We start from the raw sequence: 44,444 nt of genomic DNA, 5'->3' as shown, positions 1-44,444 counted from the left end.
TGTGCTTCTAAATCTGTAAAGCCTGTGCTTCTAAATCTGTAAAGCCTGTGCTTCTAAATCTGTAAAGCCTGTGCTTCTAAATCTGTAAAGCCTGTGCTTCCAAATCTGTAAAGCCTGTGCTTCTAAATCTGTAAAAAACAGAAAACCAATGAACCAACCAAGAATAATCTCTCTAATTCCCAGTGCAACCGAAATTGTAGCACTTTTAGGATTAACCGATGCAATTGTGGGCCGTTCCCACGAATGCGATTATCCCCCAGAAATCCAAAATTTACCTGTTTGCACTCAGCCTAAATTCAATCCCGAAGGAACTAGCAGCGAAATTCACAACCGCGTGACAGAATTGTTGCAAAATGCGCTAAGTGTGTATAAAGTAGAAATAGATACGTTGGAAAAATTGCAGCCGACTCACATTATTACTCAAGCTCAATGTGAAGTCTGCGCTTGTTCTCTAATAGAGGTTAAACAAGCAGTAAGTACGCTGGTAAATAGCAAGCCGGAAATTATTTCTTTGCAGCCGAATCTGCTAGCAGAAATCTGGACGGATATTCAGCGAGTTGCTGATGCTTTGGGCGTAGATGCCAAAAGTGCGATCGACCTTTTGCAATCCCGCATTGATGCTATTATTTTAAAAACCAAAACATTAACCGTTAAACCCACAGTAGCTTGCATCGAATGGATTGAACCTTTGATGGCTGCGGGTAACTGGATTCCCGAATTAGTCGCAATGGCGGGAGGCAATTCGCTGTTTGGAATTGTCGGGGAACATTCCCCTTGGCTAAAATGGGAATCGCTAGTAGAAGCTAATCCCGATGTAATTATTTTCATGCCTTGCGGCTTTGATTTAAACCGCACTCGCAGCGAAGCAATGCAAATAACTAAATACGCAGAATGGGCTAATTTGCCAGCAGTAAAAACGGGGAAAGTTTACATAACTGACGGCAATTCTTACTTTAATCGGCCGGGGCCGAGATTGGTTGATTCGTTAGAAATTTTAGCAGAAATTCTCCATCCCGAAATCTTCGATTTTGGCCATCGAGCTAAGGGTTGGCAGCTATTTTTGTAAGTACCCGCTGCTAGCTAAAGCTTTATCTATAGCAGTCCTCGCATCATTTGTGAATTTCTTACTGCCTCCCCTTGGGTTCGGGGAGGGCTGGGGTGGGGTAAAAAATTTACGACTCCTGCAAGGATTACTATATATTAATTCGGAATTGCCTGCCATAAAAATAAGGACACAACAATGTTGTGTCCTTACTTCGCCTTCATTTAACCAAATCTGACATCAATTGATGCAAAAACTGCTATTTTTACATCCCATCGGGTGGCATCAAAACCTTGTCAATTACGTGAATAACGCCGTTGCTAGCTTTGATATCAGCTTTCACAACATTAGCGCCGCTTACAGTAACTTTGCCTGCGTTAACTGCCACCTTCAGCGAGCTGCCTTCAACACTTTTAACATCGCCGGATTTGAGGCTAGTAGATACAACCGAACCAGGAACAACGTGGTAAGTTAAAATCTTAGTAAGTTTGGCTTTGTTTTCCGGTTTGAGCAAATCCTCCAAAGTTGCTTTTGGCAAAGCAGCAAATGCCGCGTCTGTCGGAGCAAAAACAGTGAAAGGGCCTTTTCCTTGTAAAGTTGTAACCAAACCGGCGGCTCCCAAAGCCTTTGTCAGCGTCTTGAATTGAGCGTCGCCAGATGCAATAGCGACAATATCCTTCGCCTGAGCCATTGGTGCCGGTGAAGCAGCGGTTTTCACATTTCCTGCAACTTGTTGAGTTTGATTTGTATTAGCAACATTGGTGTTGGAGTTGATGTGAGCCCAAGCCGGGAAACCGATTAGCGCGCTAGCGCCGATTATTCCTGCGAAACCTGTGAGTTGTTTGATCCAACTAGGTAAATTTTGATTTTTCATGGCGCTTGCATTTCCTTATGAGATAAAACAGTGAACATGAATTGTTATGTTAGCCACATCTCGACAAAAAGCAAGGTTGCCAGAGGCTAAGGTAGAGAGAAAATTCTCTTGCATCCCCGATCGACCAAAACTTCCTTAATATAACGCAACCTAAGAAATCTGGCATCAACCGTTAAATCTGTAACTCAAAACCTCAATCACCGAACCAGTTTGGGGTAAGTCAGCAGATTTGATCGAAATCGTGTCATTGTTCAATCGGCGCACCGGCGTACCCTCCATCAGGGCCAAGAATTCATCCAGCGGCACTAAATCGCACGCAGCAGCATCGGCGGCTTGGGTTTTGAAATGTGTCGGAATCACCATCTTCGGTTTGAGAAGTTGCAAAGTTTGCTTCGCTTCCGCCGGAGTGTAAGCTTTCGGCCCGCCGCCCACGGGAATCAGCACTACATCGGGCCGCCCGATCAAGATTTGTTCTTCAATGCCGATCGGGCCAGCAACTCCGCCCAAGTGTAAAATTTTAACGCCCGCTTGCTGCCACAGCCAAGCCACATTGACCCCAAATCGCCGTCCACCTTCACGGTCTTTTTGCGTTCTAATCCCTTGAATCCGCAGCCCGTTAGACCTGTAAGACCCCGGTTCGTACAAAAGGCCGGGATTGCCCGCAAATCCGTCGATCGCCCCTTCATCGAGCAACCGGCTGCTAATCAGAATCAAATCTGTTGGTACTTTAGGAGAGCGATAGCCAGCCGTACAGCCCAGGGGGCGAAAAGGATTCACCAGCACCCTCGCACCGCCTCCGGCGAACAAGAAGCAAGTGTGGCCCAACCACTGAACCGACAAAGAATCAGCAGTTTGAGCTTGATAGCTTTCCCATCCAGATGGTAAACCAGTGAAGAAAGCTGCTAGCAAACCCGTCTGTGCGTAACGTATTAATTGTCGCCGTTTCATCTTGTGGTGGGGGTTGTCGGGTGTTGGTCGTCTGTTGTTATACCACAAAACACCGCCAGTCGATTTTAGATTTTAGATTTTAGATTTTAGATTTACTTGCAGCATTGAATCTGGAATCTCGAACAGGAGTCTAAAATTTGGGGTTCACCACGACAGGAGTGGGGGGCTTGTATCCTTTTTGAGGCGGTTCAGGTGCGAAAATGTGTACCCTACTCTCACCGTAAGGTGCTATGAGAGCGAACCCTACAAGTTCATAGAAATTCAACTAATGAATGAGAATTAAATAACTTCCACTCTTGAAAGTGGGATGGGCCTGAAAGCCCGTCATGAGTGGACGGGCGGGACGCCCATCCCACAATAACAATTAAAATTGTAAGCTATTTAATTCGCGATCCTAAAGTCTTTCCAAGAAATTTCGCAATAATTGCTTTCCCGCAGTCGTCAAAATACTTTCCGGGTGAAACTGTACACCTTCAATGTGCGGATATTCCCGGTGCCGCACGCCCATAATAGTTCCGTCTTCAACCCAAGCCGTAATTTCCAAAACTTGTGGACAACTCTGCTTTTCAATTACCAAACTGTGATAGCGAGTTGCAATCATCGGCGATTCCACGCCCTGAAAAACTCCGGTTCCTGCGTGTTCTACCTGAGAAGTTTTGCCGTGCATCAACACGGGTGCAGAAACAATTTTGCCGCCGAATACTTGACCGATACTTTGATGTCCGAGGCACACGCCTAAAATCGGTAGAGTCGGCCCCAATTCTTTGATTAATTCCAGAGAAATTCCCGCATCTTCCGGCCGCCCCGGCCCTGGAGAAATTACCACGGCTGCCGGCTGCAATCGGCGAATTTCTGCTAAGGAAATTTGGTCGTTGCGGTAGACTTGCACTTCGCTGGCTACGGGCAACTGGGCACCGAGTTCTCCTAGATACTGTACCAAATTGTATGTAAAACTGTCGTAGTTATCGATGACTATAATCACGGGTTAAGTTAGATTTTAGGTTTTAGATTTTAGATTTTAGATTGACTCGCTGCCTGAAAGCAAGGGTTTTAAGATTTTAGATAGATGCCCAAGATAAAAAATAGCTGCAATATAGACGAATAGAACTAAAAATCTCAAATTGGTCATCTAAAACCTAAAATTTGCGATCGCCCAATAAGTGACTAACGGCCGATCGCAATTTGAACGACTGCCCACAAAGGAGGAAGCAGAAGTGCAGTACCGACGATGATCGCAGCCATTGCCGATACCAGAACTGCTCCGGCACCGCAGTCTTTGGCAATTTTGGCTAGTTCGTGGTAAGATTGCCCGACTGTCAAGTCTACCACCGATTCGATCGCCGTATTCAACAGTTCCATTGCTAAAACTATGCCAATGGTGACGCCGATCACAGATATTTCTACAGGTTTCAGTTGCAAAAATAGGCCGAGTCCGATCGCCAAAGTGCCAATAACTGTGTGAATCCGAAAATTGCGCTGAGTTTCAAAAGCATAACTCAGACCCCCCCAAGCGTATCTAAAACTCGTAGCTAAGCTAGATGCGATTTTCCACGACAGTTCTCGGTTGTATTTCAAGGCTTTTTTAGGCTCGTGGACTGTCTGGCTAGAAGAGTCTTGAGGCATGGGCAGAAGCTGTGCGATTTGTGATGAAATTGAGGGTCTATCTAGTGTCATAAAGAACCAACTTTAATTTACAGAGATGAATGAAAGCTAAACTTTTCAAATTAACTTCATCTAGTCTAGGTAACTTTTCTAAGTTTTTACTAAAGTTTTGCTGTAATTTCAGAAAGTTATGTTGCGCTTGACATGATTTGTTAAGTAACCATCAACTTAAGTTATGCTGTTTGGATCGCAAGACCGATCGCCCGCAGCAATGTTTCTTGTCGATCGAGCATTTGAGTCAGACTTTCTTCATCCGGGTGATCCCAGCCCAAAAGATGCAGAAAACCGTGGGCTGCCAGCCAAGCTAGTTCGGTCTTCAGGGGATGTCCTTGCTGCTGGGCTTGTCGGTTAGCTGTATCGATCGAGATGACGATATCACCCAAGTATAGGGGTTCAGATGACTGCATTTCCTCTAGCTGAGGACAGTCTACCTCTAAAGCTGCGAAAGCTAGTACATCCGTCGGTCGATCGAGCTGGCGGTACTGGAGGTTGAGGGCTTGCATCTCCGTATCGCCGGTTAAACGCAGACTGACTTCGTAGCCTGGGGCCACTGGCACATCCGCCGCCTGGTTTTCCAGCCAAACGCTAAACCAATTTTCCCAGGTTTCGGCTGCTGAAATCTCCCCGCTGGCTGCACTCTCAGGGAGGTTGGAAGCGTCGGCAGACTGCTGGGCGAGCCCGTAACAGTCTTCGACGTTCACCTCTATTAACATTTTTTTTCTCTCATGTCAAGGGATATATTCAATTTTTTTACAAATTGCAATTGCGCGATCGAGCGGCAGGGGATTTTGCTGTTGCTGGAAAGATACAGTAATCTGTTAGAGATTGCAACAGGCAGGCAAAACAATCAGCTTAATTGCCTATTTATGAAAGATGAAATTAGAGATCGAAATTAGATGCTGATTGTTGGAATCCCCGATTAAGAATTGAAATAGCGATCGAGAAAAGCCAAACCGACGAGTACGCCTAAAAGTCCGATCGCTGTCAAAGCAAAATGAAACAGAGAAGTTGCCCGCTTGCGAACCATGTTCCGCATCGCCAGCTTGACATAACTCGGTGGAGGTGCATTGTTTGTCTGCGCTGTCGGGGTTTCGGCGGACTCTTCCGAGGCGGGAATGGCTGAGGGAGGTTGACTCATAACGGTTAGTTTAGAAGGTTAACAGAGAGGCTGCCGAGAACAGACTCGCCACGATGGTAACAAATATGTAACGTTTTGTGTAGATTTTTTTAGGTTTCAGATTGTCGGAGGCTGGTTTCGGACAACAAAGCATCCGCCCAAACTGCATCGGATTCTGAAAGCGCAGGGGCTAACTCAGCCATATAATCGAGGGTAATGTCATAGGCGGCGCGATCGTAAACCCCATTTAATAACGCTTGTAAATCTACAATTGGTTCCGCATCGCCCGCGCGCAAAGGCAATGGAAATGCAGGAATCATATCGGGTAAATTGAAAAGGTACAAATCTGCCAAAGGCCTTTGATTTCCCCGACTCACTAAAATTCGATAACTTGCCTCAATATCGTTACCAAAAACTGGCAGAGGTTGGTAACTTCGCAGCAAGTCAATCTCTACCAGATGAGTGCGACTGTTAAACACATTCTCTCGCTTTGTTTCGTACATTTCTCGCCCTTTTCCATGGCGCTTGTTTGTTGGAGAAAGCACTTCAATTACCGTCACTACTTTTTTAGTTTCTATTTCGACTACCTGCAAATAAGTTTCTTTTAATTCCAAGGGTAAAGGTATTGTTACCTTCAAATATTTGGCGGGTGGAGCGGCGACAGCAACATTAGAATCACTCTCGGTTCTTGGAGTCTGCGTGCGCTGTATTGTGACATCGGGAATGCCAATTAGTAAAGCATCTTCGCCACTAATTTGATAAATCCTTTGTTCGATATCTACTAAATATTTAGGCAGCAATTGCGGAGTTAAGCAATCTGCGATCGCCACTATTAACCTATTGTGAACAGAACGCCACAATTCAGGACTTTCTAAATAAGGATTCATCCCTGGAAACGGATTAGGCATTGAATTTAACTCCTGTTAATTTACCTAATTATATGATTTTAGCCTATCGATTAGAAAAACGCAGACAATATCAAAATATCATCTGCGTTAATCCGCGTGCATCTGCGGTTAAAATTTCCTAAAAATTCCCATAACTGCTAATAGCCCCCTGCAACCTCCCAATCACCTCATCAACCGAAATCGCCCCCAACTCTCCAGAAGCCCGAGTCCGAATATTCAAACTATTCGCCTCAACCTCCTTCGCACCCACAACACCCATCACCGGAATTTTATCCTTCTCAGCATTGCGAATCAACTTGCCCAAACGCTCGCTATCCTCATCAGCTTCAGCGCGAATATTTAGCGCCTTCATCTTCGCCGCTACTTCCTTCGCAAACGGCAAAAACTCCGCACTGACAGGCAACAACCGCACCTGAATCGGCGCCAACCACAGCGGAAAATCGCCCGCATACTGCTCGATCAAAATCCCGATCAAGCGTTCCAAAGAACCGAAAGGAGCGCGGTGAATCATCACCGGGCGCTTGCGAGTGCCGTCTTCAGCAACGTATTCCAAATCAAAACGTTCTGGCAAGTTGTAATCTACCTGAACAGTTCCCAATTGCCATTCTCTATCCAAGACATCTTGGAAAATGAAATCGAGTTTCGGCCCGTAAAAAGCCGCCTCCCCAATTCCCTCAAAATAATTCATGCCCAAAGTTTCCACCGCGCGGCGGATTGCACCTTGAGCCTTTTCCCAAGCTTCATCGGAACCGATGTATTTCTCTAAATTGTTCGGATCTCGGAAACTCAAACGCGCCTTAAAGTTTTTCAGTTGCAGACTCTTGAAGACTGACAGAATCAAATCCACCACATTCAAGAATTCAGCATCCAACTGTTCCGGCGTCACAAATAAGTGGGAATCATCCACCGTAAAGCCGCGCACCCGCGTTAAACCGCCCAATTCTCCCGATTGTTCGTAGCGGTAAACTGTGCCGAATTCCGCTAATCGCATCGGTAATTCGCGATAGGAACGCAATTCGCTTTTGTAAATTTGAATGTGAAAAGGGCAGTTCATGGGTTTCATCACAAAACCCTGTTCGTTTGCTGCGGCTTCCTCATCTTCTGCCATCAGCGGAAACATATCTTCTTTATATTTCTGCCAGTGGCCGGAAATTTTGAACAAATCGACTCTGGCAATGTGCGGAGTCACAACTTGCAAATAGCCGCGCTTGATTTGTTCTTGTTTCAAGTAATCTTCTAAAATACTTCTCAAAACAGTGCCTTTCGGCGTCCACAAAGGCAAACCAGGGCCCACCGGATCGGCAAAAATAAATAAGCCTAATTCTTTGCCAAGTTTGCGGTGATCGCGCCTTAATGCTTCTTCTTTGCGGTGTTTGTATGCTGCTAGCTGTTCGGGAGTTTCCCAAGCAGTGCCGTAAATGCGCTGCAATTGAGCTTTGGTTTCGTCGCCGCGCCAGTAAGCGCCTGCTAGGCTTTCGAGTTCGATCGCCTTTGGATTCAATTCACTGGTATTTTCTAAGTGAGGCCCGGCGCACAAATCCCACCATTCCTCGCCCACATGGTAAAGAGTAATCGGTTCGATCAAACCTTCTAAAATTTCTAATTTGTAAGGTTCGTTAATCTGCTTAATTCTGCGTTGGGCTTCCTCGCGGCTGACTTCTTCGCGAATTACAGGCAATTTACGGTTGATGATTTTGATCATCTCTTTTTTAATGGCTTTTAAATCCTGTTCCGTAAAAGGTTCGGGAGTGTCAAAGTCATAATAGAAACCGTTTTCAATCCAAGGGCCAATGGTCACTTGCGCCTTGGGAAATAACTTCTGCACCGCCATCGCCATAACGTGGGAGGTGGTGTGGCGAATTTTTTTTAGTGACTCCGACTCACTCGTGCGGGGCAACTCAATCTTAACGGACTCTTCTGGAGGGGACATGGATTCTGAGCTAGACATCGGCTGAATTAGCAATTAATTTAGTGGCAGTTGCTTCTATCTTACTCAGAATGGGACAGCAAGCGCCGACTTCCGGCTGGGGCACACTCCGGGAAATTACAGCAACAGCCCTGATGGTGGCAACGTTTAGTGCGTCCGGCACTGCGACTCTCAGAAACCGGATTTTTTACTATTTTGGTGGGCTGTCACCCGTCTTGCTATGAAAAAACCCGTTTTCTCAGCAACCGTGAGCTCGCGAACTAATTTGGCAGAATTTGGGGATTTCGACTCAAAAATCGCTGCTGGCATAGTTTAATTTATTCACACCCACCTGCTAATTGTTGTTAAATTATTAAATTTTTGTTAGAAATATGTTACAATTTGTAAAGACCGTCTAAGACTATAATAGATAAATAACCCAATTTTGATCCATGCTTAATTCCAACTTGCCCGAGCCAGAATTGCTCAAAGCGTTACTGGAACCGCTGTTAGAGGATTTCAATTACTGGTTCGCTCGCTCGGCAAAGCTCTTAGAAACTGAGGAAATTCCCTTTCTGGGCGACGAAGATCAATCTGACTTGCTGGCGCGAGTCAAACAGGCTCAGCAAGAAGTAGGCGCAGCTAAAGCTCTATTTCAAGCAACCGGAGGTCAAGTTGGGATTGAAACAGCAGCACTGATGCCGTGGCACAGACTGCTCGCCGAATGCTGGCAAGTATCGGCGCGCTTTCGCTCATTGCAATCAGCTCCCCCTGGAAAATAAGGAAGCGAGTTCAAGTTAAATTTGCAGTCAAATCCCAAACATGAGGAAATGTGCCGACTGACTTGACAACCTCAAACAGATTTCCAGTTAATAAGTTATTACTTGCTGAAACACTTTTGTAAATTGCTGTGTGGCTGTTTAGCCCGGAGGAGAAGATAATGTTGCACCTGCTTTATATTTTAGCTTTTACCGTTCTTGCCTTTCTGGCAGTCGGTAACTTAATCCGCAGTTTAGTTACCGTAGGTATGGAGTCCCAGCGCCCTCAACAGTTCAGGGCAAATAATCCCTACGCATCCTATCCTCGCTCTCAATCGGTACCGCATCCAGAACTTTTAGATGAATACGGAAACATAGTTAATGAGCCGCTGTTAGTGATGCGTTCGCTGACTGTCCAAGATGCCCGCGAACAATTAGATGCTCTCTACAAATCATCTCCGGGCGGCAACGACGAAGGGGGCGAACTAGCCTAAGACAACCACAGCCGCAGCATTTATACTTAGGCGCGATGCCTCAAAAAAAATATAGGACTTACAAGCTAGGTCTCAGAAGCCCGATTTATTCATAGATGGTGGGTAAAAACCGGGTTTCTTGGGATCTGTCGTCAAAATAATTGGTCGTTAGTTTTTAACTAATGGCTAATTATTTGCGCTTTTTTAAAGTTTAATTACCGATTAACCAGATCGCTCGCCAAAAAGCGATAATTATGGCACTTATATCCAATAGAGCGAGGATAGTTTGACACTCAAGTACAGGGAAACTAGGAATCTGGGCGGGCACGGCGGAGCGAATTTGGTCGAACACCGGGGTACCCCAGGAGAGCGAAACCGATTTCTTTGTACTTTACTTACCAAGTGCTGTAAATCTATCAGATACTGAAGAAGGAGCGCTCTAAACCTCCTATCAATCCTGTTTTGTCATCGGCAAAAATGCACGTTTAAGGCTAGATGATCGTCCCTATTTCGCTACTGGCAGAACTTCTGCAAGCTTTGCCCCAACTGCGGGCACAAATTTATTTCAAATCTTCCATGACAGCCCTGTCTCACGCGATGGAAGACTTAGTTTTGGCGGGTTCCGACGACGAACCGCTAGTCATTGCCAGCTTTCAGCGAGAGCGCTTCTACCGCCAGGAAGCTCACCGCTACCGGCGAATTGCCTCACGCTCCTCTCAGGTATACGTGCTGGCTGCACCGGAAACTGACTTTAAAAATTCCTCGGAGTGTCACGAAACTGTGGCGTTTCAACCGGAGGACGGATTAAGTAAAGAGTGGCATTTAGTGGTACTGGGGCAACACTACTCAACTTGCCTGATTTGTCAAGAAAAAATTGTGCCGATCGACAACCAGGAAGATCGCGGGCAACTGTTAATGGATCAAGCTCGCAGATTTGAAGGAATTTGGACGTTCGATCGCGAGGTAAGCTCCAAAGCGGCCGCATTGTTGCTCGATAGAATTGTCAAATATCGCCCGGAATTGGCCGAAAAGATCGATCGAGCGCGAACGACTTACAAACTCAAAACACCGAAAAAAACGAGGAAATCCGCGACTTCCAAAGCCGCCAAACCCGAAATAAGTACGAGAAAAAACTCAAAAATTCCCAATCCAAAATTGAGCGATGCTTTTACCGAACGCTTAGTAACCTACTTGCAAGCAGGCCAGCACAAACTGCTCAAAGCATACAGCGCGATCGCCGCTCAGGAACGCAAAGAACGCCTGGTAAACTTAATTACCACGGCAATGCGGCAGTCTCTCAACCCGCAAGAAATCGTCGAAGTCGCAGTCCAAGAACTCGGCACTGCCCTCTCGGCAAGCCGATGTTTGATTTATCGGTGCAAGGCAACAGATGTGGCGGTCAAAATCGATCGCGAGTTTTTGCGTCCGGGTGCTAGTTCCCTGCTGGATCAGACTTGGCTGTTGCAGGAAAATCAAATATGGATCGACGCGGTGGCGCGACAAGAGCGAGTTTACATCCAAGACACAGCACAACACCCGCTGATTGTCAATACACAATTCCTGGAAAAAACTGTAAAAAATTGGCAAATTGTCTCTTGGTTAATGGTGCCAGTGCTTTATCAGGGGCGGGTTTTGGGAATGGTGGAAATGCACCAGTGCCGATCGGTTTTGCCTTGGGAAGAAGACGAAATTTCTTTAGTAGAGGCGATCGCCACCCAACTCGGAGCAGCCTTAATTCAAGCAGAAACCTACGCTCATTTAGAAGAACTCAACCAACAATTAGAAGCATTAGACCGCACTCGCAGCAATCTAATTGCCATCACCGGACACGAACTCCGCACTCCTCTTTCTACGATTCAAGTGTGTTTGGAAAGTTTGAGTTCCGAACCAGATATGCCCGCCGAATTGCGGCAAATCATGTTAGAAACAGCCCTCGGCGATGCCGATCGAATGCGGAAACTCGTGCAGGATTTTTTAACTCTTTCTCACTTAGAAAGCGGGCGAGTTCAATGGAATGTAGAATCGCTGACGCTGCAAGAATGCGTTGATTTGGCCCTCAGCAGCGTGCGAGCGGGCGGCGGACTCGATCGACCGTTACCGGAAATTATCGCCGAAGTGTCCGCAGAATTGCCTTTAGTGCAAGCAGACGGAGAGTGGTTGGTGGAGGTGCTCTCCAAACTGCTAGACAACGCTTGCAAATTTACCACACCTCAAGGAAGGGTGACCATAAGAGCGAAATGCAACGGTTCTCGGATGGTGGAAGTGCTCGTAGCCGATACGGGGAGGGGAATAGAGGCGAACAGTTTAAAAGTAGTGTTCGATCGATTTTATCAAGAAGAAGGAGCGCTGCGCCGCAGCGCCGGCGGTACCGGTTTGGGATTGGCAATTTGCAAACAGATTGTTGCCGGCTGGGGCGGTAAAATTTGGGTAGATTCCGCAGGAAAAGACCGAGGAAGTGAATTTCACTTTACTATTCCCACTGTTTAGATTTAATTGATAACAGTTAACTAATCACTAATTACTGATTAATGATTACTGCAAACTACCTCTCGGTTTACCCTAAATCGGCATACCTATCGCCAACTCTGTTCCACATTCTCTAGCTCTCTTTTGTCACTTCGGGCGAGAGTATAGCGGTATGGTGCGTCGCTCATTGATAGTGGTAAATAATCAGAATTCGGGCGGCGACGCACCCTACTTTAATTAGAATAGGAGTAGGATAATCATCTCTACCGAAAGTGACAGAAGAGGGCTAGGGTGCGCCGCAGCGCATATTACTTATTTCTCAACTATCGTTGTAGGGTGCACGCTGGGGACATTACTTAGGATCGCGAATTAAATAACTTACAATTTTAATTGTTATTGTGGGATGAGCTCTTATAGCCCGTCCACTCATGACGGGCTATAAGAGCCCATCCCACTTTCAAGAGTGGAAGTTATTTAATTCTCATTCCTTAGCTAACAACTCTTTTTAAGGGCGTGGGCGACCTAAATTAACAAGACGTTGGCAAAAACTGGGTTTTTCAAGGAAAATAGTTGCTTAAAGCCTTGGAACTAAGTTAAAAAACCGGGTTTGTGAGCGTCTAAGCGGGCAAGTCTCGATCGACTTAATAGATCGACCGAGACACGATAGCACAGAAAAGTTTTCACGGCAGAACCAGCCTCCGCTGCTACACCCTCTCTCACCCTCAATCCTCACCCTGTGAGATAGGCCTTAAAGGTGATGTGGCCGCGCGGTCTTCAGCTTTAAAATCGAAAGTATCAAAGCAGATTCAGGACGCGCTTGCCGTCTTAAACCCGGTTGGGCGACAGAATACCTAGGGAGGCTGCCCAAAATTAATACCAGTTTAAAATAAGAATCAAACTGTAGGTAAGCTGCAAACCCCCGTAGTAATCAGTCATGCCGAATCTAAAATCTAAGATATAAAATGGCATAAGTCTCTTGTCCGCAAGTCGTGAGATGGTAAAAGCCGATCGAATCTGTTGAGGCACTGCCGATGCCAGTGTTGATTCGTGAAAAGTTGAGAATGCAAATATTTTGCCCGGAAAAAGTTTTTTTCCAGAAGAATACTCAAACCTAGAGGTTAGGAAAATCGATTATGACACTTACAACCCAGATGAAATCTACTCCACCTATAGCCAAAAAGCCACAACTACAATTAGGTTCTCAAGGTAAAGCGGTATTGGAACTCGAACAACTGCTAACCAAGTTGCACCTTTACCGGCACCCTGCTAAAGGAATTTTTAACAAAGCCGTTGAATTTTCTGTGAAACTGTTTCAGTTTCGGGTTTTCTTGTCGCCCGACGGCATTGTCGGGCCGCTGACTTGGCAGGCGCTTTATACTGGAGCTCCAGTTAATATGCCGGTACTCAAATTCGGCAGTTCTGGGGAAGCAGTCGCTACTGTTCAGGAAGTTCTCAAAACTTCCCAGCATTATGGCGGTAAAATTGACGGCGACTTTGCTACTTTGACGGACAAAGCTGTTCGCGCATTTCAAAAAAGCTTTGGGATTCAGGCTAACGGGATTGTCGATCGAGAAACTTGGACTGCTTTGAGCCAAATTCCCCGCGGCTATGACCCTAATTGGTTCTTGACTTAGGGTTGACGCGGTAAATTGATTCGATCGTGTATGGGGGAAATTGGGGGAATGTGGGATTATTCTGGTGCCCTACAAGCACCAGGATAATTGCTGTTTTTTTTTGATTATTTTTTCGGGATTCGTGCTGCCTAATTTTGTTTTCTAACTTTGGTGGAAATTACCAATTATCAATTATAGCCCCGATCGAGTAAATGAGGTAGGTAGTTGGGATGCGAGCCCTCTTTTTTAGCCGTTATATTAAGTTGTCAGTCATACCTCATCTACCTGAGAATAGCTATATTAATTACTAATTATCAATTATCAGAAAAGATCGAGCGTGCAAAAACTGTTAACTTTCCTAACAATTTCGACAGCCGTGTCGCCTCATGATGATACGATGCCGTAAAAATCCTTTGGATATGTTTATGGCAGAAGAACTCACTGGACAACCCCCTCTTTTCGGCGGCAGCACCGGCGGCTTGCTGACCAAGGCGCTAGTTGAAGAGAAGTACGCGATCACTTGGACTAGCCCCAAGGAACAGGTGTTTGAAATGCCTACAGGCGGCGCTGCAATCATGCGTCAAGGCGACAACCTGCTGTATCTGCCCCGGAAGGAGCAGTGCATCGCTTTGGGCGGCCAGCAACTGCGGGCTAAATTCAAAATCTCGAACTACAAAATTTACCGCGTGTTTCCCGACGGTTCTACTGAGTACCTGCATCCTAAAGATGGCGTGTTCCCAGAAAAGGTGAACGAAGGTCGTCCCTACAACGGTAAGATTGACCGCAATATTGGCAGCAATCCCAATCCGATTAAGGTCAAGTTCACCGGTAAGAAAACTTACGATCCTTAGACCATGAGTGCATGGCTGAGCAAAACATAGGTAATATTGCCTCGAAATGCTCAGCTTGTAAACTTGTTTTTGCAGTAGTATTCTGGCGCGGGAGGCTAAGCCCGCAGCGCCCAAATACTACTGCAAACTTCAAATATAATTAAAAGTTAATCGTTAAATTAAAAATGAATGTCGCAATCAGGCGAGCGCAGCCTTCTGATATCGATGTTTGCGCTCGCATTAATTATGAAGCTTTTAAAGATATTTCCGATCGCCATCAATTCCCTAGTGATTTTCCGACGCTGGAGTTTTCAACTGAAATTATTGGTCTTCTGATCGAAAGTCCGTTGTTTTTTGGCATAGTAGCCGAGAGCTCCGGTGCGGTTGTCGGCTGCGGGTTTATGGACGAACGCAACCCGATTCGCGGTATCGGGCCTGTCGGTGTCGATCGAACTTTTCAAGGCCGCGGCGCGGGACGGGAAATCATGAAAGCTTTGCTGGAACGCGGACAGGACGCTGTGGGTATCCGTTTGGTTCAGGAATCTTTTAATCTGGCTGCGCTGTCGCTGTACGCTTCTTTGGGTTTTGAGGTAAAGGAACCCTTCGTGTTAATGGAAGGGAAGTTTCGCAGCCAGCCTCCGCATGGGTTTGAGGTGCGCCCGATGGCTAGTGAGGATGTTGGTGAATGTGCCGCTTTGTGCAAGAAATTATACAGGTGCGATCGAATTTCGGAGATTGAAGACGCCGTGAATTTCTTTTCTCCCTTCGTTGCTTGCAAACAAGGTCGGATTGTGGCTTATACTTGTGCGGTGTCGGCTTTGAGCCACAGCGTCGCAGAAACTGAGGCGGATATGGAGGCTTTACTGTTGGGGGCGGTTGCGTACAGTTCCGAAGCACAGGTTTCTTTCCACTTGCCGGTGCGTTACGCAAGTTTGTTTCGCTGGTGCTTGCAAGAGGGGCTGCGCGCCCTCAAGCCGATGGCGGTGATGGCACTTGGCGAGTATCAGTCGCCGGAGGGATGTTGCTTTCCGTCTTTTGTTTATTGATTGTATAGCGAAGTTAGTATATGATATTTCCCGATTTCTCACAATTTTCGGAACTGGCGAAACAAGGCAATTTTGTACCCGTGTATCAAGAATGGGTTGCTGATTTGGATACGCCGGTGTCTGCGTGGTATCGGGTTTGTGCGGGTCAACCTTACAGTTTTCTGCTGGAGTCTGTCGAAGGTGGGGAAAAACTCGGGCGTTATAGTTTCTTAGGGTGCGATCCGCTGTGGATTTTGGAGGCTAAGGGATCTCGTACAACTCAAGTTTACCGTGACGGTTCCGAAAAAGTATTTACAGGCGATCCGTTTGCGGCTTTAACTGAATGTTTGGAGTCTTATCAACCGGTAAAATTGCCGCAGTTACCGCCGGGAATTGGCGGGTTATTTGGTTTTTGGGGTTACGAGTTAATTAAGTGGATAGAACCGCGAGTTCCCGTCCATCCAGCCAGCGAGAATGATTTGCCGGATGGGTTGTGGATGCAGGTTGATAATTTGCTGATTTTCGACCAGGTGAAGCGGAAAATTTGGGCCGTCGCCTATGCGGATTTGCGGGAGGTTGGCGTTGATTTGGCCGATGCTTATCAGCAAGCGTGCGATCGCGTTGGCAAGCTAGTTCAGAAGCTGCAATCGCCGCTTTCCCGGCAATCTACTCTCATAGAATGGACACCTCCCAATAACGGGCAAGATGCCCGTTCCACAAGAGATAAGGACGGGCAAGATGCCCGTTCCACAACCGGGAATACAGAATTGGCTTACACGAGCAATATTAGCCGTGAAAAGTATTGTGCCAATGTCTTAAAAGCTAAGGATTATATCAAAGCAGGAGATATTTTTCAAGTAGTTATTTCGCAGCGACTAGAGGCTGAATACAGCGGCGATTCTTTTGCACTTTACCGCTCTTTGCGTCTGATTAATCCTTCTCCGTACATGGCTTATTTTCATTTCGGAGATTGGCAGATTATCGGTTCGAGTCCCGAAATTATGGTGAAGGCGGAAAATACTGCTGATGGCAAAAAGATAGCAACTTTGCGGCCGATTGCCGGCACTCGCCGTCGGGGTAAAACTCCTCAAGAAGATGATGATTTGGCTGCTGAATTGCTGCAAGATCCGAAGGAAATTGCGGAACACGTCATGTTAGTAGATTTGGGCAGGAACGATTTAGGCAGAGTTTGCCGAAACGGTACTGTAAAAGTTGACGAATTAATGGAAATTGAGCGTTATTCTCACGTCATGCACATTGTGAGCAATGTGGTGGGAGAATTGGCCCAGGATAAGACAGCTTGGGATTTGTTGAAAGCTGGTTTTCCGGCGGGTACGGTTAGCGGTGCTCCGAAGATTCGGGCGATGGAGATTGTGCACGAGTTGGAAGGTTGTCGCCGGGGGCCGTATTCTGGGGTTTACGGGTATTATGATTTTGAGGGGCAATTGAATAGTGCGATCGCAATTCGGACTATGGTTGTTCGTTCTTTAGATGGTGACAAACATTCGGTTTCTGTGCAAGCAGGTGCTGGTTTGGTGGCTGATTCTAACCCGGATATGGAATATGAGGAAACGCTCAATAAAGCCAGGGGAATGTTGGAGGCAATTCGCTGTTTGAAATAGTGAGGCTCCGCCTCTGGATCTGTGTTACCAGGCAGAGCCTGGTAACAAGAAATTCGCTGTTTGAAATAGTGAGGCTCCGCCTCTGGATCTGTGTTACCAGGCAGAGCCTGGTAACAAGAAATTCGCTGTTTGAAATAGTGAGGCTCCGCCTCTGGATCTGTGTTACCAGGCAGAGCCTGGTAACAAGAAAAATTTACCTAAGCCCCTAATATTCGAGTGACCGAAACTGCAACATCAGGAAATGCCAGCGGATTAATATTACCCTGAGTCAGAGTTTGTCTCGATTGATATCCTTCATTGGTAGGCTCTCGAAATACTATTAATTCCCTAGTTCGCAAATTGACAACCCAATACTCAGAAATGCCGGCTTCCGCATAAATCTTGCTCTTGATTCCCAAGTCTTTGCTCAGAGTACGATCCGAGTATTCTATCAGCCAAAAGATGTTTTCTGGATAGGGATGATGTTCTCGGTAATCTTGTCCCAAACGTTGAATTACAGCGATATCGGGTTGTGGCTCGGAGTTGCTTGGCGGCAAGATAATCGGTTTACCTTGGCGGATTTTAGCCCGATCGCCCAGCAAATAAATTAGGTACTCTCCAGCCTCATCGCTAGAGTAAGCATGAGATTCTCCTTCGGGAGCCATTTCGATTATTTCTCCACCTATTAATTCAACGTTTCGCCCTTCCAGAATGCCGGCTGCAATGATGCGGTGGTAGTCTGCAACCGTCCATTTTACAGTCGTGACGCTCACGGCGATTACTCCTATGTTTTTATTGTTATTTTAACGGCTGTCTTGCGATCGATGTAAAATATCAGTTATTGACTTTTATCAAAGGCATAATTATGAATTTTTATATAGTTGACGTGTTTGCCGAGTCAAAGTATGCTGGCAATCAACTAGCTGTATTTTGCGGTGCGGGAGTTGCCGAACTATCTGAGGCCCAAATGCTGCTGATAGCGAGGGAAATCAATTATTCAGAAACTACGTTTATTCGATCGCCCGATCCGCGAGATGGCGGCTATGACGTGCGGATATTCACGCCCAAGAAGGAATTGCCCTTTGCCGGTCATCCGACTTTGGGGACTGCGTTTGTGTTGCAGCAAGAGATGATTCGCGAAAAGGTCGATCGAGTAATTCTCAATCTAGCCGTCGGTCAAATTCCAGTTACTTTTAATTATCACAATGAATCGGCAGATATTTTGTGGATGCGACAAAACCCGCCTAGTTTTGGTCAAGTTTTATCAGCCGAAAGTCTGGCAAATGTTCTGAATTTAGAACCAGATGAAATTGATTCGAGATTCCCAATTCAAGAAGTTTCGACCGGAGTGCCGTTTATTATTGTTCCATTAAAAACTCTCGGATCGCTCAAAAAAGCTCAAGTCAACTTAGATAAATATTTTGAGCTAGTTGATACAAGGTCAGCGAAAGAAATTTTGATATTTTGCCCAGAAACTTACAGCGACCCTAATGATTTAAGCGTGCGAGTTTTTGCCCATTCATTAGGAATTCCAGAAGATCCGGCGACTGGCAGTGCTAACGGCTGTTTGGCTGGATATTTGGTAGAATACGCTTATTATGGGTCAGCAAAGATTGATGTCAGAGTTGAGCAGGGTTATGAAATCGATCGACCTTCTTTGCTGTTGTTACAAGCCGCCCAAAATGACGGGGAAATAGCAGTTTTGGTGGGTGGTAAGGTGGTGATGGTTGCTAAGGGAGAATTTGTGTAGAATTTTTAAGAGAGAATTATTAACCGCAGATGCACGCAGATATACGCAGATATGTACAGCTAGATTTAGATGTTTGTTTGGCGATTCAGATGTTACAATTTTGCTAATAGCGATCGCAACACTTTGTCTGCTTCCTGCAGTCGCAGCGCGGGAAAACCAGCCATCTGCGGCCTGAAGCCATTCTGTCTGAGTTTAAACAAAGCGCTTTTTTCGGAAAACTTGCAATTGAGTGCGATCGATCTCAACGACTACTGGCCGCCGTTTGTTGAGGACGATCGCATTGTGTCTGTTTAGCAACAGCAACTGAGCCAATATTGCCACAATCGCGCGCCTTTTGAGAAACTTGCCTTCAAAACGCGCCATTCGGACGATCGCCTCCTCGATTTTATAACAACAGTTGTTACCCTTCTGGGAAATCACAAAAATCGTTCCCGGTATGTAATCGCCTTCATTTGCCCAGAAAGCATACCTTTCGCCTAAAGTAAAGTAGTGGAAAACATTGTTAGCGGTGGAAGTTTTAGCTAACTTTTCCGAAACGCCCAAAGAATTAAAAACTACAGTGGATCTAATATAATCCGGGTATTTTGCGGCTATTTGCTGAGCAACTTTGCCGCCCAAACTTTCTCCGATGACATCGGGCGGATTCCCGCTGTGAAATTGCTGCTTTATCCAATCAATAGCACCCACAGTTTGCGCCGATTTTAACTGGCGTTCTAGTTTTGCCATAAATACATCTGGCGTATCTTCCAAAACCCGCTCGAAAGGATACCAAGAACCGTAGCCGCGAATCACTAAAACAGGGGGGTTATTGCCAGAAATGGGAACGCGACTTTCAGCATAAAAACCCGTCCGAGAGTCTTCAAACACTTTTCCTATGATATAATTTCCATCAATAACTTGCCCTTCCCCGTGCCGAATGTAAATTGAAGGATTATTGGGTTTAAAAGTATCGTGCAGTTGGGGTTTGGCAAACTTTTCATACAGGGAATCTAGCAAGTGCCTTCCCGTTTGGCGATCGACAAAATCAGATTTTGTTATTTTCATCCCAAATCTCATTTTTAACTGCTTGTGGGGGGAAAACCCGGTATTTTTGCAAAATACCTTTACCCAGATTTGGTAGGGGCGGGTTCACCAACCATATCTAACGATTACCGACAATCTAGATAAACCCGCCCCCCACCGCCGATAACCTACGTCAACCCAAAATTTGCATCGCATCGGAAAATGTACGTGATGATTTATGGTTCGGTTCGGGCGGGTTTTCGACATTGTTTGTTTCAGGCAATTATTGTTTGTGAACCTCCCCCTACAAGCACCCGGTGCATTGCATCGGAAAATGTACGTGATGATTTATGGTTCGGTTCGGGCGGGTTTTCGAGATTGTTTGTTGCAGGCAATTATTGTTTGTGAACCCGCCCCTACAAGCACCCGGTACATCGCATCGGCAAATGTACGTGATGATTTATGGTTGGGTTCGGGCGGGTTTTCGAGATTGTTTGTTGCAGGCAATTATTGTTTGTGAACCCGCCCCTACAACCGCCCGGTACATTCTGATTTATGGTTCGGTTCGGGCGGGTTTTCGACATTGTTTGTTGCAGGCAATTATTGTTTGTGAACCCGCCCCTACAAGCACCCGGTATATTCTGATTTATGCTTGGGTTGGGGCGGGTTTTAGAGATTGTCAATTATTAGAAATAATTCTATCTGAAACCCGCCCCTAGCAAATCACTTTTACAAAACTCGCAACGTGCTAGCAATACTATCGACTGCTTCCATCGCGCGAATTTCATCGAGTGCTTGTTGAAAATTCCCTTCCCTAACATCGTGAGTCACGACGACAATTTCTGCTAAATCGCCGTGAATTCCCGTTTGCACAACTGATTCCAAACTAACTTTGTGATTGCCGAAACAAGTGCCGAGTTGGCCAATTACCCCCGGAGTATCGCGCGTCAGAAAACGGGCGTAAAAGCGAGTAACAAGTTCCTGCATCGAAGCAATTTTGCAGTAATGTTGGTGACTGCAACTCAGCAAAGGATGGGGAATCGGAACAGTTTCGGTTTTCAGGATGGCCGCGACATTCATAATGTCGGATACTACGGCGCTAGCTGTGGGGCCCGCACCGGCGCCGCGCCCGTACAGCATCAATTGCCCGATCGGCTCTCCTTCGACTAAAATTGCATTGTAAACCCCGTTGACACTCGCCAGCGGATGAGTTTTCGGCACAAAAGTAGGATGCACTCGAATTGACAGCAGTTCGCTTTCTCCCTCAGCTTGCTTGCCATTGTAGCGGGAGGTTTCTCGAGCAATAGCCAACAATTTAATCACAAATCCCAGCTTGTCGGCGTAGTCAATATCAGCCGCACTAACTTTTCTGATACCTTCGCAGTGAACATCTGCTAATTTGATGCGTCCGCCAAAAGCTAGCGAGGCTAAAATAGCAATTTTATCGGCCGCATCTAATCCATCTACATCTGCTGTGGGGTCAGCTTCAGCATAACCTAATTGCTGGGCGTCGGCGAGCACTTCGGCAAAGTCGGCGCCTTCTGTTTGCATCCGCGTCAGGATGTAATTAGTTGTGCCGTTGACGATGCCGGTCACACTTTTAATGCGGTTTGCACCTAAAGATTGTTTGAGGCTTTGAATGACTGGAATGCCGCCGCCGACAGCAGCTTCTAGCATTACGTAAACGCCTTTTTTGTTTGCGGCCTCGAAGATTTCATTACCGTAGCGGGCGATAACTGCTTTGTTGGCAGTGACGACGTGCTTGCCGCTGGCAATAGCCTGTAAAATGAGCGATCGCGCCGGTTCCAATCCGCCAATCAGTTCTACTACAATATCAATTTCCGGGTCAGTTGCGATCGCTTCTAGGTCAGTTGTCAGCACATTTTCTGGCAATTGTAAAGACCGAGTTCGAGAAATATCGCGCACTCCCACCCGATAGATTTCCAATTCCTGCAACAGCGGATGGCGGCCGTCTGGGGATAGCAAAATCTCTGCTGTTCCCGCGCCAACTGTACCCAAACCTAACAAACCAATTTTGAAAGCCACGACTTTGACCCGTTGAAACTCACTTCATCTAGAATCATTGTATGATAACCGCGTATTGGCAGAATACCCAGAGCCCCTACTTCTTTAAGAAGTAGGGGCTCTGCATAACTAATTAACCGGATTTTATATTACAATTCAAAGCTCTGCATCCATGTCTGCCTCCATTTCTCGCAGCCGCTGCGCCAATCTTTCGGCCCGCTGGCGTTCTGCATTAGCTTGCTGTTCTAGCTGCTGATTTTGCTGTTCTAGCTGCTGATTTTGCTGTTCTAGTTCCTGATTTTGCTGTCCTAGCTGCTGATTTTGCTGTCCTAGCTGTTGTCGCTGTGCTTCTTCTTCTCGAATTAAATCTTCTACTAGCGGCGGAGATAGCACTTGATCCACCGATAAAATAAATTCAGCAAACTGTACGGACTGAACTTGCTGTCCCGAAAAAAAATCCTGATGAGAATAACTGCCTTCATTTTCCGGGCGGCTGCATACTCGTATTTTCGGTCGATTGGGGTCTACAATCCAATATTCGGGGATGTCAATTAAGTCATATTCTGCCCGTTTGCGAATGTAGTCGTCCCGCCAATTTTGACTGGTAACTTCGATAACTAACAGCGGTTTTTCTTCAAAGTCTAGCACTGCGGAACCAGGATTCGCACAGACTTGTTCCCACAAACTCCGAGTGCAAATCACCACATCAGGAACGCGGGAAGAGTTTTCCTCGGTTCGGACTGCGGTAGTGACAACTGCAACTAGCGGTAGGTTGTGTGCTGCAAAGAAGCGGCGGAACTGATAAACTAAAAATTGACAAATTTTAATGTGAATTCCTGTAGGTGTTGGAATTTCGATTAGAGTGCCCCGATATAATTCATAACAAACACCTGATTCTCCCTGATAGTTCAGATATTCTTCAAAGGTGAGTTTTTGATTAGAAGTTATAACCATGTCAGTTCTCTCCCTTTTTCGGTGAGCTTACTGTATATTTTACACTTGTATTGGGTGAACCAGCCCCTCAAGACTAAAAACTGTTTAAAACAATTGTAGGGCGAGCTCAGCCCACCCTACAAATCAGATTAAATCAGGTAACACATTAATAAGTTTCAACGTGCCAACGGTGTTCTTTCTTCAACTGTTTCTGATAGCCAGCCCAGTCAACACCGTGCTTGCCAGCCGCGGCAGACATTCCCTCATCAATTCCGCCTTCCATACCCTTCAAACCGCAGATATAAGTGTGAGTATTTGGCTTTTGAACCAATTCCCACAATTGGTCTGCGTTCTCTTGAATCCGGTTTTGAATGTACATCTTGCCGCCGTCAACATTCTTTTGCTCGCGGCTGATGGCATAAGTCAAGCGGAAATTATCGGGGAACTCGCGCTGCAATTGCTCCAACTCTTCCTTATAGAGAATGTTGGGAGTGTAAGCAACTCCAAAGAACAGCCAAGCTAAACCTCTGAATTTGTAATCGGGGTTATTTTCTTTAAACATCCGCCACAAATAAGCCCGGAAAGGAGCAATACCTGTACCGGTACCCATCATAATAATGGTGGCTTCTTCGTCGTCGGGCAACAGCATTTCCTTGCCTACGGGGCCGGTGATTTTGACATCATCTCCCGGTTGCAAACCGGTGAGAAAAGTCGAACAAACGCCGAACACTTGTTCGCCAGTCTCTGGGCTTTTGTACTCTAGGCGGCGGACGCACAGCGAGACTGTTTTGTCGTCGAGGTGGTCGCCGTGACGGGTGGAGGCGATCGAGTAAAGCCGAATTTTGTGAGGTTTGCCGTTTTTATCCGTGCCATCAGGAATAATCCCGATACTTTGACCTTCGAGATAGTGCAAATTGCCTCCAGAAATGTCGAAGGTGACGTGGCGAACTGTGCCGTCGCCGCCTTCTCTGACTAATTCTTCTGTAGAAATGCACTTACCAATATAGGGATTGGCCGGCTTGTAGAGGTTGACAGGAACCTGAACTTTTTCCTTGGCTTGAGTCATGGGCTTAGTTTCTTCTCCAGATTTCTGACTCTGTAGCCCTGCTTCTGGTGCGACTTTGCCATTTGTTTCGGGAGCGCTGTTTGAGGGGCGGATGCTGACAATTCTTCCACCCATCCGAGCAATCCGGCGCATTTCCTGATTCATGCGATCGTAGGGCACGGAGATAAATACGCTGCCGCTACGGCGAATCGGGTTACTTGTTTGGTCAGTTGCTTGGCTCTGACGCATACCCTCCACTTCGTAAACAAAGATGCGGCTGCCTGATTCTGAGTTGGCCGCCACACCAGATATGCTTGGGCTGTACATTGGTTGATTTTCCTTCACGATACAGAGTTATAAAGAAAGAGAATGTGACGTTAGACTCAATTTACTTTTTTCTTAAGGCCATCGGGACTAATTGGCCTCGCCAATTTTGGGGCCTCGCCACGCGGGCGGGAAGGTTGAAGTTGCGATCGCTCGCGTATCAAATCCCTACTAGCCGAACGCCGCGCTCACCGAGCCCGCTTTGCGTTCGGCTGTTGACCTATAGCTATTGTTGTCTGCGTACTGCCAATATTTTACCCGATCGGGGGATCTGCCCCGATAAGTCATTTCGATCGGCAGTCGGGGATGGAGTAGGGGCATCGGGGCAAAAATAGCTTCTATTGACCGACAGCAGCCAGCTATAAGGTTCTGGATTTATGCCTGCACGTCTGCTGACTGACGGCGTTAATTCTCCAATCTAAAATCTAAAATCTAAAATCTAAAATCTAAAATCGATTGAGGTTGAGCTTGTAGGGGGCCGACGCATTCTGGTAAGATTAACCGCTAAAGTTAGTATTAATTACTTGCCTTGAAGATTGCTTGGGTCTTCCCGGGCAGGCAGTCAACTCACTGCTGTATGCTGGTGAGAACTCGATCGTCTCGGGGTAGCACAGCAGCACAAAGCCTGCTTGCCGCTACCTGCGGGCTGAAATTTTGTGGAATCTAGACTTGAGTTAGTTAGTAAACAGTGATTTTGTTAGAGGGAAACTATGACCAGTAAGCCGGATCGCGTGGTTTTAATTGGCGTTGCCGGAGATTCCGGATGCGGAAAATCTACTTTTTTGCGCCGATTGACAGATTTGTTCGGGGAAGATTTCGTGACTGTAATCTGCCTTGACGACTATCACAGTCTCGATCGCAAGCAGCGCAAGGAAACAGGGATTACAGCCCTTGACCCCAGAGCGAACAATTTTGACCTGATGGCCGAGCAAATGAAGGCGCTCAAAGAAGGTCACGCGATCGACAAGCCGATTTACAACCACGAAACCGGTATGATCGACCCGCCGGAAAGGGTTGAGCCGAATCACGTGATTGTGATTGAGGGGCTGCATCCGCTGTACGACGAGCGAGTTCGATCGCTCCTGGACTTCAGCGTCTACCTCGACATCAGCGACGAAGTAAAAATTGCTTGGAAAATCCAGCGCGACATGGCGGAACGGGGCCACCGTTACGAAGACGTGCTGTTTGCGATCAATGCTCGCAAACCGGATTTTACAGCCTACATCGACCCGCAAAAGCAATATGCTGATGTGGTAATTCAAGTGTTGCCGACCAACTTGATCAAAGATGACAAGGAGCGGAAAGTTCTGCGCGTGCAAATGATCCAGCGCGAAGGCATCGCCAATTTTGAGCCTGCGTATTTGTTTGACGAAGGTTCAACAATTAACTGGGTTCCTTGCGGCCGCAAGCTGACTTGTTCCTATCCCGGAATTAAAATGTACTACGGGCCCGATGCTTTCTACGGTCACGAAGTCTCGATTTTAGAAGTAGATGGTCAATTCGAGAATCTCGAAGAAGTTATTTACATCGAAAGCCATTTGAGCAAAACTTCGGCGAAGTATGAAGGCGAGTTAACTCACCTGTTGCTCCAGCACCGCGAATATCCTGGTTCCAACAATGGAACTGGTTTGTTCCAAGTATTGGTCGGATTGAAGATGCGGGCGACTTACGAGAAGTTGACTGCAAAAGAAGCGAAAGTGGCTATGAGTGTTTAGAACGCAGACATGAAAGATTTGAGAGGCGCAATTGCGCCTCTTTTTTTGTGGGAAAATGAACCGCAGAGGGCGCAGAGGGCGCAGAGAAGAGTTAGGAGAGGGTGTTTGGATGTAGAGAGGTTAAGAAGGTTTTTCCGGCTCGGTTGAGGGTCGTTCTAGTTGTACCTCATCTTTCTGATAACCGCAATAATTCGATGCAACCCTGTTTGAATATCGATTAAGAATGCCAAAAACTTTACTGCTGCACCATTACCTCTTCAAGCAATAGCTTGATTCGGTTGCCGATCGCCCCGACATTGGGTTCCTGTAAAATACCTAGATGGTCTCCAGGTACGTCGTAAATGGTCAGATTGTCTTTGAGATAAGGTTTCCAGCCTAGATCCGGATCGAGATTGACACTTTGGCTATCTTCAGAATCCAGCGCTCTAAACATAACTACTTTGCCAGCATAGGGTTTTGGCACGTAAGCTCGTTCTGCTTGCTGAATTATCTTCTCTGTCATCAAATAGTCTGTGATGTAAGACATTGACTCTGTAGGTTCTTTCGGCTTAAAGTATCGCCCGATCGTCTTGCGGGCCGGCATTGTCATTGGGTTTGTAAGTGTGATTATTTTATCGACGACACTACGGACGATGTAACCTATACCCTGCTTAGCAATTTTTTTGGTATGGAAGCGCAGCCGCTGCTGAATGGGTACGGGCTTGTAGGCAGAGGGCAACATGGAATCAAACATCACCAATAACGCTGTTTTCTGTCCTTTAGCTGCCAATTTTTGAGCTACCTCAAAAGCAACAATACCTCCAAAGGACAAACCAGCAAAATAATAGGGGCCTTCTGGTTGCACCTTCACGAGTTCATTGATGTAATAGTCTGCGATCGCCTCAACCTTATTGAGTGGTCCATTCATGCGATCTTTAACAAGAGTAATTAAGGCATATATCGGCCGCTCTCGCCCCAAATATGGAATTAACGGATAATAAACAGACACTCCTTCAAACAGAAATAGTGGTGGCACAGAACCCTTCGGTTGAATCTCAACTAAGGAAAGGCTGTGGTTGGGGATATTCCCTTGACGTAGAATGTCGGCTAATTGTTTGATGGTTGGGGCTTGGAAGATAATCGATAGTGGCAAACTCTGCTGGAACTTTTCGTCAATTTTGTCAGCTAAGCGAGCTGCTAGCAGGGATGTACCGCCTAAATCCATGAAATTATCCGCAGTACCGATCGGCTTAATATTGAGTACCTGCTCCCAAATATGGAGAAGTTGAGTTTCTAGTACATCAGCGGGCAACACAACTTCACCGTACTGAACCAGATCGACAACCTGCGGTTCTGGAAATGCACGGCGATCGACTTTACCATTTGGGGTCATGGGGAAGCTCTCCATCACTACAAACGCTGCCGGAATCATGTATGCCGGTAGCTTTGTTTGTAGAAAACTACGCAATGCAGATACCTGAATTGGTTCTCCGTGCTTCGGAATGATATATGCCACTAAGCGCTTTTCACCGGGTACATCTTCCCGTGCCAAAACTATACCTTGTTGCACGGATGGGTACTGTTCCAAATAGGTTTCAATCTCTAGTAACTCAATCCGAAAACCTCGAATTTTTACTTGAAAATCGATGCGACCAATAAACTCCAACGTTCCATTTGGTAAATAGCGGGCAGTATCCCCTGTTCTGTAAAGTTTGTCGTAAGGTCGATCGCTAAATGGATTAGCAACAAAATTACTTGCAGTGCGTTCTGCCAAATTGAGATATCCCCTCGCCAGCCCTGGGCCGCCAATATACAGTTCTCCAATCTCGCCATCTGGCACCAGATTTAGGTTTTCATCCAGAATGTAAATTTGGCTGTTGGGAAGAGGACGACCGATCGGAATGTCTGCTTCACTACTGAGATCGTAATCTTCAGCGATCGGGTCAAAAATGGTGGCCGTCACTGTCGTTTCAGTCGGCCCATAGGCATTGAGCCAACGAGGATATTCCCCAACCAATTGTCGCCATTCACCATACAGAGCGCGAGAGGCTTTTTCTCCGCCCACAACCACCAATCTCACATCTGGGGACATGGGAACGCCAAGCAATGAGAGTCCGCTGACGAGGCCATGCCAAAAAGCAGTTGGCAAGTGGACAATAGTAATGCGTTCTTGCTGAATAAATTCCAGGAATTGGCGGGTTGAGCTAATACAGTCTTCCGTTCGCAGCACGATTGTTGCACCGCTTACCAAGGATGGAAAAACTTCCGCAATGATGGTGTCAAAGCTCATGCTAGAGAATTGAAGTACCCGATCGCCCAATCCAAGATTAAATGCCTGTGCGATCGCGAAACTGTGGTGAATCATGCCCCGGTGAGCAATCATTACACCCTTGGGATTTCCCGTCGAACCAGAGGTGTAAATAACGTAAGCCAAATGCTCCGGCGTTGTCATCCGAGACAAATTTTCAGTGCTGTATGGCGCGATATCGTGCCAGTCTGTATCTGGACAAATGACGCGAGCATTGTGTTCGGGCAAAAATTCAACCAGATGCTGTTGAATCAAAATGAATCGCACAGCGGCGTCTTGTAACTGGTACGCTCGACGCTCGTGGGGATAGTCTGGGTCGATCGGCACATAAGCCGCCCCAGCCTTCATCACCCCCAAAAAGCAAATCACCATTTCCATGCAGCGATTCATAGAGATAGCAATCAGTTCATCCGGTTGCACTCCTAGTGCTTGAAGGTAATGGGCGAGCTGGTTTGCGCGTTGATTTAAGGCATTGTAGGTTAATTCTTGCCCTTGAAATGACAGGGCGATCGCATCAGGAGTCTGCTTAACCTGTGCTTCAAACCATTGATGAATACTCACATAGTCCGATCTAGTTAAATCGACTTGAGAGTCCTCAACAGAGGAAATATCGTGACTGTATAATGGAACATCAACACAGACATCGCGGGTAGTTTTTAGCGCATCAGTTTCGTTGTTGGGTAAGTACCCATCACCACTCGTCAAAAAATCTTGAGAGTCGATCATATTTGTGATTTAAGTAGGGCAAGCGAGCTTAAGAGATGGCATCCTGTCGGCAATTCCTTCTCCCGCATTCATCCAGCTCACAGCTTTTTGTGGACTGCTTGTTGTGCAGTGTCGAAACTGCAGCAGTGCAGTAATACTGCGTCGAACCAATCTATCACAGTTGCCAGGTTTATCTGAATATGGTGGCGCGAATCAATGCGCTTTTGGGGAACGGAAGTTGTTTCTGGATAATTATTTTTTCTCTTGTTTTAATTATACGGCTTATTAATTAAGCTGTTGTACATCAAGACTGTTTTGGGAATCATCTCATTAGCGAGCGGGGGCGATCGCAGTAAGTAAAAAAGCAAAACAGAGAGGCTCGCTTACTTTTTCAAGGGAGCTAAACTGCTTTTCCTGTAAATGTTTCAGCGATATATTTTTTTATATATGAAAAATTTTTACGTTTTATTAAGTTGTCACCAATAGGAGACGGTGTTTGGAAGTAGAGAGGTTAAGAATATTTTTCCGGCTTCATTGAGATCGTCATTTAGGGAAAAGTTTAGACTGCGAACTTGGATATCGCCATGTTTTATGTCTAGTTGGTGGTTGAGGTGTTGCGGGTAGATGAGAATTGCATTGTTACACTTTAGTGCAGTTGCGTAGGCGACTATTTGATAGCGATCGCTACTGTCTGCTCGATCGGGAGCTTTGTATTTGGTATCGAGGACGTATAGGACTTTACCTGTTTCTATGTCGCACAGCAGTAAGTCAATGCGATCGGAATAATGTTGGTCATGTGTGACCGTGTGTTTTTTCTTGACAAAAAATCCTTTGGGTGTATTAGTTTTGAGCCATTGGGCGACAAATTGTTCGTATAAACTAGCCATGTTTATCAGAAAAGGTACCATTTCGCGATCGCCTGTTTCGTGACAGGGCCCAGTATTCTCCAGAAAGAAGCGAGAGAGGGCGTGTAATATCTGATAATCTTGATTCAAACGGTGATAAGTGCGATCGATACAAGCTTCTGGTTTAAAAGGTTTTAATGTGACAAATCCTTGGAGTGCGTGAAAGGCTTTTCGCACAGTGGATGAAACAGATTCACCGCACAAACCGCTGCGCCCAATAATGAAAAGTGTCCAAGCGAGTATTTGATTATCTTCGATATCGCCTGTTTGTTCGTGATAGTGGCATTTTAGTTTAACATCCCAAGGTTTTTGCACAGCTTCCCGGACATCAACGCGGCCGCGAATATAGGAAAGTCTTTCTGTTTTGGGTAAGTAATCGCGATACAATCCTTTGCGACAGCGTTCTAGGATTTTTTGAGCAAGGATGTTAGCTAATCGTTCATACACTTGTTCCAAAGATTCGCATTCAATTTGTCCTTTCGGAAAATTTATATTGAGTTCGTAGGCATACTCAAGCATTCCGAAGATATTGTTTATGGGAACCTTCGGGCGGATGGCGATGTGAAATTCTGGAGTAATTGGAATGTTGCCAACTCTGCCTTGAGATTTTAATTGCCATTGATATTTATTTTTATAATTGGGAAATTCTATATCTATTTCCTTAGCATAATTATGGAGTATTTTTTGTCCGACTGATTGGGGGATTGAGTTTCGATCTAAAGTTGCTAATTGATATTCTGTAAGTTCGATGATTTGGGGTGATTCTCGTTTCATAAGATTATCACTTGCTCAATTGGTCTTTGATTTTATCCCAGATAAATCCATCCATTTTTTCCTGATTATCAAAGAAGTATTCTTCGAGGTACGGCTCGATTTCCATTTGCCAAATATCTTGGATATCTTCAGCCAAGGTTTTTGTCAAAAAGAAAGAGATGCCTAGTTGATAGTGTTTGTTGTTAATTGCGCGATTGACATTTTTTAGAATCTTAGTTAAGTTATCAACTGGGAAACCAGTTTTCTCTCTCTGGTGATACTGTCGCAGCACTTCATAGTTTGGATAGACGGGAATGAATGCGAAGCGGCGGCGGAGTGCGTTATCGACTAAGGCAATAGAACGGTCTGCTGTGTTCATTGTGCCAATAATGCGGACATTTGTAGGGATTCTGAATAGTTGGCCGCTGGCTAGTTTAACGGTGCGATCGCGGCAATCAAGCAAATACATTAACTCTCCAAATACCTGAGATAAATTTGCGCGATTAATTTCATCAATAATCAGAACACAAGTGTCTTCACAGACTTCGGCTTTTTCACAAAATTCAAGGAATCTACCGGGAACTATTGGATAAGTTAATTGCCCATTTTGACTTTGTGGGCGAAGGCCTTGAATAAAGTCTTCATAAGTATAAGCTGGATGAAATTGGATCGTATCTGAAAAACCATCACTGCCGCCGATTAAGTGTTGGGCTAGTTTTTGGGCAAGGAAAGTTTTTCCGGTTCCGGGCGGGCCTTGTAAGATGGCTTGTTTCTTGCGGTGGATGGCGCGTATCCATAGGTTAAGTTCTGTTTCGTCAAAGCCAGTTTCTTCGGCACATTGGCTCAGAGAATATTCCGGTTGCAACTCTACTTCTTCGACAGCGTATTCAAAGACAATTGACTCCTCTATTGGTGGCACTTCGTTACTAGGAAAGTCATATTTTTTTATTTCTACAAGCCAGTGGCAGAACATATCAAATAGATCGTCATCTCGAATAGAGGGAACGCCAGTTTGGTGCATTTCTTTAGTTAATTCTTTAATCAGCTCGTGTCCGGTTAAGTTAGCAGAGGAGTAGTCTATTAGCTGTTTGCTGTACGAAGTATTGGCGAAATAGTTAATAACCTGTATTGACTTATCATTAATCGCGAGAAAGTCATCGGGACGGAGAGCATTGAGGATAGGCGTTAGCATTCCTATCTCGCCGAACAAGGAGACGCGCATTTCTTCTGAAAACTCTCTACAGGCCGAATATAGCTGACTCGGATCGTCGTTACAACAGCAGACTAAATAAAAAATTAATTCGGCCATTCTTACTGGCGCTATTAATGACAATTTTTTATACGATTTTGAATTCCATAATGACCCTTGTATTATGCACGGATTAATATGAATCCAGGCTCCTCTTTTTCGATTAGTAGGAGAGTCTTGGTAAGGTAGAAGTTGCAACATTACAGATTCAGTCACATCTTCTCCAGACTCAGCAGCAGCAGCGATCACTTCAAAATTTCTACGCCCCTGCTGACGCTGCTCCTGGTAAGCCGCTGTGTGACGCAACCCATCGGGAGTGTATGGATATGAATTGACAAATTCTTGAAATAATTTGACACACTCAGCTTTTTTTTCCGCTAGCATACTGCTCTTGCCAACTATTGATTACTAAATTATTGTAGTAAATATTTATCTCGAACATTCTCCTAAAGACTTGACTATTTTCAACTGTTTATCGGTCATATAACGATAACTTTGTGGTGGTTTAAGCTCAGGCAACTTTTTTCTTAAAGACTGTAAGTTTACTGGTTCCCTAAACCTATGAATATCTTTAAAAAAGATTCCTATTCCTTTTGATGTGCCTTGATAATAGTCATAAAAATTTACCTTTGAAATGCCTGCTTTGTCTTTAACTTCCTCCCAAAGTTCTCTAGGTGGTTTTTCTATAATATAATCCACTTTAAATGAACCAAATACAGCTTTAATCGGCGAAGAAACGTAAATTAATACCAAATCGCCTTCGTTCAATAATCGAGGGCGGACGCGCCGCAATTCAACAGTCTTATTACTATCGAATATTTTGTTGGCGTATTCCGGTCGAATAGATAATAGTAAGATACTTGACATCGGTTACAATCCTTTATTTAGGTCGCGGTTCCTTCATTATATATGATTCCGAATTGTTCCTTTGAAATCTTAAATAAACTTTGAACGGTTGTTTTATTTCCAAGTATTTCCCGAAGCCTATTTAATGTCAGTCGTTTAGTAAAAATCTTGGTATAGCTAAATCTGATAGCCATAATATCTTCATCTGGTTTGTCTTTTGCTAGATTCATTAAATCTTTTAACTCATATACACCTAAGTGTCGGAACTGTCTATATAGTTTTTCTGGTTTGTCTATGATAACTTCATCTAACCTAGAACAAGCTTTAACCTCTTGTGTCCCAGTAAATGCTCTATCGGAGCTAACATACCATAAAATTCTACCAATAACACCAGGTTTTAAACTGCCATTATTTCGCTTATAGTACACCAGTTCGCGTCTGAGCACTAGATCAGTTTGAGATTCCAAGATGTACTGCCTAGCCAAGTCTTTGTCGAACAAATCTTTTGCCCATTTGGGTTGAATAGGAATAATGAAGGTAGGCAAGTCAGCATTAATAACTTTAGCAGGCCAAAGGTGACGTTCGATCTCTGATATAGTCTTTATATCTTGAGTTGATTCGCTGATAGTAAGAGTTTCTGCGAGCTGAATGCAAAAATTATATTCTGATCCCATCTTACCTAATCCCGTAAGGTACTTAGATAGTTCTGTTGATGTTTTTGAAACAGCAAGATTCGCCTTCAAAGACCCATTGTCAACTCGAACAAAAGCATCTTGTTGAATAGCTTGTAAAACATTTTCTTCCAGATAGGGGTCAATAATCCTGGTAAATTGTCGCTTTTCATCGGCTGAGAGTGATATAGAATAGAAAACCAAGTATCGTGCCAGTGTAGCCGCTATAGCGCCTGGACGAACTCGCATAATTGTCACTTTTAGTTCGTAAGTTTGCTGTCTATCGAAAACAATTAATGCAAGGGGTATATTTTCATTCTCTAAAAAAACATAACATTGAAATTTATCGGGATTAGCAATAATATGGCGCAGCCGTTGTTGAAATTCTCCCTCGCTCTCGCCCTTTTCACTAGCATAAAAACTATCAATAAATCTAGATTCAAATCTCTGAATGAGTTTCAGCTTTATAGATGTACCTGCCAAGCGAACAGGTTGATATTCAACATTTCTGCGAATATCATCTAATTTTAAAATTAAATTTGTTGGGCTAATTACTTCTAGTGTAAATTTTTTATAAATTTCATCAGCTAAATTCAAAATCTCTATGTTGCGAGTTACAAATACCTGAGAATCAGAAGCAATAGTTATAGCTAATTGATTTATTGTAGCTCTATCGAAAGTTATAGATTGCTCGGTCAACAGTTGAGCGATAGAATCTAAAATACCTTCAAGTCTGGTTTTGTCATACAACAACTGAGTAAAAATATTAGCCAGATAACGTTTGCTATCTCTTAATTTAGCATCATCTATTGTGTTAATTGATTTGAAAATTTCATCAGTGATGCATAACTCCAAGTCATCCTGCAACCAATCAGCGAGCAGAGAGTCGGATTCTGTAGTTTTAAGCTCTTCATTGCCGTGCAATTCCAAGAAAACGCTTGTGTCGATGACCGCACAAAGTTTAGATTCAAGCTTCTGATTAGCAGCATAAGAAAATATGCTGGGGTGATTGTGTTCTAGCCACCAAACTGTAAGAAGTTTACCATCCTTACTATTTCCTGTCTTTTCATTTAAGGGAATAAAGCCTAATTTATACCACATCCCGTCTATTCCATAGTCGCGGCGGCATTTAAGCTCAAGCCGATAAAAATCCTGAGTTTTTTGACTTAAGTAATTGACTAGCTTTTTAGCAACATCTTTGCCACGCCATGACGGATCGATGCAGAGATGAACGATAACAATTGCGTGTTTTCGGATCGCCTTCCGGTATAGCAGATAACCAATACAATTTTGCTCTGCATCGATAGCCACAAGAATCATACGCTTGATTGCGTATTCTACAAAAGCATCTCTTGGTAACAAGCCCAGAGTTTTTTTATTGGCATCACCTAGTGCTATAACGGTTTGCAAATGAGGGGATGTATGGTCAATTGCTTCGATCGTCACCTGTGTTTCTGCTGTCACTTGTTTGTACCTCCTCAAGTTTCCGCCATACCTCAGTTTGATCTAATTTTACCACTGAGTCAATTATGTGGGTTACTATCTCGCCCTTCCTTCCCTCTCAGTATCACATTACAAGCCGCTGGGAAAGTCGGGAGTCATATAAGTTCGATCGCAGCCACCATCCTTACCCACATCAATAGCCTCCCAAACCAGTAACACAGGCAAAACCGCTAACAACAGTTCCCGGAAAAGTTAAAACTGTGTGGAAACTATCTAAACGTGCTATATTCAACTCCGTAAACCCTGAACAGCGCTTTCAGGTAATGCAAATTTATAACCGAGTCAACTGAATGCTCTCTACTTTCAAGAAATTAGCTTCAATTGCAATCATCTTTGCCGCCGTAAAACTTTTACTTAATTATCCGCCTTTCACAGAAATAGAAAATTATATCGCAAATAGAGACCCAGCAAGTGCTACTTTAGACGCTGGAGCTCAGCAGCAAAAATCCAGCAGCCCGCCTCCGGTACTTCCCAAAAAACCACCGGAGCAAACCTTTGATGTAGTAGTATATGGTGATGAAGTACCGGGGATATGTGCGGCGATATGGGCGAAGAAAACTTTAGGCCCAAAGGGCAAAGTTGCGATCGTGCGATCGAACTACGGAAGAGATCCTTTGGGCGGCTTACTCACCCGCGGCGGTTTAGCTTACCTCGATTTAGATAAAATCCCCGATTGGTACCGCCAGCCCTACGCCCAATGTTTTAAAGAATTCTTAGATAAAGCCAATGCGCGCGAATCTTGCTTAGATCCAAAAATGGCAGATCGAGCTCTCAGGCAAATGCTTTCAGCAGCAAAAGTCAGAGTTATTTCCAACTCAACTCTTACTCCCCACATCGTAGATAAAAAAATCGAATATGCCGAAGTAAAAGGCAGCAACTTAAAAATCAAAGCCCACTCTTTTATTGACGTAACTCAAGACGCGGAATTAGCCAGAAAAGCCGGATTATCTTATTATACAGGATATGAATCTCAAAATATAAAATCCAAAAATGAAACTTTAGCAGTCTCTGTAGTTCCGACAATTACAGGTATAACGATGTCAGAATTCCGCAGAATAGAAGATGACATTCTCTACAATCGGCCTTTGGTAAAAAAGATTAAAGAAAGCATTACAAAATATAAAGATCCGGCCAGTACAAAATTCTGGCTGAGGAATTTCTGGAGTACCATTTATCAGCCATATACAGACGGCTACGACATCAGAAGTGTAGCAATAGGAGCAGCGTATCACATAGACAGAAATCTGCCCTTTAGTCAAAATAAAGGATTCTTTTTTGATAAAGGCAATGTCTGCGTTTATAACAAAAATGTGCTGTCCTGGAACGGGTTTCTGTTTAAATACCCAGTTGACCAAATCATGAAGATGGAAGCTAACGGCAGAAAACCGACTCCTGAAATGATTAGAGAAATGTCACATCTCCAACACTGGCTACAAAAGAAGTCTGGCAAAGATGTGAGAGTATTTATTCCAGACGAGATTTATATCAGGCAAAGTTTGAACGTTCGCGAGGTGGTAGATCCGCTGACGGGGAAAGAGATTATCAAAGGGGGAACAGCAGCGTCCAAGTCGATCGGCAGTTTTTCCTACGATTTCGATATGCGGGGCGGAGTCAAGCATTTATCTACGAGAATTCCGCCCCTGCCAGTGTATAATTTCGGCATAGAAAGCGCTTTGGCTAGCAAAGTGAATAATTTAGCAATTGTCGGGCGATCGTCCGGTTATGTCGGTATGGCGGTATCCGTCGGGCGAATTGCGACAGTGAATATTTATCAAGGACAAGGTGTGGGCGTGGCGGCTGGTTTGGCTAGCAAGTTCGGCGTGCCGCTGAATTCGATTACTTCGGCTGAAACGAAAAAAACTCTGGAGACTTTAACGGGGAAAAAGACGTATTTGTCCGGGAGAGATACGAGTTATGGAGTTGATTATAAGGAGGTGAAGTAATCGAGGTATAGCAGTCGCCTGTGTTGCTATACGATGTTAAACCCGCCTACAAACTATAAAGTTTTGTTTGAGTTTGAGAACAAAAAACGCAATTCCTGGAGTTTGATAGCTGTTATTCATTGCGAACCTTAATTATTGCAAGTTGTTTTACCAGTAGGACTAATGCAAAAAAACGGTCGAGGTGCAAAATCGTGGCTTTCTCCGAGAGAAGGCGGGTTTTGGATTAGGGATTTCTGTCAAATAAGATATTAAAAGGATTTTACCACTGAAGATGTCGAAACCTGATATTCGACGGCGCAAGATTCCCCAACTCTTAGATATCCTCTCGCTCTTCGCTCTGCTGCTCGTATTCTGTAATAATGTTCTGAATATCCTCTGCTGCAATATCGACTTGTTCGGATTTGGTGTAAAGGGTCAGCAAAATGATTCCCGTTGCTGTTTGGACGTAGTAAATTAAACGGTATCCACCACTTTTACCTTTTTGAGTGTCGCTATTTCGGACTCTCAACTTGAAGACTGCATAACCCACTCCCGCAATTCGATCTCCTAACAGTTCTCCCCGTGTGAGTTGTTCGATAATGGGTTGAAGATCATTGCGAATGCTGCGGTATTTTTTTGCAAGAGTGCGTAAATTGCGATTAAAGGTTGGTGAAACTATAACTTGAATTAACGGCAAGTCAGTCATTTTCAATTCCTTCCCACATTTGAGCAACCGAAATGGTTTGCCCAGTCATGGCTTCGTGCCAAGCTTGCCGAAAATCTTGTAGAAGCGCTGCTTTAGATTGGCCCTCTCCGTCAATTTCTGAGGGTTCTGGAATACTAAAAGAATTAGCAGGATGCATCTCTTGGATTTCTGCTGAGAAAACCTCTGGCAGATTATTTTGCGAAATGATTACCCCCTGACGTTGCTTTTGGCTTAGAAACTCTATAAAACTCGCAACTAATGCCAAATGTTCTGGAGAGAGTCGATCGAGCCATCGATCGATTTGATGTCGAAGTGCTGCTACATTCATAATGCCATCAAACCTTTTAATTTTACCTTCATTTTAACGTAAGCCCGCCCCGCCTTGAATATCGCTCTTCCCTCTGCCTCTGACGCGGATGCGGTTCAAAACTCTTCTCCTCCCTTCTATGGCACAATCTTAAATAAGATCAAACTCTCAAGCCACCATGACCGCAAACCTACCACCCCAATACGACCCCAAAGCCACCGAAGCCAAATGGCAAAAATACTGGGAAGACAACCAAACCTTCAAAGCTGACCCCGAAGCCGGCGGCGAACCTTACTGCGTCGTCATCCCGCCGCCCAACGTGACCGGCAGTCTCCACATGGGACACGCTTTTGAAGAGACGCTGATTGATGTCCTCGTCCGCTATCACCGCATGACTGGACGCAATACCCTGTGGTTGCCGGGAACGGATCATGCTAGCATCGCCGTTCAAACTATTCTCGAAAAGCAACTCAAAGCAGAAGGCAAAACTCGCCACGATTTAGGCCGAGAAAAATTCTTGGAACGGGCCTGGGAGTGGAAAGCTGAATCGGGCAATACTATTACTAATCAATTACGCAGTTTGGGCGTGTCTGTCGATTGGTCGCGCGAACGCTTTACGATGGATGAAGGCTTATCCGCTGCGGTTTTAGAAGCGTTTGTCCGCCTGTACGATGAGGGGCTGATTTATCGCGGCAATTACTTGGTGAATTGGTGTCCGGCGAGTCAGTCTGCTGTGTCGGATTTGGAGGTTGACCAGCAGGAAGTTGACGGGCATTTGTGGCATTTCCGCTATCCTTTGACGGACGGTTCGGGTTATTTGGAGGTGGCGACGACTCGGCCGGAAACGATGTTGGGCGATACTGGGGTGGCTGTGAATCCACAGGACGATCGCTACAAGCATCTTATCGGTAAAACTGTCACTTTGCCGATCGCAAATCGCGAAATTCCCATCATTGCTGATGAGTTTGTCGATCCGACTTTCGGAACTGGTTGTGTCAAGGTGACTCCCGCCCACGATCCGAACGACTTCGAGATGGGTAAGCGTCACAATTTGCCGTTTATTAACATCATGAATAAGGACGGCACTTTAAATGAAAATGCCGGAGAGTTTCAGGGACAAGACCGATTTGTTGCCCGGAAAAATGTGGTGCAGCGCTTAGAAACAGACGGGGTTTTGGTTAAAATAGAAGATTACAAGCATACAGTTCCCTACAGCGAACGCGGCAAAGTTGCGGTCGAACCTTTGCTATCTACGCAATGGTTTGTGAAGATAGATCCTCTTTCTCAACGCGCTTTAGAAGCATTAGATCAAAGTAACTCACCAGTCTTTGTTCCTGACAGATGGACAAAGGTTTATCGCGATTGGCTGGTGAAGCTGAAGGATTGGTGTATCTCCCGCCAATTGTGGTGGGGACACCAAATCCCGGCTTGGTATGCTGTTAGCGAAACCAAAGGAGAAATTACTGACACGACGCCGTTTGTGGTGGCGAAAACTGAAGCTGAAGCTAGGGAAAAAGCAACGGCTAAATTTGGTAATGACGTAGAGTTAGCAAGAGATCCAGATGTATTGGATACTTGGTTTTCGTCTGGGTTGTGGCCTTTCTCGACTTTGGGATGGCCGGATGAAACTAAGGATTTGGATTTCTATTATCCGACAACTACTTTGGTAACAGGTTTTGATATCATCTTTTTCTGGGTTGCTAGAATGACGATGATGGCAGGACATTTTACTGAAAAGATGCCTTTTGATACTGTTTACATTCACGGTTTGGTGTTGGATGAAAACGGTCAAAAAATGTCTAAGAGTAAAAACAACGGTATCGACCCGCTGCTGTTGATTGGCAAGTACGGTACTGATGCTTTGCGCTACACTTTGGTTAAGGAAGTGGTTGGGGCCGGTCAAAATATTCGCATGGAGTACGATCGCAAAACTGATGAATCGAAATCCGTGGAAGCTTCGCGGAATTTCACGAATAAGTTGTGGAATGCGGCGCGGTTTGTGATGATGAATTTGGAGGGACAGACGCCGCAACAGTTGGGAAGTCCTTCTGGGGGATGTGGTTTGGAGTTGTGCGATCGCTGGATTCTTTCTCGCTACAATCAAGTTGTGCAAGAAAGCCGCAATTGTTTGGAAACTTACGGTTTGGGGGAAGCGGCGAAGAAACTTTATGAGTTTATTTGGGGCGATTTCTGTGACTGGTATATTGAGTTAGTCAAGTCTCGCTTGCAGCAGGATGCTGAACCAAATTCTAAGAAAGTGGCACAGCAAACTTTTGCTTTTGTGTTGGAAGGGATTCTGAAACTGCTGCATCCTTTTATGCCGCACATTACTGAGGAAATTTGGCACACTCTGACTCAAACAGGTGATGGCGAATGTTTGGCTTTGCAAGCTTATCCTGAAGCTGATATCTCGCTAATTGATGCTGATTTGGAACAGCAGTTTGAGTTGTTGTTCGGGACAATTCGCACAGTTCGCAATTTGCGGGCAGATGCTGATATCAAACCCAGTGTGAAGGTGACGGCGATTTTGCAAAGCGAAAGCGAGAAAGAACGCCAAATCATCTCAGATGGAGGTGTTTACATTCAGGATTTGGCAAAAGTCGAAAATCTGACTGTTACTGCTAGTGTGGATGCAGATTTGGGACAGACAATTGCTGGGGTAGTCGGTACTGTGCAAGTATTGATTCCTCTGGCTGGGGTGGTTGATTTGGCGGCTTTGCGTGCTAAATTGGAGAAGAAGTTGAGTAAGGTGGAAGCTGAAATTAAGCATACTGCGGCGCGCTTGACTAATCAGAAGTTTGTGGATAAGGCTACTCCTGATGTGGTTCAGGGGGCGAGGGATGCTTTGGCGGAAGCCGAAAAACAAGCGGAGATTTTGCGCGATCGGCTAAAGGTGTTTTAAGGAGTCATTAGTCATTAGTCAGCAGTCATTAGTCGCGGGTGGGGTGAGAAACCGGGTTTCTAGGAATTTTTCGGTTGAGTAACGAAAAATATTGAAAGAAACCCGGTTTCTGAGGAGATTATCATTTTTATTGTGCTGGGCGATCGCTTGATAAAAAACATCCCAAAATCCCGTAGGGGCGGGTTAACCAGCCATCTATGAAATACACAAACAATCTCGTAAACCCGCCCTATCCTCAGCCATTATTTACATCACAATTTTACCTCTAAATTCATCGTACATTTTTATTGTTGGTGGGCGGGGGCGGGTTTATAGTATTATTGATGTTTACCATAAATGGTTGGCGAACCCGCCCCTACAAATTTGGTTTCAATAATAGAACTAATTGTGCTAACACGGGCAATTAATCACCAATTACCAATTACTAATTACCCTCATGTTATATTTAGCCCAAGTACAAATGAAGGAAATTTTAGGTGAGATAAGTCTGCAATTGCTGGCTTGCCAAAATTCGGATGATACTTGGGCTATGCTTTGTAAAGAAACTCTCTTGACAGTACCGTCAGATTTAGCTCAAAATGTTTTAAATGAAGGAATGCTAGTATTAGCAAATGTTGACGAAAATAGCCAGGTTGTGGATATTCAATCAGCTACAGACTGGGTGCTAGAATTAGTTGAGAAATATTTAACAACAGGCTTTACTCCCGATTTTTTGCAGCAAGAAGCCCAGAAAGCAGAAGATTGGCGGCAATCTCTTACTTTGCAGAGTCAAGAATTGTCTCGCCGCTTGATTGAAGTTGAAGCCCGCCGAGAACAAATTCAAAAATTAGAAGCAAAACTCCAGCAGGAAAAGCAATTGTTGGAAAGTTCGATCGCCCAATTGCAAATTCCGCCCGCTACTCCACTAATTTGATTTATAATTTGACTTAGATTAACAAACCAAAGGTAGGGACACGGCACTAGCGCGTCCCCACAAACCTGATATGCAATTTGCTGGACATCATATAATTTGTAACTTGACAAATACCCCTTACCCGTTGCTGAATCGCCAGCCAAATTGCCTGGGGCTAAAGCACTTTTGACTTCAGCCAAGCAGCGGGGAGACACCGCAGTTTCTGAGAATTGCTAACATAAGCCCGCTTCTGAAACACATCATATTGATTGCGTTCGATCGCATTTAAGATTCTGCTGTACAGCATTGTAGCAGCCCAAACTGTCCAGCGAATATCGGGACTGAGCACTTTAATTCCCGGTTCCGCGCTGGCGTATAATTTGCGAGCTCGCTGAATTTGAAACCGCATCAATTCCTTCCAGCGGTTGTCAATTACACCGTTGAATAAATCTTCTTCGGTGTAGTTAAACAAAGCTAAGTCTTCTAAGGGAATGTAAATGCGGCCGCGGCGGGCATCTTCTCCGACATCGCGCAAAATATTAGTCAACTGCTTGGCAATACCCAGGGCTATCGCTTCTTCTTTGGGAATTCTATTCCCCCAGTGCCAATTCCAGTTAGCAGCCGAGTTCGATTCGCCTACACCCATAACAGACATCGACATCAGCCCCACAGTACCCGCTACTCGATAACAGTAAAGATTGAGCTCTTCAAAAGTTTCGTAGCGGCTGCGGTACAAGTCCATTTGCTGGCCCGCAATCATCTCTCGAAACGGTTGAATGTCGATCGGGAAACGAGACAGCGTATCTACCAAAGCTACGTCATAATCGTCGTGGGGATGGCCCGCAAACAGGGATTCTAGGCGTTTTTCCCACAAATTTAGCGTTTCAGGGGTCGTAGCCTCAGAACCAGGCCCGTCTACGAGTTCGTCGGTGCGGCGGCACCAGACGTAAATCGCCCAAATCGCCCGACGCTTGGCTTCGGGCATGAGTTGAGTGCCTAAATAAAAATTTTTGGCATAACTCGCCGTGACTTGGCGGCACAGTTCGTAAGAGTCATCCACAGAAGCCAGAGTTCTCATGCACTGGAGTTTTGACAGTTGCAGCATCCGAGAATAAGAAATTTAAAGATTAGAACTGATTTTCCCCCGTTGAGACAACGGGAGATTTTTTTTACGTCTTTATGAAAAATTCTTAATTTTTCATTGGTTATTGGCCGTTGAAATAGCCTGCGCTGTCAGCTTACCAGAAAGCACGGCACCTTCCATACTCGCAAGATAACGCTGCATTGTATAATCCCCCGTTAGATAGAAATTGCTAATCGGAGTTGTTTGTGTGGGACGGCACTGCTGGCGTCCGGGGGTGGCTTTGTAGACGGAACGTGGGGTTTTGACTACGTGATATTTGAGCAGTTTGGCTGGTTCTGGGATTTGATCGGGAAAGAGTTTTTCTAACTCGACCATTGTGGCTGCGACGATATCTTCGTCAGATTTGCCTATCCAGTCTTTTGCCGGTGCGAGTACCAATTCCAGCATGGATTTGTCTGGGTTGGCATATTCGCGGCAGGTGTTGCTCATGTCGGCGTAGACGCTCAGCAAGGGCGATCGCGAGAACAGCAAATGGTCGATGTCAGTTAATTTGCGATCGAACCACAAGTGTACATTAATGACGGGTACTCCCTCCAACCCTTCGAGCTGTTTGAAATAATCCATTTCGCCCCAAGGTTTCGGCATCATCAGCTTCAGCGGGTCAACCGGCATCGCAGAAACGTAAATATCCGCCGTCAGAATTTCAGATTCTGCGCCTTTGATGCCCCGAATCTGAAACCCGCGCACCGTGTTGTCATCGTTGAGCAAAAACTCCCCGATGGGTGCATTCAGCCGGACTTCGCCACCGCGCTCAGTTATGTAGTCTACCATCGGCTGGCACAACCTCTCTGTGGGGGAACCGTCTAAAAAGGCCATTTTCGAGCCTTTTGTCTCTTGCAAGAAGCGGTTGAGGGCTGTCAGCAGAATGGTTGCAGATATTTCGTGGGGGTCGATGAAATTGAGCGCCTTGGACATGGCGATGAATACTTCTTTTTCGACTCTGGGGGGGACGTTTTGCTTTTTCAGCCAGTCGGAAAACGAGTATTTGTCCATTGCTTCGACGTATTTTTGACCCTGAAGCATCGCCGGAATCAAACCGATGCCGAAACTTATTTTTTCGGGCCAGGTGAGCATATCGTTGTTTCCCAGGATTGCCGCGACGCCGTTGAAGGGGGCCGGAATGTCGGGAAAATCAAAGCGGGAATAAGTTCCGGGGGTTTCTGGCTGATTGAAAATCATCGAATGTTCTTTCCATTGCAGCCTGTCTTCAATGTCGAGCTCTTTGAAGAGTTGGAGCATATTCGGGTATGCGCCGAAGAAGATGTGCAGCCCGGTTTCGTACCAGTCGCCATCTGCATCTTTCCAGGCGGCTACCTTGCCGCCGAGTACGTCTCGACTTTCTAGGACTATGGGGGTGTGGCCCGCGTCGGTAAGATATTTAGCGCAGGAAAGTCCTGCTAAGCCTGCTCCGGCGATCGCAACTCGCATTTGATACTACTTGGCCTCTGTGTTCGCTTCGGTTTAATTATACTTTACAACTCGTTACAATATTTTGGGGAAATCTGTAGGGAAACGGCACTGCCGTGTCCGGTGCGGGGAGGACTCAAGCGCGAGGTACTCAGAAACCCGGTTTTTGCGAAAATCTTGGGTTTTCACCCGCAGATTCGGTAAAAAACCCGGTTTCTTTGCCACAAA

The 44,444-nt window shown here is 45.3% G+C and carries 37 protein-coding genes; 13 read left to right on the top strand and 24 right to left on the bottom strand.

Translation table 11 applies throughout. The annotated features are described in order from the left end of the window. Positions 1–148 precede the first annotated feature (148 nt). Positions 149–1,066 carry a cobalamin-binding protein gene (locus QUA50_RS11670; RefSeq protein WP_333264138.1) on the top strand — a complete coding sequence of 306 codons (918 nt, stop codon included), beginning with the start codon at positions 149–151 and terminating at the stop codon, positions 1,064–1,066. Positions 1,067–1,307: 241 nt separating this feature from the next. Here the strand turns inward: QUA50_RS11670 and QUA50_RS11665 are convergent, their stop codons facing one another. The 10 genes from QUA50_RS11665 to QUA50_RS11620 form a co-directional block, all read right to left on the bottom strand. Next, on the bottom strand, positions 1,308–1,916 hold the full coding sequence (locus QUA50_RS11665) for a fasciclin domain-containing protein (protein ID WP_333264141.1): 609 nt from the start codon (positions 1,914–1,916) through the stop codon (positions 1,308–1,310). Between the two features lie 165 nt (positions 1,917–2,081). Next, positions 2,082–2,864 carry an MBL fold metallo-hydrolase gene (locus QUA50_RS11660; protein WP_333264144.1) on the bottom strand — a complete coding sequence of 261 codons (783 nt, stop codon included), beginning with the start codon at positions 2,862–2,864 and terminating at the stop codon, positions 2,082–2,084. 394 nt (positions 2,865–3,258) lie between these two features. After that, complete coding sequence (locus QUA50_RS11655; protein WP_333264147.1) at positions 3,259–3,846, bottom strand: aminodeoxychorismate/anthranilate synthase component II; 588 nt, start codon at positions 3,844–3,846, stop codon at positions 3,259–3,261. Positions 3,847–4,028: 182 nt separating this feature from the next. Beyond that, complete coding sequence (locus QUA50_RS11650; protein WP_333264150.1) at positions 4,029–4,538, bottom strand: diacylglycerol kinase family protein; 510 nt, start codon at positions 4,536–4,538, stop codon at positions 4,029–4,031. Positions 4,539–4,699: 161 nt separating this feature from the next. Further along, positions 4,700–5,239 carry an rRNA maturation RNase YbeY gene (ybeY, locus tag QUA50_RS11645; protein ID WP_333233469.1) on the bottom strand — a complete coding sequence of 180 codons (540 nt, stop codon included), beginning with the start codon at positions 5,237–5,239 and terminating at the stop codon, positions 4,700–4,702. 206 nt (positions 5,240–5,445) lie between these two features. After that, positions 5,446–5,664 carry a DUF3285 domain-containing protein gene (locus tag QUA50_RS11640; protein ID WP_333264153.1) on the bottom strand — a complete coding sequence of 73 codons (219 nt, stop codon included), beginning with the start codon at positions 5,662–5,664 and terminating at the stop codon, positions 5,446–5,448. 89 nt (positions 5,665–5,753) lie between these two features. Next, positions 5,754–6,551, bottom strand: coding sequence for a DUF4058 family protein (locus QUA50_RS11635; protein WP_333264155.1), 798 nt, complete (start codon positions 6,549–6,551; stop codon positions 5,754–5,756). A 118-nt stretch (positions 6,552–6,669) separates the two neighbouring features. Next, positions 6,670–8,499 carry a threonine--tRNA ligase gene (thrS, locus tag QUA50_RS11630; protein WP_333264158.1) on the bottom strand — a complete coding sequence of 610 codons (1,830 nt, stop codon included), beginning with the start codon at positions 8,497–8,499 and terminating at the stop codon, positions 6,670–6,672. After that, entirely contained in the window at positions 8,492–8,641 is a 150-nt protein-coding gene (locus QUA50_RS11625) for a hypothetical protein (protein ID WP_333264161.1), read from the bottom strand. Before QUA50_RS11625 ends, thrS begins: the two co-directional genes overlap by 8 nt. 8 nt (positions 8,642–8,649) lie before the next feature. Next, a complete protein-coding gene (locus QUA50_RS11620) occupies positions 8,650–8,787 on the bottom strand; it encodes a hypothetical protein (RefSeq protein ID WP_333401526.1) in 138 nt (45 codons plus the stop codon). A gap of 122 nt (positions 8,788–8,909) precedes the next feature. On the opposite strand from QUA50_RS11620, the gene QUA50_RS11615 reads away from it, so the two are divergent. From QUA50_RS11615 to trpE, 7 genes are all read left to right on the top strand, one after another. Beyond that, positions 8,910–9,239 (top strand): DUF2605 domain-containing protein, encoded by a 330-nt coding sequence (locus QUA50_RS11615; RefSeq protein WP_333264163.1) that lies wholly within the window; start codon positions 8,910–8,912, stop codon positions 9,237–9,239. 158 nt (positions 9,240–9,397) lie between these two features. Then, positions 9,398–9,709, top strand: a complete 312-nt coding sequence (locus QUA50_RS11610; RefSeq protein ID WP_333264164.1) for a DUF2973 domain-containing protein — start codon at positions 9,398–9,400, stop codon at positions 9,707–9,709. A 474-nt stretch (positions 9,710–10,183) separates the two neighbouring features. Then, the gene (locus QUA50_RS11605) at positions 10,184–12,175 is read left to right on the top strand and encodes a DICT sensory domain-containing protein (RefSeq protein ID WP_333264166.1); all 1,992 of its coding nucleotides are present in this window, start codon (positions 10,184–10,186) and stop codon (positions 12,173–12,175) included. 1,112 nt (positions 12,176–13,287) lie between these two features. After that, on the top strand, positions 13,288–13,788 hold the full coding sequence (locus QUA50_RS11600; RefSeq protein WP_333264169.1) for a peptidoglycan-binding protein: 501 nt from the start codon (positions 13,288–13,290) through the stop codon (positions 13,786–13,788). A 404-nt stretch (positions 13,789–14,192) separates the two neighbouring features. Next, the gene (locus QUA50_RS11595) at positions 14,193–14,618 is read left to right on the top strand and encodes a photosystem I reaction center subunit II PsaD (protein WP_333264172.1); all 426 of its coding nucleotides are present in this window, start codon (positions 14,193–14,195) and stop codon (positions 14,616–14,618) included. A 164-nt stretch (positions 14,619–14,782) separates the two neighbouring features. Beyond that, on the top strand, positions 14,783–15,643 hold the full coding sequence (locus tag QUA50_RS11590) for a GNAT family N-acetyltransferase (protein WP_333264174.1): 861 nt from the start codon (positions 14,783–14,785) through the stop codon (positions 15,641–15,643). Between the two features lie 20 nt (positions 15,644–15,663). Further along, positions 15,664–17,244, top strand: coding sequence for an anthranilate synthase component I (gene trpE, locus QUA50_RS11585; protein ID WP_333264176.1), 1,581 nt, complete (start codon positions 15,664–15,666; stop codon positions 17,242–17,244). A gap of 197 nt (positions 17,245–17,441) precedes the next feature. Here the strand turns inward: trpE and QUA50_RS11580 are convergent, their stop codons facing one another. Continuing rightward, on the bottom strand, positions 17,442–17,996 hold the full coding sequence (locus QUA50_RS11580) for a Uma2 family endonuclease (RefSeq protein ID WP_333264179.1): 555 nt from the start codon (positions 17,994–17,996) through the stop codon (positions 17,442–17,444). A gap of 92 nt (positions 17,997–18,088) precedes the next feature. On the opposite strand from QUA50_RS11580, the gene QUA50_RS11575 reads away from it, so the two are divergent. Then, positions 18,089–18,973, top strand: a complete 885-nt coding sequence (locus QUA50_RS11575; RefSeq protein WP_333264182.1) for a PhzF family phenazine biosynthesis protein — start codon at positions 18,089–18,091, stop codon at positions 18,971–18,973. Positions 18,974–19,165: 192 nt separating this feature from the next. Here QUA50_RS11575 and QUA50_RS11570 read toward each other — a convergent pair whose 3' ends face one another. From QUA50_RS11570 to petH, 4 genes are all read right to left on the bottom strand, one after another. Then, on the bottom strand, positions 19,166–20,017 hold the full coding sequence (locus QUA50_RS11570) for an alpha/beta hydrolase (protein WP_333264185.1): 852 nt from the start codon (positions 20,015–20,017) through the stop codon (positions 19,166–19,168). Between the two features lie 687 nt (positions 20,018–20,704). Next, positions 20,705–22,021, bottom strand: coding sequence for a homoserine dehydrogenase (locus QUA50_RS11565; RefSeq protein ID WP_333264187.1), 1,317 nt, complete (start codon positions 22,019–22,021; stop codon positions 20,705–20,707). Between the two features lie 135 nt (positions 22,022–22,156). After that, positions 22,157–22,954, bottom strand: coding sequence for a Uma2 family endonuclease (locus tag QUA50_RS11560; RefSeq protein WP_333264191.1), 798 nt, complete (start codon positions 22,952–22,954; stop codon positions 22,157–22,159). 145 nt (positions 22,955–23,099) lie between these two features. Then, positions 23,100–24,305, bottom strand: coding sequence for a ferredoxin--NADP reductase (gene petH / locus QUA50_RS11555; RefSeq protein ID WP_333264193.1), 1,206 nt, complete (start codon positions 24,303–24,305; stop codon positions 23,100–23,102). A gap of 707 nt (positions 24,306–25,012) precedes the next feature. Between petH and QUA50_RS11550 the strand changes: the two genes are divergently transcribed. Beyond that, the gene (locus QUA50_RS11550) at positions 25,013–26,017 is read left to right on the top strand and encodes a phosphoribulokinase (RefSeq protein WP_333056675.1); all 1,005 of its coding nucleotides are present in this window, start codon (positions 25,013–25,015) and stop codon (positions 26,015–26,017) included. A gap of 235 nt (positions 26,018–26,252) precedes the next feature. Here QUA50_RS11550 and QUA50_RS11545 read toward each other — a convergent pair whose 3' ends face one another. The 5 genes from QUA50_RS11545 to QUA50_RS11525 form a co-directional block, all read right to left on the bottom strand. Then, positions 26,253–29,030 (bottom strand): amino acid adenylation domain-containing protein, encoded by a 2,778-nt coding sequence (locus tag QUA50_RS11545; RefSeq protein WP_333264196.1) that lies wholly within the window; start codon positions 29,028–29,030, stop codon positions 26,253–26,255. A 455-nt stretch (positions 29,031–29,485) separates the two neighbouring features. After that, positions 29,486–30,688, bottom strand: a complete 1,203-nt coding sequence (locus QUA50_RS11540; RefSeq protein WP_333264199.1) for a 5-methylcytosine restriction system specificity protein McrC — start codon at positions 30,686–30,688, stop codon at positions 29,486–29,488. Between the two features lie 7 nt (positions 30,689–30,695). Next, complete coding sequence (locus QUA50_RS11535) at positions 30,696–32,300, bottom strand: AAA family ATPase (RefSeq protein ID WP_333264202.1); 1,605 nt, start codon at positions 32,298–32,300, stop codon at positions 30,696–30,698. A gap of 45 nt (positions 32,301–32,345) precedes the next feature. Further along, positions 32,346–32,783, bottom strand: a complete 438-nt coding sequence (locus tag QUA50_RS11530) for an ASCH domain-containing protein (protein WP_333264205.1) — start codon at positions 32,781–32,783, stop codon at positions 32,346–32,348. A 17-nt stretch (positions 32,784–32,800) separates the two neighbouring features. Further along, entirely contained in the window at positions 32,801–34,897 is a 2,097-nt protein-coding gene (locus QUA50_RS11525; protein WP_333264208.1) for a GNAT family N-acetyltransferase, read from the bottom strand. Between the two features lie 329 nt (positions 34,898–35,226). On the opposite strand from QUA50_RS11525, the gene QUA50_RS11520 reads away from it, so the two are divergent. Further along, positions 35,227–36,879 (top strand): FAD-dependent oxidoreductase, encoded by a 1,653-nt coding sequence (locus QUA50_RS11520; protein WP_333264211.1) that lies wholly within the window; start codon positions 35,227–35,229, stop codon positions 36,877–36,879. Positions 36,880–37,192: 313 nt separating this feature from the next. On the opposite strand, the gene QUA50_RS11515 is transcribed toward QUA50_RS11520, so the two are convergent. Together QUA50_RS11515 and QUA50_RS11510 are read right to left on the bottom strand one after the other, a co-directional pair. Beyond that, positions 37,193–37,564: a type II toxin-antitoxin system RelE/ParE family toxin gene (locus tag QUA50_RS11515; RefSeq protein ID WP_333233710.1), complete on the bottom strand. Its 372-nt coding sequence runs from the start codon at positions 37,562–37,564 to the stop codon at positions 37,193–37,195. Continuing rightward, positions 37,557–37,892 carry a hypothetical protein gene (locus QUA50_RS11510; RefSeq protein ID WP_333233709.1) on the bottom strand — a complete coding sequence of 112 codons (336 nt, stop codon included), beginning with the start codon at positions 37,890–37,892 and terminating at the stop codon, positions 37,557–37,559. Before QUA50_RS11510 ends, QUA50_RS11515 begins: the two co-directional genes overlap by 8 nt. Positions 37,893–38,049: 157 nt before the next feature. On the opposite strand from QUA50_RS11510, the gene QUA50_RS11505 reads away from it, so the two are divergent. Beyond that, the gene (locus QUA50_RS11505; protein WP_333264214.1) at positions 38,050–40,773 is read left to right on the top strand and encodes a valine--tRNA ligase; all 2,724 of its coding nucleotides are present in this window, start codon (positions 38,050–38,052) and stop codon (positions 40,771–40,773) included. A 436-nt stretch (positions 40,774–41,209) separates the two neighbouring features. Beyond that, the gene (locus tag QUA50_RS11500) at positions 41,210–41,686 is read left to right on the top strand and encodes a hypothetical protein (protein ID WP_333298680.1); all 477 of its coding nucleotides are present in this window, start codon (positions 41,210–41,212) and stop codon (positions 41,684–41,686) included. Positions 41,687–41,840: 154 nt separating this feature from the next. On the opposite strand, the gene crtB is transcribed toward QUA50_RS11500, so the two are convergent. Together crtB and pds are read right to left on the bottom strand one after the other, a co-directional pair. Continuing rightward, positions 41,841–42,770 carry a 15-cis-phytoene synthase CrtB gene (crtB, locus tag QUA50_RS11495; RefSeq protein ID WP_333264220.1) on the bottom strand — a complete coding sequence of 310 codons (930 nt, stop codon included), beginning with the start codon at positions 42,768–42,770 and terminating at the stop codon, positions 41,841–41,843. 93 nt (positions 42,771–42,863) lie between these two features. Continuing rightward, positions 42,864–44,237 carry a 15-cis-phytoene desaturase gene (pds, locus tag QUA50_RS11490; protein ID WP_333264222.1) on the bottom strand — a complete coding sequence of 458 codons (1,374 nt, stop codon included), beginning with the start codon at positions 44,235–44,237 and terminating at the stop codon, positions 42,864–42,866. Positions 44,238–44,444 lie beyond the last annotated feature (207 nt).

The organism is Microcoleus sp. M2_D5, from assembly GCF_036701935.1.
Classification (GTDB): Bacteria; Cyanobacteriota; Cyanobacteriia; order Cyanobacteriales; family Microcoleaceae; genus Microcoleus.
The sequence above is the reverse complement of the archived record's forward strand: the minus strand, read 5'-3'. Positions and strand labels throughout refer to the sequence as shown.

Bases quoted from the DNA above. Each gene is read 5' to 3' on its own strand.
- QUA50_RS11670 (WP_333264138.1), top strand. From the start codon at position 149: ATGAACCAACCAAGAATAATCTCTCTAATTCCCAGTGCAACCGAAATT.
- QUA50_RS11665 (WP_333264141.1), bottom strand. From the start codon at position 1,916: ATGAAAAATCAAAATTTACCTAGTTGGATCAAACAACTCACAGGTTTC.
- QUA50_RS11660 (WP_333264144.1), bottom strand. From the start codon at position 2,864: ATGAAACGGCGACAATTAATACGTTACGCACAGACGGGTTTGCTAGCA.
- QUA50_RS11650 (WP_333264150.1), bottom strand. From the start codon at position 4,538: ATGACACTAGATAGACCCTCAATTTCATCACAAATCGCACAGCTTCTG.
- ybeY (WP_333233469.1), bottom strand. From the start codon at position 5,239: ATGTTAATAGAGGTGAACGTCGAAGACTGTTACGGGCTCGCCCAGCAG.
- QUA50_RS11640 (WP_333264153.1), bottom strand. From the start codon at position 5,664: ATGAGTCAACCTCCCTCAGCCATTCCCGCCTCGGAAGAGTCCGCCGAA.
- QUA50_RS11635 (WP_333264155.1), bottom strand. From the start codon at position 6,551: ATGCCTAATCCGTTTCCAGGGATGAATCCTTATTTAGAAAGTCCTGAA.
- thrS (WP_333264158.1), bottom strand. From the start codon at position 8,499: ATGTCTAGCTCAGAATCCATGTCCCCTCCAGAAGAGTCCGTTAAGATT.
- QUA50_RS11620 (WP_333401526.1), bottom strand. From the start codon at position 8,787: ATGCCAGCAGCGATTTTTGAGTCGAAATCCCCAAATTCTGCCAAATTA.
- QUA50_RS11615 (WP_333264163.1), top strand. From the start codon at position 8,910: ATGCTTAATTCCAACTTGCCCGAGCCAGAATTGCTCAAAGCGTTACTG.
- QUA50_RS11610 (WP_333264164.1), top strand. From the start codon at position 9,398: ATGTTGCACCTGCTTTATATTTTAGCTTTTACCGTTCTTGCCTTTCTG.
- QUA50_RS11605 (WP_333264166.1), top strand. From the start codon at position 10,184: ATGATCGTCCCTATTTCGCTACTGGCAGAACTTCTGCAAGCTTTGCCC.
- QUA50_RS11600 (WP_333264169.1), top strand. From the start codon at position 13,288: ATGACACTTACAACCCAGATGAAATCTACTCCACCTATAGCCAAAAAG.
- QUA50_RS11595 (WP_333264172.1), top strand. From the start codon at position 14,193: ATGGCAGAAGAACTCACTGGACAACCCCCTCTTTTCGGCGGCAGCACC.
- QUA50_RS11590 (WP_333264174.1), top strand. From the start codon at position 14,783: ATGAATGTCGCAATCAGGCGAGCGCAGCCTTCTGATATCGATGTTTGC.
- trpE (WP_333264176.1), top strand. From the start codon at position 15,664: ATGATATTTCCCGATTTCTCACAATTTTCGGAACTGGCGAAACAAGGC.
- QUA50_RS11575 (WP_333264182.1), top strand. From the start codon at position 18,089: ATGAATTTTTATATAGTTGACGTGTTTGCCGAGTCAAAGTATGCTGGC.
- QUA50_RS11570 (WP_333264185.1), bottom strand. From the start codon at position 20,017: ATGAAAATAACAAAATCTGATTTTGTCGATCGCCAAACGGGAAGGCAC.
- QUA50_RS11560 (WP_333264191.1), bottom strand. From the start codon at position 22,954: ATGGTTATAACTTCTAATCAAAAACTCACCTTTGAAGAATATCTGAAC.
- petH (WP_333264193.1), bottom strand. From the start codon at position 24,305: ATGTACAGCCCAAGCATATCTGGTGTGGCGGCCAACTCAGAATCAGGC.
- QUA50_RS11550 (WP_333056675.1), top strand. From the start codon at position 25,013: ATGACCAGTAAGCCGGATCGCGTGGTTTTAATTGGCGTTGCCGGAGAT.
- QUA50_RS11545 (WP_333264196.1), bottom strand. From the start codon at position 29,030: ATGATCGACTCTCAAGATTTTTTGACGAGTGGTGATGGGTACTTACCC.
- QUA50_RS11540 (WP_333264199.1), bottom strand. From the start codon at position 30,688: ATGAAACGAGAATCACCCCAAATCATCGAACTTACAGAATATCAATTA.
- QUA50_RS11535 (WP_333264202.1), bottom strand. From the start codon at position 32,300: ATGCTAGCGGAAAAAAAAGCTGAGTGTGTCAAATTATTTCAAGAATTT.
- QUA50_RS11530 (WP_333264205.1), bottom strand. From the start codon at position 32,783: ATGTCAAGTATCTTACTATTATCTATTCGACCGGAATACGCCAACAAA.
- QUA50_RS11520 (WP_333264211.1), top strand. From the start codon at position 35,227: ATGCTCTCTACTTTCAAGAAATTAGCTTCAATTGCAATCATCTTTGCC.
- QUA50_RS11515 (WP_333233710.1), bottom strand. From the start codon at position 37,564: ATGACTGACTTGCCGTTAATTCAAGTTATAGTTTCACCAACCTTTAAT.
- QUA50_RS11510 (WP_333233709.1), bottom strand. From the start codon at position 37,892: ATGAATGTAGCAGCACTTCGACATCAAATCGATCGATGGCTCGATCGA.
- QUA50_RS11505 (WP_333264214.1), top strand. From the start codon at position 38,050: ATGACCGCAAACCTACCACCCCAATACGACCCCAAAGCCACCGAAGCC.
- QUA50_RS11500 (WP_333298680.1), top strand. From the start codon at position 41,210: ATGTTATATTTAGCCCAAGTACAAATGAAGGAAATTTTAGGTGAGATA.
- crtB (WP_333264220.1), bottom strand. From the start codon at position 42,770: ATGCTGCAACTGTCAAAACTCCAGTGCATGAGAACTCTGGCTTCTGTG.
- pds (WP_333264222.1), bottom strand. From the start codon at position 44,237: ATGCGAGTTGCGATCGCCGGAGCAGGCTTAGCAGGACTTTCCTGCGCT.